The organism is Streptomyces laurentii (assembly GCF_040635425.1).
GTDB lineage: Bacteria > Actinomycetota > Actinomycetes > Streptomycetales > Streptomycetaceae > Streptomyces > Streptomyces laurentii.
The window spans coordinates 1-56,723 of record NZ_JBEYHT010000021.1 but is presented as its reverse complement, the minus strand read 5'-3'; the positions used below and the strand labels follow the sequence as shown (position 1 = coordinate 56,723).

The window sequence follows — 56,723 nt, the reverse complement described above, 5'->3', positions numbered from 1 at the left end:
CGGATCACCACTTACCGGGCGCGTAGTCCTTCAGGAAGACCCCGTACACGTCCTCGCCGTGCTCGCCGAGCACGATCGGGTCGTAGACCCGGGCCGCGCCGTCGACCAGGTCGAGGGGAGCGTGGAAGCCCTCCTCGGCGAGCCGCAGCTTGTCGAAGTGGGGGCGCTCGTCGGTGATCCAGCCGGTGTCGACCGAGGTCATGAGGATGCCGTCGGTGTCGAACATCTCCTGGGCGCTGGTGCGGGTCACCATGTTCATGGCGGCCTTGGCGGCGTTGGTGTTCGGGTGCCCGGCGCCCTTGTAGCCGCGGCCGAAGACGCCCTCCATGGCGGAGACGTTGACGACGTACGCGCGCTTGCTCGCGGCCTGGGCGGCGGCCCGGGCCATCGCCGGGCGCAGCATGCTGATCAGGATGAACGGCGAGGTGTAGTTGCAGAGCTGGGTCTCCAGCAGCTCCACCGGGGAGATCTGCTCGATGGTCTGCACCCAGGTGTTGGAGTCGACGACGTCCGGGACCAGACCGCCCGCGTCGATGGCGGTGCCGGCCTGGTGCCGGGCGATGCTGGCGTTGCCCGCGACCAGCGCGAGGTCGGCGACCTTCTGGGCGTCGAGACCGCTCACGCCGACGGGCAGCGCGGCGAGACCGTCGACCGCGCCGGAGTTGAAGGCGCCGATGACGTGGTGGGCGGGCAGCTCGCCGGCGGGCAGCGGGGCACGCTCGCCCTCGACGAGCGCGGCGTACGCGGAGGGCAGCCGGCGTACGGTCTGCGTCGCGTTGTTGACCAGGATGTCCAGCGGACCGGCCTCGGTGACCTGCTCGGCGAGGGCGACGGCCTGGGCCGGGTCGCGCAGGTCGATGCCGACGACCTCCAGGCGGTGCATCCAGTCCGCGGAGTCGTCCATCGCCTTGAAGCGGCGGATGGCGTCCTTGGGGAAGCGGGTGGTGACGGTGGTGTGGGCGCCGTCGCGCAGCAGCCGCAGCGCGATGTACATGCCGATCTTGGCCCGGCCGCCGGTGAGCAGCGCGCGCTTGCCGGTGAGGTCGGCGCGGGCGTCGCGCTTGTTCCGGTTCAGGGCGGCGCAGTCGGGACAGAGCTGGTGGTAGAAGTAGTCGACCTCGACGTACCGCGTCTTGCAGGTGTAGCAGGAGCGGGGGCGCTGGAGTATGCCCGCGATCCGGCCGGCCTCGGTGACCGAGGAGGGCAGGATGCCCTCGGTCTCGTCGTCGATGCGCTGCGCGGAGCCGGTGGCGGTGGACTCGGTGACGGCCTTGTCGTGGGCGGTCTTGGCGGCCCGGCGCTCCTGGCGGCGGCGCTGCTTCACGGTCCGGTAGATGCCGGCGGTCGCCCGGCGGACGAGGATGGCGTCGGGGTGGTCGACGTCCAGCTCGTCCAGCTCGTCGAGCACGCCCAGGCAGACGGCCAGGCGCTTGGGGTCGATGCCCGGCCCGTACTCCTGGGTCTCTTCAGTCACCGTCATGGCCTTGGTCGTCCTCGATCGCTCGTGCCGTCGTCACTCGTCGCCGCGGGCCGCCGGCCACCGCGGCGGGTGGGCCCGGATGACCGGCGGATGCGCCGATCACCCGCGCGTCGGCGTGTCGTGGGCTTCGAATAAGCAACTTTACGGAGCGGGGGGCCGCCGCTCCAAACCCGTACGGGGGGCGTGGTCGAACACACAGTCGCCGCACAGGCCTCCGGCCGCGCCGCGGTAGTAGAGACAGCAGCTGGTACGGCGCAGGGCCGGGCCGCGGACGGTGCCGGCCAGGTCGGGGTGGTCGAGCAGGCCCGAGACCAGCGCGACGGCGCGGGCGGCGGCGTCGGGGCGGCCGTGGGCGCGGGCCCAGCGCAGCAGTTCGCGCAGCGCTCCGGCGAGCGCGGAGCCGGAGTTGCCCCAGAGCAGCCGCGGGGAGATCCGGCCGTCCCGGGCGAAGGCGGCGTGCAGCGGGACGAGGTGGGCCTCCAGGACGGCGGCCCGCAGCCCGGCGACGGTGGCGGGGCGGGTGGCGGAGCCGGACCACCACAGGTCGTCGGGGGCGCCGAGCGCGCCGTCCCAGTGGAGGGTGCCGGGCGCGAGGTCGGGGAAACGGCCGTGCAGGGCGGCGGGGCCGAGGGTGGTGGACCAGAGGCGGGCGGCGAGGCCGAGCTGGGCGGCCGAGGCGGCGACCCGGCGCTCCCGCCCGGATACGCCGAGTCCGGCGGCGACCCGGTCGACGCGGGCGGTGAGCGGGGTGTCGTCACGGCCCGCGTACAGCTCCGCGAGCGGGCGGTGGTCGGGCCGGGCGCCGGTGGCCGGCCCGGGCGGCGGGGCCGTACGCAGCACGAAGAAGCCGCCCACCTGTGCGCTGTCGAGCGCGCGGACGTCCGCGCCGTCGTCGGCGCGGGCATCGGCGCGGGCATCGAGTTCCGGGTCCGGTTCCACCGGGGCATCCTGCCATCGGCGGCGCCCGCGCCGCCCCGGCGCGGGGCCAATTTCGGCGGCTCGACCGGGGGTGGCCGATTCGGAGGGGTCGCGGGCCCGGTCCGGTGCCGGTCGAGGTGAGCTGCGCGGACTACGCCGCGAGGTGTACGAGGCCGCTTCGTACTCCGTTCGCGGTACGACGGATCAGGTTCCCTGGTACGACGACGTGAACGCCCGGAAGCGGGATCGTGGAGGTATGAGTTCCCTCGCGCTGTCCGTGCTCCTGTCGCTGGTCTCCGCGGTCGCCTACGCGTCCGCGGCGATCGTGCAGGAGCGGGTGGCGGCCTCGGCCGCCGTCCCCCGGTACGCGCCGCTGCGCCGGCCGGCGTGGTGGGGCGCCATCGCGCTCAACGGCCTGGGCGCGGCCCTGCACGTGGCCGCCCTCGCGTACGGACCGCTGAGCCTGGTGCAGCCGCTGGGCGCGCTGACGATCGTGTGCGCGCTGCCGCTGGCGGCGCTGTTCGTGGGCCGCCGGGCGGGCCGGACGGCCTGGCGCGGCGCGCTCATGACGACGGTGGGTCTGGCCGGCCTGCTGAGCCTCACCTCGGGCACGGCCGAGCAGTCCCTGGCGACCGACGAGCGGCGGCTCCTCGCGCTCGTCACGTTCGGCGCGGTGGCGCTGCTGTTCACCGCCGCGCATCTGGTGCGGCGCCCGGCGCTGCGCAGCATGGTCCTGGCCGCGGGCGCGGGGGTCGCCTTCGGCATCGCCTCGGTCTTCACGAAGACGGTGGCGGTGGACTTCCGCCTGGACGCGCCGCTCGCCCAGTGGGCGAGCCTGCTGGTTCTCTCGGCGCTGGCGGTGACGGGGCTGCTGCTGTCCCAGGCCGCGTACCGGGGCGCCGGGCTCGCCGCGCCGCTGGCCATGGTGACGGTGGTGAACCCGGTGATAGCGGCGACCGTCGGCCTGACCCTGTTCGGCGAGTCGTTCCGGTACGGGGCGGCCGGCGGGGTCGCCGCCCTGATCTGCGGTGTGGTGACGGCGGGCGGGCTCGTCCAGCTCACCCTGGACCGGCTGGGCACCGGGACGGCGGCCCCGGAGGCGGCCGAGAACCCGGGCGGGCGGGAGACCGCGACAACCGGGCCGGAGGCTCCGGGCGCGCCGGAATCCCCCGCCCTGGCGGGGACCTCCACGCCGCCGAGGTCCTCGGCCCGGCCGGAATCCTCGGCCCGGCCGGGGTCCTCCGCCGGATCAGATCGAGACGCCGCGGGCGCGGAGGTACGCGAGCGGGTCGATGTCGGACCCGTACCCGGGACCCGTACGCATCTCGAAGTGCAGGTGCGGTCCCGACACGTTGCCGGTCGATCCTGAGCGACCGATCCGCTGGCCGGTGTTGACCTGCTGGCCCGCGCGGACGGTGAGCGCGGACAGGTGCGCGTACTGGCTGTAGCGGCCGTCTCCGTGGCGGATGACGACCTGGTAGCCGTAGGCGCCGCCCCAGCCCGCCGAGACGACCCGGCCGGTGGCCACGGCCTGTACGGACGTGCCGGTGGGGACGGGGAAGTCGATGCCGGTGTGGTAGCCGCTGGACCAGGACGAGCCCTGGGTGCGGTAGCGGGTGCCGATGTCCGTGTCGGCGACCGGCGAGGTGAAGTGCCGGACCGGCGCCGGCTTGTGCGCGGGTGCGGGAGCGGGCTTGTGGGCGGGCTTCGGGGCCGGCTTCTGGGCGGCGGGCTTCTGGGCCGCCGGCTTGCGGGAGGGCTTGGCGGCCGGGGCCTTCGTCGGCGGCTTCGCCTCGGGCTTGGCCTCGGTCTTGGCGGCCGGCTTCACGGCGGGCTTCGGCTTCTCGGGCGCGGGCCGCGAGACCGGACGGGTCGCCTCTGCGGGCGGCTGGGTCCGCGGCTTGGCCGTCGGGGGCTTCGGCGCGGGCGTGGCGGGGGCCGGGGCGGGCGTGGGCTTCGCCTCGGGCTTCGTCTCCGGCCTGGGCTTCGGCTTCGTCTCGGGCCGCGGCGTGACGGCCGGGGGCTTGGCCGGTGCCGCGGGCGCGGCCATCCGCAGGGTGAGCCGCTGGCCGGGGAGGATCAGGTCGGGGTCGTCGCCGACGACGCGGCGGTTGGCCTCGTACAGCCGCGGCCAGCCGCCCCGTACGTCCTTGTCGCGGGCGATCTCGGAGAGCGAGTCGCCGGACTCGACGGTGTACATCTCGCGCACGGTCGGCACGGTGGTGGGACTCGCGGGCGCGGCGGCGGCCGCCTGGGTGCGCTGCGCGGGCAGCGAGGCCTTCGCCGCCAGCGGCCGCACGCCCGCGGTCTGCGCGGTGGCGCCGCCCGCCGGTCGGGGTGCCGCGTCGCCCCGTTCGAGGCCCGCGCGCGGCCCGCAGGCGGGCCAGGCGCCGGGGCCCTGGCTCTCCAGCGCCCGCTCGGCGACGGCGATCTGCTGGTCCTTGGAGGCGAGGTCGGCGCGCGGCGCGAAGTGCGTCCCGCCGTACCGCTCCCAGGTGGACTGGCTGAACTGGAGTCCGCCGAAGTAGCCGTTGCCGGTGTTGATCTGCCATTGGGAGGTGGACTCGCAGGCGGCGAGCTTCTCCCAGACGTCCAGTGAGGCGGCCTGCGCCGTGCCCGCCCCGATCAGTGGCAGGGCCATGCCCGCGCCGCCGGCGGTGACGAGCGAGGCACGGTTGATCCGGCTCGGCTGCTGACGGCGGTGCTTCCCGCGTGCGGCCATGGGCCCCCCTTGTACGCGTCGACAGTCGCCCAAGGTAGGGGCAGGCAACCGTGCGTGACAAGGGGTTCCGGCCGGTTCCCCCGCCTCACGCGTCGCACTTCGCGCCATGTGGCGCGCGGTCACCGCCCGGCGGGTCCCGGCTGCGGCTGCGGTTCGGGCTCCGGTACGGGATAGGGGCTCGGCGGCACGGGGTTGGGCGGCGGCATGGGAGGGGGTCCCGGGGTCGGCACGGGCGAGGGCATCGGGTCGGGGATCGGGGGCTGGGTCATGACGTCCTCCGAGAGGTACGAGGGGAGGGAGCGGCGATCAGGGAATCGAGGGCCGGGACGGGCTCCAGCCTCCCCCGTTCCGACTGCCCGCGCGCGCGGAGGCCATGCCTTCGGGCGAGCGTCCGGGGCCTTCGGACAGAGCGGGGCACCCGGCCGCCGTCACCAGAGGTCCGTCCGCTCCCTCGGCTGCCGCTCGGTCACCTGGACCGCCTCGGCGGGCGGCGGGGGCCTCGTCGGGGTGCCGCTCGGCCCGGCGCGCGACGTACGGACAGAGGGGGACGACGGGCACCCCCTCGGCGGCGGCCGGTTCCACTATGCCGTCGCGGTCACGGGCGCGCACGGCGGCGGCCGGACGGCCCTCGGGAGCGAGGAGGAGCAGGCCGGACGCCGGACCGCACCGGTGCTACGTTCTACGTGACTGTAGAAACAAGGGAAGGGGCGGGGATGGAGATCTCCGGAATCATCAGCGCGATCGTGATCGGCATCGTCATCGGAACGCTCGGGCGGCTGGTCCTGCCCGGCCGGCAGCGGATCGGCGTGCTGTGGACGATCGCCGTCGGCATCGTGGCCGCGTTCGTCGGGACCGCGATCGCCGCGTTTCTCGGCGTCGCCGACACCAAGGGCATCGACTGGATCGAGTGGATCATCCAGATCGCCCTCGCCGCGGTGGGTGTGACCGCGCTGGAACGCGCCAAGAGCCGCGGCTGACACGCCGGGACGTCCACGTACGCGCACGCGGATGGGTGCGCGCCGCGCAAGGGGATCCCCCATGCCGAAGCCGCGTCCTGGCACCTGCCGGGGCGCGGCTTCGTCGTGCCCGGTGGAGGCGCGGGGGCCGCGAACGGGGTGATCTTCCGGCCATGCGGGAGCTCGTGAGGCGACACGGGCGACGCCGGCGGCGGACAGACGCGCGCGCGGCACAGGGGCGACACGACGCGCCCGGAATCACCCGATGGATCAGGAGAGTCGGCGCGGGGCGCCGCGACGCGCCTATGCCTCCCGTGGCACCCGTCCGGCTGCGGCGCGTGGTCGTGCGCCGGTCGACAGGGCACGGTGGTGCCGGAGTTGTCCCTGGTGACGAGACCGGACCTGCCGTGTCACACTCCGTCGCGCTCCTCCCGTAGTCGCCCATACGCTCGACCGAAGAGAGAAGTACGTTGCCCCACACAGGAATCCGCTCCCGGCGGACCCGCGGCCCCGTGACCGCCGGCATCGTTCTGGCGGTCGCCGCCGGTCTGCTCACCGCGGCCCCGGCCGCGCAGGCGGTCTCCGGCACGCCCGCCGCCGCGGGTGACCACGCCTTCACCGCCCGCCTGAACATCGGCGAGGGCGACACCACGCGCGGCTGCTCCGCCGCGCTGGTGCACCAGCAGTGGTTGCTGACCGCCACCAGCTGTTTCGCCTCCACCCCGGGAGGCCAGGTCACGGCGGGCAAGCCCGCGCTGAAGTCCCAGGCGACCCTGGGCGACCGGACGATCGACATCGTCGAAGTGGTCCCGCGCGACGACCGGGACGTGGCCATGGTCCGGCTCGCCGAGCCCGTCACCACGGTCACGCCGGTGGGCCTGGCCGCCGGCGCTCCCTCGGCGGGCGAGAGCCTGCTCGGGGCCGGGTTCGGGCGGACGAAGACCGAGTGGGTCCCGGACCGGATGCACACCGGCGAGTTCCAGGTGGACTCCTCGACCGGCACCACGGTGGCACTGACCGGCCGGGACGGGGTCTCCGTCTGCAAGGGCGACACCGGCGGCCCGGCCCTGCGCCGCACGGCCGGCGGGGTCGAGCTGGCCGCCGTCCACAGCCGTTCCTGGCAGGGCGGGTGCTTCGGCGAGACGGAGACCCGGAACGGCGCCGTGGACGCCCGGGTCGACGGCCTGGCGGACTGGGTGAAGGACGTCCGCAACCGCGACCGGACGTACTTTGCCGACGTCGACGGCGACGGCAAGGCCGACCTGGTCATGCTCCGTACGAACGGCGACATCGCGGTCTACCACAACCAGGGCGACACCTTCGCGCCGGGCCGGGTCGTGTCCGGAGGCTGGGGTCTCTTCCTGACCTGGAAGGACCTGGGCCGGCTGTACTTCGCCGACGTCAACGGCGACCGCAAGGCCGACATGCTCGTCCACACCAAGGACGGCAACATCGCCGTCCGCGTCAACCGCGGCACCTACTGGGACCAGGGCACCCACTGGTCCGGCGGCTGGGGCCGGTTCATCGACGGAAGCGACCTGGGGCGGCTGTACTTCGCCGACGTCAACGGCGACGGCAAGGCCGACATGCTCGTCCACACCAAGGACGGCAACATCGAGGTCCGCACCAACCAGGGCACGTACTGGGACCAGGGCACCCACTGGTCCGGCGGCTGGGGCCTCTTCCTGACCTGGAAGGACCTGGGCCGGCTGTACTTCGCCGACGTCAACGGCGACCGCAAGGCCGACATGCTCGTCCACACGAACGACGGCAACATCGCCGTCCGCACCAACCAGGGCACGTACTGGGACCAGGGCACCCACTGGTCCGGCGGCTGGGGCCGGTTCCTCGACGGAAGCGACCTGGGTGTCCTCGACTTCGACGATGGCAGCGGGGACGGCAAGGCCGACATGCTCGTCCACACCAAGGACGGCAAGATCGAGGTCCGCACCAACCAGGGCACGTACTGGGATCAGGGCAAGTTCATGATCACTCTCTGACGCCCCGGCCGTCGCCGACACCGTCGGCTCGATCAGGCCGCGAGCGGCGAGCACAGGCGCTCGGCCGGGGATGCCCCGGCCGGGCGCTTTCGCGTGGGGGGGGCCGCCGGGTTCTCAGGGCTGACCGCTCCGATTCCTTGGGCCCGCGCCGCACCGGACCGCTCCTTTCGAGGCGCCACCGCTCCACCAGACCGCTTCCACCACCTCGCCTCAATCGCCGCCGTTTCGGGGGGATTCGCCCACCACATGCGAGCAATCGCCGTGATCAGGACCCTGGTTCACTGGCGAGCACTCCTGTGCGAAATGAAAGAATGATCACCACATCGGGGCCGGGTGACGAGGACGGCCCCCGTCGCGCGGGGCGCGGCAACCGACAGGCACGGGGAGGCATCGGTGGCACGCGGAAAACTGCGGACCCGGTTCCGGTACTGGTTCGACGGCACCATGGACCGTGGCACACCCGCCCTGATCAGCTGGCTGGCGCTGGCCTCGCTCGTGCTCATCACGCTCGCCTCCACCCTGGTGGTCCTGTTCACGGACACCGACGCCGAGGACAACGGCGGCTGGTACGGCGTCGCGTGGATGAGCCTGCTGCGCACGCTCGACCCCGGCACCATGGGAGGGGACACCGGCGGACCGCTGTTCCTCGGCCTCATGCTGGCCGTGACCATCGGCGGCATCTTCATCGTCAGCGCGCTCATCGGTGTCCTGACGACCGGGCTCAACGAGCGGCTGCAGGAACTCCGCAAGGGACGCTCGCGGTTGATCGAGGCCGGGCACACGGTCGTCCTCGGCTGGTCGGACCAGGTCTTCACGGTGATCGCCGAACTCGTCGAGGCCAACCAGAGCGAACGGCGCTCGTGCGTGGTGATCCTCGCGGACCGCGACAAGGTCTCGATGGAGGACGCGATCCGGGCGCGGATACCCGACACGGGCAAGACCCGGGTGATCTGCCGGTCCGGCAACCCGCTGATACGCCACGACCTGGAGCTGGTCAGCCCGGACACCGCGAAGTCCGTCATGGTGCTGCCCTCCGTGGGCAGCGACCGCGACGTCGAGGTCATCAAGGTGCTCCTGCTCCTGAACAGCCGCGCCTGGCAGGGGACTCGGCCGCACATCGTGGCCGCCGTGCACGACTCGGAGAACCTCGCGGCGGCCCGGCTCGCCGCGGGCGACGGCGCGCTGGTCATCGACGCCGAGGACATCGCCGTACGCCTCATCGCGCAGGCGCACCGGCAGACCGGTCTCTCCGGGGTCTTCAACGAACTCCTCAGCTTCATCGGCAACGAGTTCTACCTCCGCGAGGAGCCGCGCCTGATGGGCACGACGTACGGGGAGGCGCTGCACGCCTACGAGGTCGGGATGGCGGCCGGGCTGCGGCGCGGCGACGGCGAGGTCCTGCTCAACCCGGCCATGGACACCGAGATACGCTCCGGCGACCAGCTGCTCGTCCTCGCGGAGGACGACCTGCTGATCCGCCCGGCCACCCGGCGCCCCACGATCGTCGAGGAGGCGATCACCTCGGCGCCCGCGCAGCCGCCTTCCCTCGACCACACGCTGCTCATCGGGGAGAACTCCCGGACGACGAAGCTCGTGACGCTGCTCGACAGCTTCGTCCAGCCCGGTTCCACCCTCGACATCGCGGCCCCGAACCGGCCGGAGGCCGCCCTCCGACGGCCGGTGCGGAACCTGACGGTGGGCTACAAGTCCTGTGTGCCGACCCGGCGTTCGTCGCTGGAGTCCCTGGACCTGAACGACTACCGGCACATCGTGGTCCTGTCGGACGACTCCGTCGCGCCCGGCTCGGCCGACGACCGGACCCTCGTGACCCTGCTCCACCTGCGCGACATCGAGGACGGCCTGGGCGACCCGTACTCGATCGTCACCGAGATGAACGACGACGCCAACCGCGAGGTCGCCCAGGTCACCAAGGCCGACGACTTCATCGTCAGCACCAAGGTGATCAGCCTGATGCTCACCCAACTGACCGAGAACCACGCCCTGTACGACGTGTTCGCCGATCTCTTCGACCCCGAGGGGTCCGAGATCTACCTCAAGCCGGCATGCAACTACGTGGTCCTCGGCACGGAGGCCAACTTCTCCACGGTCGCCGAGGCGGCCCGGCGGACCGGCGAGACCGCCCTCGGCTACCGCCTGGCCCGCCACAGCGAGGACCCGCCGCGCTACGGCGTCTACCTCAACCCGCCGAAGAACGCCCCGCTCGTCCTCGGCCCGGAGGACGCCGTGATCGTCCTCGCCGAGCAGTAGGAGCGGAGAGGCCCCGCGTGCTCCGGCGCCCTCGCGGGGCGTCCCCCGCGAGGGCGCCGGAGCCGCCGCTCAGCTCAGCCGGGCGGTGACGTACGCGTCGATCGCGTCGCGCTGGTACGCGGCCAGGCCCGGGGCGATCGCCTCGTAGGCGGCCCGCCACGTGCCGTTGTCCACGCAGGCGCGACCGATGGCGCGGTACTCCTCGGCGGAGACGGCCCGCATCCCGGTCAGCGCCCGGTACTGGGCGTCGATCTCGGCCAGGACCGGCTCGGCGCCGGCCGGGTGGCCCGCGGCCATGAGTTCGGCCAGCCGGATCATCTGCGCGGTGCGCGCCCGGTGCGCGGCGTCGGCGTCCGCCTGGCTCATCCCGGCGGCGCGGCGCCCGAGTTCCTCGGCGAGGCCGGGGAACTCACGCATGTTCTCCTCGTACTGGGCGGGCTGGACTCCCTCGAAGAGGTTCTCCGGTCGGTTGATGGTCATGGGTCGTCCTTCCTTTCTTGACTGCTCCAGGGTGGCGATCGTGCGGGAGACGGTGCCGACGAGCACGTCGAGCCGGTCCCGCTCCGCGAGCAGCCGCTCGTGGTGGCGGCGCAGCGCCTCCACCTCGTCGACCCGCTCGGACAGGATCCGGTCGATCTCCGGCAGCCCGACGCCCAGCGACCGCAGTACGAGGATCTGCTGCAACCGCAGGATCTGCGGCTCCTCGTAGTAGCGGAGACCGCCGGCGCCGATACGGGACGGCGTCATCAGTCCGATCTCGTCGTAGTGACGCAGGGTCCGGGCGGTGACACCCGACATCCGGGCCACCTCCGAGATGGGCCATTCCATCGCCGCTCCTCTCCCCCACCGTGTCGCCCGGCCGGTCTTTCCGGCCCTGGTCATGACGCTAAAAGCTGCCGCAGCGGCAGCTGCAACCCCCCACGCGGCGGAGGGCACCTCCCCGTGGTGCCTGACCGCCGGCCGACCACCGCCTGGCCACCGGCCCGCGCCGACAGCCGGGGCGCCCCGGCGCGCGATGGCCGACGAACGACTGGAGCGCCCGCGCGCGTCACGGGACCCTGGAACGCTCGACCGTCGGCGCGTGTCGCGCCCGTGACACCCGCCGGCCGACCACCTCTGCAAAGGAGTCTCATGGCGGACGTATCCCTTCGCCCCGCAGGCCCGGCCGACCGTCCCGTCGTGGAACGGCTGTGGCTGATGTTCCGCCACGACATGTCGGAGTTCGACGGCCGGTTACCCCGCGCCGACGGAACCTTCCGCGACGACCGGCTCCCCATGGCCTTCTCGGACCCCGACTGGGCGCCGTACCTCTTGACGGACGGCACCGGCAGCCCCACCGGATTCGCGTTCGTCCGCGGTCTGGCCGCTCCGACGCGCGTGCTGAACAGCTTCTTCGTGGTGCGCGGGGCGCGGCGGACCGGGGTCGGGCTGCGCGCCGTCCAGGAGATCGTGGCCAGGCACCCGGGCGCGTGGGAGATCGCGTTCCAGGACGCCAACGCGGCCGCGGTGCGTTTCTGGCGGCGCGCCGCCACGCGGATCGCCGGTGGCGCGTGGACGGAGGAACGCCGGCCCGTGCCGGGCCGGCCGGACGTGGCCCCCGACGTCTGGATCTCGTTCCGCACCCCCGCGGAGGTCCACGGCTGACGAGCGGGACCGGGACGCCGCCGGATCCACGCGGCGGCACCGTCCTCGCGTAGGGGACCCATCGGGATCAGGCACCGAATCCAGCGTGGCATGATCCTCTCCAGCCGGTCGCAGGGCGCGCCGGCGCAAGGACACAGGGAAGGGGCGGAGCCCGTGGACGAGGACGCGTGGCTGGACCTCCATGGCCTGCACCCGGCCGGCGCGGACCTCGACGAGGTCCGCCGGCTGCTCCGGGAGCACATCCGGCGGGAGCGGCGGTCCCAAGGGGACGGCGACACCGCGCTGATGAAGCTGTGCTGCGTCCAGCTGTTCCACGCCGGCGCGCTCGACGACGTCCCGCTCGTCTGGGACGCCAAGACCGCGAGCTTCGACGCCGACTGCTCGATCGACGTCCAGTTGCTCTGCGGAGGCGGGCTCGACCGCACCAAGCGGTACTTGCTGTCCCGGCGTACGACGGACGGCGCGGCCGACGCCGCGCTGCGCCGCCTCCTCGCCTGCGAACAAGCGGCGGACTTCGAGGACTTCACCGTCGAGCGACGGTCCGCCTGGTACACGGCCTACTACGGCTCGTGACGCCCGCGCATGCCCCCGGCGGCACCGACCGGGCGGCGCTTGACCCTCACGTGGCGTCAGGCGCCAAGGTCGGGGACGTGGCAGAGCACCTGACCGTGGGGCGCGTGGCCGGGCTGGCCGGCGTCAGCGTCCGCACGCTGCATCACTACGACGAGATCGGCCTCGTCCAGCCGTCCGCGCGGACCGCGGCCGGCTACCGGGCCTACGCGGCGGGCGACGTGGAGCGCCTGCGAGAGGTGCTCGCCTACCGGCGGCTGGGCTTCGGACTGCGCGAGATCGCGGATCTGGTCGACGACCCGGCCACCGACGCGGTCGCGCACCTGCACCGGCTGCGCGGTCTGCTGCTGGAGCAGCGCGACCGCGCGACCGCCATGGTGGCGGCCATCGACACCGAACTGGAGGCACGGGCCATGGGCATCAGAACGACGTCGGAGGATCAACTGAAGGTGTTCGGCGCGCGGTTGTACGAGTCCATCGGGTCCGCGTATCCGGCGACACGGCGCACCGAGCCGCGCATCGCCGCGCGGGTATGGGAGGCGCTCGGGGACGCGCGGACGGTCCTCAACGTCGGGGCCGGCACCGGCTCGTACGAGCCCCCGGACCGCGACGTGACCGCCGTCGAACCGTCGGCCGTCATGCGGGCGCAGCGTCCCGCGGACGCGGCGCCGTGCGTGGCCGCCGGTGCGGAGAGCCTGCCGTTCGAAGACGGGTCCTTCGACGCCGCGATGGCCTTCAGCACCGTCCACCACTGGCACGACCCGATCGCCGGGCTGCGCGAGATGCGGCGCGTGGCCCGCCGTGTGGTGGTGTTCACGCACGACTCCAGCGACGTCGGCTGGCGGAACCGCTTCTGGCTGAGCCGCGACTACCTGCCCGAGGTCTCGGGCCTCGTCGCGGGCCGTCCCTCGATCGACCAGCTGGCCCGCGCGATCGGGGCCCGCATCGAGCCGGTGCTCATCCCCTGGGACTGCGCCGACGGCTTCTTCGAGGCCTACTGGCGGCGGCCCGAGGCGTATCTGGAGGAGCACGTCCGGCGCGCGGTGTCGGTGTGGACCAGGGTCGGGCCGGAGGCCGAGCGGCGGGCGGTGGACCGGCTGCGCGAGGACCTCGACTCCGGCCGGTGGGCCGAGCGCAACCGCGACCTCGTCGATCTCGGCGCGGCCGAACTCGGCCTGCGGCTGCTCGTGGCCTGACGCGTCGTGGGCTGAAGCCTCGTGGGCTGACGCGCCGTATGCCGACGGGGTGGTACGGGCGCGGGCGGCAGCCCGTACCGCCCGCGCGCGCCCTACCCGGCCGGAGCAAACGGGAAGTCCGCCGACGCGCGCGCCTCGCCGTCCGCCGTGACGGTCAGCAGCGCGTACCCCGGCTGGGCGCCGATCCACTGGTGGGCCTCCCGGGCCCCCAGCACCAGGGCCGCCGTCGCGAACACGTCGGCCCACAGCAGTTCCGGCCCGGTCACGGTCGCCGCGAGGAGGCCGGTGGCCGGGGCCCCGGTGCGCGGGTCGACGACATGCGCGCCGCGTTCCGCCGTCCCCGAGGTGGCGACCGCGTGGTCCCGCCCCGCCACCACCGCGAGCAGCCGGCCCGGCCTGCGGGGGTCGGCGATCCCGGTGCGCCAGTCGCCCTCGGGGCCGGGCGCGCCACCGACCCGTACGTCCCCGCCGGCGTTGACGCACGCGTCGGTGGCGCCGGCCTCGCGCAGCACCCGCCAGGCCCGTTCGGCGGCCCAGCCCTTCACCAGGCCGCAGGGATCGACGGCGCCGCCCGCCCAGGCGTCGAAGGCGCCCCGGGTACGGCTGTGCGCGTGCTCGCACAGCTCCAGGACCCGCCGCACCTCGGGCGGGGCGTCCGCCCGGCCCCGTTCGCCGCGCCGCATCCGGCTGATCTCGCTGTCCGGCAGGAACGGGGAGAACACCCGGTCGGCCTCGTGCAGCAGCGCCACGGCACGGTCCAGGGCGGCCCGCAGCGCGGGCGTCGGCCGGTGGCGCAGCGTGAACGACACCATGGTGCCCATCACCGGTTCGGCGTGCCGCCACGGCACCGGGCCGCCGGTCGCGGGGTCGTCAGCCATGGGCCTGGTCCAGCGCGCTCTGCAGGGACCGTATGTAGCCCTCGCTGGTGTACGTGGCTCCCGACACCGTGTCGATCCGCGCGCTCTGCGCGGCCAGCGCCTCGCTGGTGAGCACCGGCACCGCGTACCCGGCGGTCTCCCGGTCGCGCGCGTTCTCCGAGGGGGTCCGGACCGCCGTGGCCCGGGTGAGCCGCCCGCCCTCGATCGTGATCCGGACCTGGACCGGCCCGTAGCGGGTGTCCACGGTGTCCCCGGTGTACGTGCCGGAGGCCGGGGCGCCGGCTCCGGCCCCACCCGCCCCGGACCCGAGGGCGGGTGGCACGGCCTGCTGGTGCGGCTTCAGGGCGAGCAGCGTGCACACTCCGGCCGCGGTCACGGCGACGGAGAGCAGCGTACGGCGCATCGGGGGCCTCCTCGGGGGGCGGTCGGCGGGAACGGCGCGGGGCACGGACGGCGGCAGGGGACGCGGCCAGACAGGGTCAGAAGGCGAAGGACTCGTGGTGGATCCGGCGCGCGGGCACTCCCGCCGCGCGCAGCGCCGCCTCGGCCGCCGCCGTCCAGCCCGGCGGGCCGCACAGGTAGCAGGCCCGCCGCGCGAGGTCCGGCACCAGGTCGTGCAGGGTGCGGGCGTCCAGCGGCAGCCGGTAGCCGTCGGGCCGGCTCACCGAGTAGTACGCGCGGGCGCCGCGCCGCGCCGCGACGGCGTCGATCTCGTACCGCAGCACCAGTTCCTCCGGCCGCCGGGCCCAGTGGATCAGCACCGGATCGCCCGGGAGCGTCTCGAACAGCACCCGCAGCGGCGTGATGCCCACCCCGGCCGCCAGCAGCAGCGCGGGCCGGCCCGCCGCGCGGTCGGCGGTGAGGGCACCGTACGGCCCCTCGGCCCACACCCGGGTGCCGAGGCGCAGCGCGGCGACCGCGGCGCTGTGGCCGCCCACCGCCTTGACGGTGATCCGCAGGCTCCGCCCGTCGGGGACGGCGGACACCGAGTACGGCGACGCGGTCCACCACAGCCCCGGGGCCAGGAACCGCCAGCGGAGGAACTGCCCGGGGCGGACGGCGAGTTCGGCCAGCCGCTCGCCGGTGACCAGCACGGACACCACGCCCGGGGCCTCCGTCCGGACCTCCGCGACCCGCAGCCGGTGCCGCCGGTACAGGCGCAGCGGGGCGAGGAGCCGGAACCACACGATCAGCGCGGCGGCCCCCAGGTACAGCGCGTACCACGCGGCCTGCACCCCCGGCCGGTCGAGATCCGCGCCGTTCGCGATCTGGTGCAGGAAGGCGAGGAAGACCGCGGCATACGTGAGCAGGTGCAGGTGGTACCACGTCTCGTGGCTCAGCCGGCGCCGCGCCGCGCGCGCCGAGACCACCGCCGTGAGGAGCAGGAGCAGCAGCCCGGCGGTCGCCGCGAGCATGTCCGGGTAGTGCAGCACCACCCGGGTGGTCTCGGTGAACGGATCCGTGCGGACGGTCAGCGCGTAGCCCTCGATGATCAACACCACATGGGCGAGCGTCAGCACGATCGTCGTGCGGCCCGCGGCGGCGTGCCAGCGGGCCAGCCGGTCGCTGCCCACCGTGCGGTCGAGCAGCGGCACCCGTGCCATGAGGATCACCAGGACCGCGCAGGCGTACCCCGCGAGCAGTCCGGTGATCCGGCCCGCTCCGGTGAACCAGCCGACCGGTCCCACGACGGAGGGGGTGTCCGCCCACCACAGCACGAGCACCGCCGCCACCCCGGCCCAGATCAGCGTCTGGAACGCGACCGTGACGGCGGGCGCCGGGTCGCTTCGGCGGCCGGTGCGATGCCGGCCGGGCGCGTGCCCGGTCCAGGCGGCTTCGGTACGCACGTCCATTCCCTCGCGGTCCCTCCGGTACGGCCCCGGCGGGCGCCGGGAACTCCCCCACTGTCGGACGCGGACCTCTGAGGATCTTCTGAAGCGGCCCCGGCGCCGAGGTGCGGACAGGCGGGACAGGCAGCAGGACAGGCAGGACACACGGGGCGCGCGGAAACACCGCGCGCGTCGATTCAGAGGAAACTCAGAGGCATCGTGCGACTCACCCGCCCCACGCCGTCCGGCATGCTGGAAGGACCATGAACCCGTCGATACACACCGAGGTCCCGCTCCGCCCCGACGGCGCCCGGCCCCGTGCGCTGGTCGTCGACGACGAACCGGACCTCGCCGAAGTCCTGGCCGCCGCCCTGCGGGCCGAGGGCTGGGACGTACGCACCGCCGGGACGGCCGCCGACGCCGTCGCGGCGGCCGAGGGCTTCGGGCCCGACGCGGTGGTCCTCGACTGGATGCTGCCCGACCACGACGGCCCGTACGTGCTGACCCGGCTGCGGGCGGCCCGGCCGGGGGTGTGCGTGCTCTTCCTGACCGCGCGGGACGCCGTCGAGGACCGGATCGCCGGGATCACCGCGGGCGCCGACGACTACGTCACCAAGCCGTTCAGCCTCGAAGAGGTGCTGGCCCGGCTGCGGGGGCTGCTGCGCCGTGCCGGGATCGCGGCGGGCGCCGACGCCGGCGCGGTCCCGAGCGGCAGGCCGCTGCTGACCGCCGGCGACCTCGTGATGGACGAGGAGGGCCACGAGGTCACCCGGGGCGGCGTGCCCGTCGAGCTGACCCGCACCGAGTTCGAGCTGCTCCGCTACCTCCTGCGCAACCAGCGCCGTGTGCTGTCCAGGCGGCAGATCCTCGAACACGTCTGGCGGTACGACTTCGGGGGCCGCGCCCATGTCGTCGAGCTGTACGTCAGCTATCTCCGCAAGAAGATCGACGCGGGCCGCTCGCCGCTGATCCACACCGTGCGCGGGGTCGGCTACGTGCTGCGGCCCGAACGGCGATGACCCCCCGCGACGGGCGTACCCGGCTCCGCCCCCGGCTGTGGCGCTCACCGCGTACCCGGCTCCGTCCCCGGCTGCCGCGCTCGCTCCGCGCCCGGCTCACCGCGGGCCTCGTCGTCCTGCTCGCGCTGGCCTGCGGCGTGGTCGGCCTGGTCACCGTGATCGCGCTGCGCAGCTTCCTGGTCGGCCGGCTCGACCAGCAGATCGCGGCGGGCGGCGGCCGCTTCGCGGTCAGCCTCGAACACGAGCGCCGGCCCGACGCCGACAACCTCGGCGACACCCGGGGCCAGGCCGACGGGACCTTCGGCGCCCGGGTTCTGGGCGACCGGGTCGAACGCGCCGCCGTCGTCCGGGGGGCCGGCTACGTCACGGTGCCGCTGACCGCCGCCGAAGCGCGGGCGCTCACCGCCCAGCCTCCGGACGCCAAGCCCCGGACCCTGCACCTCGACCGTCTCGGCGCGTACCGGGTGGCCGCCTGGAACGGCGACGACGGCGACGTGCTGCTGTCGGGACTGCCGCTGCGGCCCGTCGAGGAGACGGTGGACCGGCTCGTGGCCGTGGAGACCGTCGTGTTCGGGCTCGTCCTCACGGCGGCCGGGGTGACGGCCGCCGCGTGGACCCGTCTCTCGCTGCGCCCCCTGGAACGCCTCGCGGCGACCGCCGACGAGGTGACCCGGCTGCCGCTCGCCACCGGGCAGGTCGCCATGCCGCCGCCGCTGCCCGGCACCCGGCCGGAGACCGAGGCGGGCCGGCTGACCGGCGCGTTCAACCGGATGCTCGGCCATGTCGGCGACGCCCTGGACAGCCGCCACGTGGTCGAGGAACGGCTGCGGACCTTCGCCGCCGACGCCGGACACGAACTGCGTACCCCCGTGGCCACCGTGCGGGCGCGCGCCGAACTCGTCCTGCGCGCCCACGGCGACACCCTGCCCGACGACGTCCGGCACGCGCTGGAACGCATCGACGCCGAGTCGCGCCGGATGAGCCTGCTGGTGGACGAATTGCTGCTGCTCGCCCGGCTGGACGCGGGCCGCGGGCTGCGCCGGGACGAAGTGGACCTGACCCGGGTGGTCCTCGACACCGTGGCGGACGCGACGGCCCGGCACCCCGGACACCGCTGGGAACTGGAACTCCCCGAGGAACCTGTACAGGTCACCGGCGACGAGGACCGCCTCCACCAGGTGCTCGCCAACCTCCTCGCGAACGCCGGGCGGCACACCCCGGACGGCACCCGGGTCACCGTCGCCCTCTCCACCGGCGCGGCGCTGTCCGAGGACGCCAAGGACACCGACGCCGACACCGGCACCGGGGGCGGCACCGAGGCCGGGGGTGTCACCCTCACCGTCACCGACGACGGCCCGGGCATCCCGGCCGAGCTGCTGCCCGGCGTCTTCCGCCGGTTCACCCGCGGCGACTCCGCGCGCTCGCGTGCCGGTGGCTCGACCGGACTCGGCCTCGCCATCGTGGACGCCGTCACCCGCGCCCACGGCGGCCGGGCCACGGTCACCAGCCGCCCCGGCCGCACCCGCTTCACCCTCTGGCTGCCCCCGCCCGGCGCCGCCGCCCCCATCCCCCCACGGGGTACCCCCTAGACTGAGGGCTTTCGGTCAGGGCATGGGAGGGGTGAGCTGTGGTGGCGGCAGACGCGGGCGGCTTCGCTGATCCTCCCGCCGAGGTACTGATGGAGGCCGCCGCCGCGTTCGGACTCCTCTCGTCGCCCGCGCGGCTGCACATCGTGTGGGCGCTGGCGCAGGGCGAGAGCGATGTGACCGGGCTCGCGGAGCGGGTCGGCGGCGCGCTGCCCGCGGTCAGCCAGCACCTCACCAAGCTGAAACTGGCGGGGCTGGTGCGCTCCCGGCGCGAGGGCCGGCGGCAGGTCTATTACGTGGACGATCCCGATGTGGTGACGGTGGTCCGGGTGATGGTGGGCCAGCTCAGTGCCCGCACGCTCGTGCGGCATCGTGGCACCGGTGCCTGAGGCAACCGCTCCCGACCCCCCGGTCCCCGGCTCCGGCAGCCGCCCCGCCCCGGACCACCCGGACACACCGGACTGCCGTGTGGCGACGACCGCGACCGTACCGCGCCGTCCCGCGCCGGACGGACCGGCGACGCGCGGAGCGGCGCGGCCGAGTCAGCCGTACGAGAGGTCGGCGCAGGGGTCGTCGGCGGCGGAGCGGGTGTCCTCGGGCGGCACCGTCGCGGTCGGCGCGCCCGTGGGGCTCACGGGGGCGTCGGGGTCGTCCGCGTAGGACCGGCCGAGGGTGATGGTGATGCCGGCGGTCTCGGCGGGGCGCAGTTCGGCGCTCGCGAAGCGCCGGGCGACCGCCTTGGCCTCGGCCTCGCGGCCGGGACCGTACTCGATGACCGTAAGGGGGTGGTCCTGGTCCACGGCGGTGGCCGTCCGGGTGACGGTGTAGCCGGCGGACCGGAGCATCTCGGAGGCGTGGGCGGCGAGTCCGGTGGTCCGGGTGCCGTTGAGGACGGCGACGGCGATGCCGCGGCCGGACGGCAACTCGGGGGCGCCGGAGGAGGGCGCCGACGGACGGCCGTCGTCGCCGCCGGGGTGCTTGCTTCCGGTGGTGCCGGCGAGGGGACGGTCGGACCTGAGCGCGGCCCAGAGCGCGTCGGCCTCGGGCCGGACGATCGCGACGCGCGCGCCTTGGTAGCGCCACGGCAGCGTGACGAACGTGGTGTCGCGCAGGTCGATGTCCTTCATCGACATCGCGAAGTCGATGAGCTTGTCCGCCGAGCCGAGTCCGGGGTCGACGGTGAGCGAGGCGGTCGCCGCGTTCGCGAGCGGCAGCAGCCTGGCCGGGGTCAGGCCCTCGCTTCTGACCTTCTTCAACAGGCTGGCGACGAAGGCCTGTTGGCGCTTGATGCGGCCGATGTCGGAGCCGTCGCCGACGCCGTGCCGCAGCCGGACGTAGTCCAGGGCCTGCTTGCCGGAAACGGTCTGCTCCCCCTTGGGGAACACCAGCTCGCCGGGTGTCGTGCGGTGGGGGTCGAGGTCCTTCTGGTACACGTCGGTGGGCAGGCACACCCGCACGCCGCCGACGACCTCGGTCAGGGCGGCGAAGCCCTTGAAGTCGACGACGACGGTGTGGTCGACCCGCAGGCCGGTGAGCTTCTCGACGGTGTTCTGCGTACAGGCGGGGTTGCCGGTGGCGGTCTGCCCCACGGTGAACGCCGAGTTGAACATGACGTCGGTCTGCGGCGGCGTCCACGTGCCGTCGGGAAGCCGGCACGACGGGATGCCCACGAGGGTGTCGCGGGGGAAGGACACGGCCACGGCGTGCCGTTGGTCCGCGTACACGTGCAGCAGGAACGTGGTGTCGGAGCGGCCGATGTCGCCCTTCTTGCCGCCGCCCAGTTCGTCGTTCCCGTCGGTCCGCGCGTCCGAGCCGATGACCAGGACGTTCTGCCCCTGAGAGGTGGCGGCGGGCCGGTTGCCGGAAAGCCCGTCGGCGCCGAACGTGGCGATGTCGCCGCTGACTTCGAGATAGATCCAGCCCATGCCCGACACGGCGAGCACCAGCAGGGCCGTGGCCGTCGCGAGCAGTCGGCCGCCGCGGCGCCGGCCGGGCCCGTGCGACCGGACCCCGGCGGCGCCCCGGCGCCCCTGCGGTGGGTGATGCTTGCCAGTCATCGGTACGCCTTCACTCGTCCGGCCGATACAGAAGGGGACGAGCGGTTCGTCCGTGCGGTTTCCCCATGGCGGGTGTTGGCAAGGTTAGGCCACATGGGGGTGCATGCGTCCGGGTCACGGACTCGCCGGGTCGTATCCGTAGCGCGGCGGGCCGTCCGGCGCGCCCTGGTCCAACCGGTAGACGTGCAGGGCCTCGACGCGTACCCCGGCGGCTTCCGGACCCGCCCCCTCGACCGCGCACGGATACGTCACCTGCAGGACCCGCGGCCGGCCGGTCACCGTCACGCGCAGACCGTCCGCGGGACCGCCGACGAGCAGCGCGCTCTCCCGTACCGTCATGTGTTCCCCCTCCAAGGCTACTTCACGGTTTGCGCAACCATTGAACTAAGGAACGGGCCGGTCGCGCCAGCCCCCGTGACCTCGACGGACGCTCGTCGAGGCCGCGCGGGGCGCCTCGTGAACCGATGCGGCAGGCCGCCGATGCGCGGTCGGCGAAGCTCACACTTCAGGGGTTGCGCAAACCGGGGAACCGTGACGGTAACCTCTGCGTTGCACCAGGTGACAGGCCGAATGCGGCGCGACGCGACAACGGAGGAAGAACAGTGGGCGTAACCCTGGCCAAGGGCGGCAACGTATCCCTCAGCAAGGAGGCCCCCGGCCTGACCGCCGTCCTGGTGGGTCTGGGCTGGGACGTGCGGACGACGACCGGAGCGGACTACGACCTGGACGCGTCGGCCCTGCTGTGCGACGCCTCCGGCAAGGTCCTGTCGGACGGTCACTTCGTCTTCTACAACAACCTGACCAGCCCGGACGGCTCCGTCGAGCACACCGGCGACAACCTCACGGGCGAGGGCGACGGCGACGACGAGTCGGTCAAGGTGAATCTCGCCGCCGTCTCCCCCGACATCGCCAAGATCGTCTTCCCGGTGTCGATCCACGACGCCGAGAACCGGGGCCAGAGCTTCGGTCAGGTCCGCAACGCGTACATCCGCGTCGTGAACCAGACGGACGGCCGCGAGATAGCCCGTTACGACCTGTCGGAGGACGCCTCGACCGAGACGGCGATGGTCTTCGGCGAGCTCTACCGGCACGGCACGGAGTGGAAGTTCCGTGCCGTCGGCCAGGGTTACGCCTCCGGACTGCGCGGCATCGCCCTCGACTTCGGCGTCAACGTCTGACGTCCGGCACCCCTGACGCCGCACGTCGGAGGTCCGGCGTGCGGCGTCCTCTCCATGTCGGCCACCCGGCCGGCGTCCTGCGCACCATCCGCCCGGCCGACCCCGGGCATCGCACCACCGGAAGGAACGTGTCCCCGTGTTCGACAACCTGAAGGGCCTGAAGGACAAGGCACTCGAGTTCGCCGCCGACCACGGGGAGCTCGTGGCGCAAGGGCTGGAGAAGGCCGCCGACGTCGTCGACAGCAAGACGGACGGCAAGTACAGCGACCGCATCGACACCGGCGTGGAGAAGGCGAAGGGGTTCCTCGACGGCCTCGGCGACCAGCGCTCCTCGCACTGATTTCCGGTCGGTGACAGCCGGATGATCACCACACGCTAGGCTGCCTCCGCAACACGACGCGAGAGGGAGCTCATGGCGCGAGTTGCGGTGATCGGCGGGGGAATCAGCGGCCTTGGAACAGCCCTGCTGCTCGGACGGCGGGGCCACACGGTCACCTTGTTCGAGCAGGACACGCGGCAGGCCGCGGAGGATCCGGACCGCGACTTCTTCGACTGGAAGCGGCCCCGGGTCCCGCAGGCCGTCCAGCCCCACTCGCTCCTCGCCCCGGTGCGCACCGTGCTGCTCGCCGAGGCCCCCGACGTGTACGCCGACCTGCTGGCACGCGGAGCCCGCGAGTACCACGACTTCGACTGGTTCGACGCGCACCCGCCGCATCGTGCTGGAGGCCGCGCTGACCGCGGCCGTACGGCGCGAGCCGGGCGTCGAGGTGCGGCGGGGCCGCCGGGCGGACGCCCTCGACGTCGCCCCCGCTTCCGGCGAGGGCCGCGTGCCCCGGGTCACCGGCGTACGCCTGGGCGCGGAGACCCACGCGGCGGACCTGGTCGTCGACGCCTCCGGGCGCCGCTCCCCCGTTCCCGGCTGGCTGGTCGCGGCCGGCTGCCGCCCGCCCGTCGTCGAGAGCCACCGCACCGGGATCGCGTATCTGTGCCGCTGGTACCGGCTGCGCGGCGACGGCCCGCGCGAGCCGGAACGGGTCAAGACCGGCTCGTCCGCGGCGTTCGCGCTCGCCGGCGTCTTCCCGTCCGACAACGGCGTCTTCGCGGTGAACGTGGTGCTCGCCACGGGCGATCCGTCCCGCGGCGCGCTCACCGACCCCGCCGTCTTCGAAGCCGCCGCCCGCCGCTTCCCGGCCTCCGCCGCCTGGCTCGACCTGGACCCCGAGCCCTGCTCGGACGTCCTCGCGATGGCCGGTCTGGACAACCGCTGGACCGCTCTCGCCGACGACGCCGGCCCGATCGTCACCGGCCTGGTCAACGCCGGGGACAGCCTCATCCACACCAACCCGACCTTCGGCCACGGTGTGGCGCTCGGCCTGATCGCCGCCCAGCGGCTGGCCGCCCACGCCGACGGGATCGCCGCGGACCCCGCCGGGTACCACGCCTGGACGGCCGAGGCCCTCCGCCCGTGGTTCGACGCGCAGGTGACGTCCGACAGGAACAACGGCCGGCGTCTCGCCGACAGCGCGCCACTCTCCGACCGGCGGGCCGCCGCCCTGGCCTCGTGCGCGTTCGACGATCCGGTCGTCATGCGGGCCCGTGCCCAGGCCCGCCACCTCGTGCTCCCGGCCGAGGACGCCTACGGCACCGACGAGGTGGAGCGTCACCTCACCGCCTGGCTGGCCGCCCGCCCGGACTTCGAGCCCCGCTACGACGGCCCGACCCGGGATCAGTGGGACGCGCTGCTGCCCGCCTGAGCGACGGCCCGACGTCTCTCCCCGTCCGGCCGCTAAGGTCTCGCTCATGACGCGTCTGAAGATCGAGATATCCGTCCCCGAAAGCCATGTGGAGGCCGTGGTCGACGCCCTGCACACGGCCGGCGCGGGGCGGGTCGGCACCTACGCGCGGTGTTCCAGCGGGTGGCGGGTGACCGGCAGTTGGCAGCCGCTGCCCGGCGCGCGGCCGTACGACGGGAAGGTGGGCGTCGTCCAGTACGGCGAGGAGCGCCGCGTCGAGTCGTTCTGCGACACGGAACAGGCGCGCGCCGTCCTGGAGGCCGTCCGCGCGGCCCATCCGTACGAGGAGCCGGTGATCCACTTCCTGCCGCTGTACGAGCCGTAGGGCCTCCTCCGTCCGCTCCGTACGCTCCGGTCGCGCGGGTGGCGCTCGTGGCGCTCGTGCGGGTTTTTCCCTCGCGCGGCCCAATGCCCGGCGCGTCCGGTCCGCTGGAGGAGGCCCGGACGGCAGGGTCGGCAGGGTGGCCGCCGCGGGGCGGCGCGGCAGGCGGAGGACGCCTGGAGCGGCGGATCGTCAGGAGGCGGCATGTCCCTTCGCAGGCACCGGACCCGCGGGAACGACCGTGCCAAGGAGGCCGCCGTCCGCGCGTACGCCGCCGCCGACGGCCGGCTGCCGCTCAGCGAGATCGCCCGCGTCGCGCTGCGCAAGGCGTTCCCCGACCACTGGTCGTTCCTGCTCGGCGAACTCGCCCTGTACGCGTTCCTCGTGCTGCTGCTGACCGGCGTGTACCTCACGCTGTTCTTCGACCCGAGCATGGTGGAGACCGTCTACGCCGGCCCGTACCGGCCCCTCCAGGGGCAGCCGATGACCCAGGCGTACACGACGACCCTGCGGCTGAGCTTCGAGGTGCGCGGCGGGCTGCTGATCCGTCAGGTGCACCACTGGGCGGCGCTGGTGTTCGTCGCCGCGATCGCCGTGCACATGCTGCGGGTCTTCTTCACCGGCGCGTTCCGCAAGCCGCGGGAGGCGAACTGGGTACTGGGCGTGACGCTGTTCATCCTCGCGATGCTGGAGGGGTTCGCGGGCTACTCGCTGCCGGACGACCTGCTCTCGGGGACGGGTCTGCGCACCGCCGCCACCATCGTCGGGTCGATCCCGGTGGTCGGCACGTATCTGGAGATGCTGCTGTTCGGCGGCCAGTTCCCGGGGCAGGTCGTCATCCCGCGCCTGTACGTGCTGCACGTGCTGCTCGCCCCGGCGCTGCTCGTCGCCGTCGTCACCGCGCACGTCCTGCTGGTCTTCTACCTCAAGCACACCCACTGGGCGCTGCCCGGCCGCACCAACCGCAACGCGGTCGGGCACCCGATGGTCCCGCACTTCGCGGTGAAGTCCACGGGCCTGTTCCTGCTGGTGTTCGCGGTGTTCACGGGCATGGCGGCGGTGGCCCAGATCAACCCGGTCTGGCGCTACGGGCCGTTCCGGCCGGACCAGGTGTCGGCCGGTTCGCAGCCCGACTGGTACGTGGGGTTCCTGGAGGGCGCGCTGCGGCTGATGCCGCCGTGGACCACCGTGGTCGCGGGGCACACGATCATGTGGAACGTGTTCGTGCCCGCGCTGCTGCTGCCGGGGCTGCTGTTCACGGGGCTGCTCTTCTATCCGTTCATCGAGAAGTGGGCGACCGGCGACCGCGCCGAGCACCATCTGTGCGACCGGCCGCGCAACCGCCCGGTGCGCACCGGGCTCGGGGTGGCGGGCATCGTCTTCTACGCGGTGCTGCTGCTGGCCGGCGGCAACGACCTGCTCGCCCTCGTCTTCGACGCCTCGATCCAGGCGGTGACGTGGGTGCTCCGGGTGTCCCTGGTGCTCGCGCCGCTGCTGGCCTTCGCCGTGACCCGACGGCTGTGTCTCGCCCTGCAGGCGGCGGACCGCCGGCGGCTGGCCGAGGGCGAGGAGACGCGGGAGGTGCGGCAGGCGGTGCACGGCGAGTTGTCCGGGCGGCACCGCGCCGTGCCGCCGGACGTCCGCTACCGGCTGCTGATGCGGGAGACGCAGAAGCCGGTGACGCTGCCCGAGGAGGGTCCGGCGGACCGCCGGCTGCGGGTGCGGGCCGCGCTGAGCCGGTTCCTGCTCACCGACCGGGTCGAGCTGCCGGCCCGGGCGTCGGAGCGGGCCGCGGTGGCGGAGCGGACGGCGCCGCCGCGCTGGGACGAGGACGGGGACCCGGGTACGGGTTCCGGTGCGGGCCCGGGGCAGGGCGGGGGCGACCGCGGCTCCGTACGCACCGACTGAGCGGCCGCGCCGGGCCGGTCACGCCTCGTCGTCGGTGGCGTACTGGAAGACGAGACCGCCGACGCCCGCCGCGAACAGGCCGAGGCCGATCAGGGCCAGCCACAGGCCGAAGACCAGGCCCAGGGCGAGAACGGCCCCGCCCAGGGCGATGAGCACCGGCCAGCCGCTGCCGGGCGAGAAGAGGGCCAGCGGGCCGGAGCGTTCCTTGACCTCGCCGTCGGGGCGGTCCTCGGGGCGCAGGCCGATCGCGCGGTGGGTGCGGGCGGAGAAGAAGCTGACGAGGGACGCCATGAGGAAGGCGACGGTCAGGGCGGCGGTGCCGGCGGGCTCGCGGGACCACACCGCGTACAGCACGTCCACGACCAGGAAGAAACCGGCCGTGCCGGCGAACACCAGCGCCTCGGTCCTCATGACGTCTCCTCTCGCACCGCGGGGGCGCCGGGGGGCGGGCCTGGCGGATGGCGCAGGTCGTAGGCGGGCGAGTCGGACCGTACGCGGGGCAGGGCGAGGAAGTTGTGCCGGGGCGGCGGGCAGGAGGTGGCCCATTCCAGCGACCGGCCGTAGCCCCAGGGGTCGTCGCCGGCCGCCTCGGCGCCGTGGGTCCGGGTGCGCCAGACGTTGTAGAGGAACGGCAGGGTCGACAGGCCGAGCAGGAAGGCGCCGGCGGAGGAGACGGTGTTGAGCGTGGTGAAGCCGTCGGTCGGCAGGTAGTCGGCGTAGCGGCGGGGCATGCCCTTCTCGCCGAGCCAGTGCTGGACCAGGAACGTCGCCTGGAATCCGGCGAAGAGCGTCCAGAAGTGGACGCGGCCCAGGCGTTCGTCGAGCAGGCGGCCCGTCCACTTGGGCCACCAGAAGTAGAAGCCCGCGAACATGGCGAAGACGACGGTGCCGAAGAGGACGTAGTGCAGGTGCGCCACGATGAACGCGGAGTCGGTGAGCTGGAAGTCGAGCGGGGGCGAGGCGATGAGCACGCCGCTGAGGCCGCCGAGCAGGAAGGTGACGAGGAAGCCGATCGAGAACAGCATCGGCGTCTCGAAGGAGAGGCTGCCGTTCCACATGGTGCCGATCCAGTTGAAGAACTTCACTCCGGTCGGTACGGCGATCAGGAACGACATGATCGAGAAGAACGGCAGCAGGACGGCACCGGTCACGAACATGTGGTGGGCCCACACGACGGCGGACAGCATGGTGATGCCGATGGTGGCCCCCACCATGCCGAGATAGCCGAACAGGGGCTTGCGGCTGAAGACCGGGATGATCTCCGAGATGATCCCGAAGAACGGCAGCGCGACGATGTAGACCTCGGGATGACCGAAGAACCAGAAGAGGTGCTGCCACAGCAGCGCGCCGCCGACGGCCGAGTCGTAGACGTGGGCGCCGAGTCTGCGTTCGGCCACGAGGGCGAGCAGGGCCGCGGTGAAGACGGGGAAGGCGAGCAGGGCGAGGACCGAGGTCAGGAGCACGTTCCAGGTGAAGATCGGCATCCGGAACATGGTCATTCCGGGGGCGCGCAGGCACATGACCGTGGTGATGAAGTTGACGGCGGTCAGGGTGGTGCCGACGCCGGCCAGGACCAGGCCCAGGGCCCACAGGTCGCCGCCCGCGCCCGGCGAGAAGACGGCGTTGTTGAGCGGCGCGTAGGCGAACCAGCCGAAGGAGGCGGCGCCGCCGGGCAGCAGGAAGCCGGAGACCACCAGCAGCCCGCCGAACAGGAAGAGCCAGTAGCTGAGGGCGTTGAGACGCGGGAAGGCGACGTCCGGGGCGCCGATCTGGAGCGGCATGACGGCGTTGGCGAAGCCCGCGAACATGGGGGTGGCGAAGAGCAGCATCATCACCGTGCCGTGGACGGTGAAGAGCTGGTTGTACTGCTCGGCGCTGACCAGCTGGAGTCCGGGGCGGGCGAGTTCGCCGCGCATCACCATCGCCAGCAGGCCGGCGAAGAGGAAGAACGCGAACGCGGTGACCATGTAGAGGTAGCCCACCACTTTGTGGTCGGTGGTGGTGAGGATCCGCAGGAGCCGGCCCCCCGAGCGCGTCCGCCGCTCGGTGGCCGTCCCGGGCCGGGCCGCCGCCTCCGGGTCCGTGTCGGCTTCGGGGGGCCCTGTCGTCGCTGGGGCTTGCGCAGCCGTGTTGTCCCGCCACATGTCGTCGTGCACCCCGGTGTGTGTCGCTGTGAAGGCCGTACGGCGATCCTTCCGCCGTGGCCGTCGGCAGCTCCGGCACCGGGCGGCGACGCGCCCGTTAATTCACCGGTTCACCGTCTTGGCCCTGTCGTGGGGGAACGCGGGCGGGAATCGGAGCGTATGAATCGGGCCGGGTGGGGCACGCGCTCCGTTGGGTGTGCGCACCCCACAAGCCGCCGTCCGGTATCCCCCCCTCCGGGCGGCGGCGCGACAGCCCGGAGGCATCCGGGACGGGGCTCGGTCCGCGGGTCAGAGGATCGGCGGGCGACCCAGCCGGGTCATCCGCCACACCGTGCGCCAGCGCATGGCCCGGCGGGGGCCACAGGGCTTCCGCACGCCTTCGGCGAATCCGCCCCACCACGCCGTGAGGCCGCCCAGCGACCGCATGCGCGCCATGGCGAGCAGGATCCACACGCCCAGGTAGACGGGGACCAGCGGGACGGGAAGACGGCGCCGGGCCAGCCAGACACGGTTGCGGGCCGTGTTGCGGTAGTAGACCGCGTGCCGGGCCGGGGACGTCCGCGGGTGCTGGAGGACGAGCCCGGGCTCGTACAGGATCGTCCAGCCCGCGTCGAGCGCGCGCCAGGCCAGGTCGGACTCCTCGTGGGTGAAGAAGAACTCCGCGGGCCACAGTCCGGTCTCCCGGAGCATCGGCAGGGAGAAGGCGTGTCCGCCGCCGAGGAACGCGGTCACCGGGCCGCCGCGCATCGGGTCGTCGGCGCGCAGCCGGGGCACCCAGCGCCGCTCGGTGTGCCCGTGCTCGTCGGCGACCCGGAAGCCGACGATGCCGAGCCGCGGGTCGGCCGCGAACAGCTTCCGGACCGTGCGGAAGACGTCCGTGTGGATGAGCAGACCGTCGTCGTCGAGTTCCACGACGACGTCGACGTCCCCGGAGTCGCGCAGCATCGCGAGACCGACGTTGCGCCCGCCCGGGCAGCCCAGGTTCTCGGGCAGCGGCACCTTGGTCACGCCGGGTGCCACGTCCACGTCGGTGAGCGGGGTCGCGTTGCCGACCAGCACCACCCGGGCCGCCGGCACGTCCTGCCGCTCCACCGAGGCGAGCAGCGCCGCCAGCTCCTTCGGGCGGTTTCCCATCGTCACGATGACGACTCCGATACGCGGGGATGACATGGCGCGGAACTCCAGGGGTCGGCGGCGAGGACGCCGATGCTAACCGGAGCCGCGCCGCCCTTTTTCCCCGCGCCCCGGCCCGGGGCTCAGCGGGTGCGCAGGCTGGGGAACCCCGTGGGCAGCGGCGCGAGTTCGTCGCCGCCGTCCGCGACGACCCAGGTGAGGTCGTCGACGGTGACGGCGGGCCGGGCGGCGTGCGCGTCGGTCCGCCGCACGAGCGGTACGCAGAGATACGCGTCGCCGGCCGGAACGGGCACCCGCAGCGCCTCGGCCATCGCCCGGCCCCGCGCGTTGCCGGCCAGCAGCAGCAGACCCTCCGCACGCAGCACGCCGCCCGCGAGCCGCACGATCCGCTCGCGGGACCGCTCCCAGTCGCGCTCGCCGATCAGCGGGCGCAGCGCGGCGCTCTGCACGACGCTCCCGCGTACCAGGCGGAAGAACTCCGCGACGCGGGCGACGGCGTCCGCCGGGGCGAGGACGGCCTCGCGTTCCCCGGCGGGCAGGCCGAGGAGGACGTTCTCGGGGAGCGGCAGGTCGCGGTGCAGCCACAGCACGCTGCCGAACCAGGGCCGGGACCCGCCGCCCCGGATGAGCCCCGCCGACCAGCGGGACCGCGCGTCGTCGGCGTACACGAGCAGGCGGAGCCGGCCGCTCTCGTACCCGTCGGGGATCATGCGCGGGCCGTGCGGGCTCACGTCGACGTCCAGGGGTACGGCGCGGCCGGGGCGTTCCCAGGCCAGGGCGGCGGCCTGGCCGAGGCGGAAGGGGAAGGTCTGCTGGCTCAGCCGTTTCGCCAGCTCTCCGCTCACCCCTCCACGTCCGGCGGGTTCGGTCTCCGCGACGCTCGCGTGGGCGAATCCGGCGCGTCCCAGCTCGGCGTCCAGGGCCGCGCGCAGCGTCCCGGCCAGGCGCGACCCGTCGGGGTCCAGCTCGGTGAACACGCGGGCGAGAGCCAGGAGTTCGGGGTCCCAGGCGGCCAGATCGACCCGCGGGGTGAGGATCACGCACACCGTCGCGCCGTCCTCGGTGCGGACCTCGCGCGGGGCGAAGCGCAGGGCCAGTTCGGAGTCGGCCGTGTCGTGCGTCAGCGTCTCGTGGACCTCCGGGGAGACGCACAGGGTCGTGTCGTCGGGGTAGTTCTCCGAGGTCCGGACGAATTCGGCGGACCGCAGCATCGTCCGTGTGTACGTGACGGCGTCGTCGGCGACGGGCACCGCGCGCACCGGCCCCCGGTGCACCGCGATGCGGGTCGCGGGCAGCCACTCGACGAGTTCCTGGAGCAGCGGGGCGACGGGCACGGTGCCGTCGACGAGCAGCAGCACGCAGTCGTCGAAGACATGGCTGGCGAAGCGGCCATGCCCGACGGCAGGCAGGTTGGCGAGGACGCGCGCCGCGCGGGGGGCGTCCGACCGGTCCTGGAGCGCGACGAGGATACGGGCGGGGGCGGCGGCGGCTCGGATCAGCCGGTCGGCTTCGGCGCGGTCGGCCGGGGAGAGCGTGCCCAGGACCGGGCTCAGCAGGTTCTCGACCTCCCGGGCGCGGCCGTTGCGGAGCAGCGTCGCGGCGAGACGGAGCCGCGCCGTCCCTCCCGACGGGAGCGCCGGATCCTCGGCGTATCCGACCAACCGCTCCTGGATCCAGATGAGTTCCTGGTGCTCGTCGCTCGCGGTCAACGCCTTTTCGAGGCGCTCCAGGACCTCGCCCATCTCCGGGGATCGCACCTCGCCGACGTCCCAGGCGGTCACGGCCCAGGAGACGGCGGCGCGTATCCCGTCCACGGACCGGCGGTCGAGCGCGATCCGGGCGAGGAGCAGGGCGGCGTCGGGGAAGGTCGCGTCGTCCTCCCGCAACCGGTCCGGACCGACCTCGTGCAGGGTCGCCCAGGCTTCCTCGTGCTGTCCGAGGGCGTGCTGGGCGTGGGCGAGAGCGAGGGCGGCGCGGCCGAGCACGGGGCCTTCGAACTTCAGGCCGCGTCTCATCCACCGACGGGCGGCCGCGGCGAACGCCGCCCGGTACGCCGGCGTCGCGCCCGCGTCCTGGAGCAGGAGCAGCATCTCCGCGCCCCCGTGCGAATGGTTCAGCGCGTTGCGCACCCACACCTCGGGGTGGGGCGCGGCCCCGGGGACGACACCCAGGCGTTCGGCCAGCCGGCTGCCGGGATGACGGACCTGGTGGAAGGCGGCGGCGGCACCTCGGTGGAAGGTGTCGATCCGGTCCAGGGCGAAGACGTTCGGCGTCTCGTACGCGGGGGTTCGCACCACCTCGCTCCTGACCGCGTTCGGGAGCACGTACCGTCCGGGGCCGTGCCGTCGCAGGAGTCCGTCGCGGACGAGAGTCTCGAGCTGTCCGACGGCGGCACTCGGCGCGCAGTCGAGGGCCGCCTCGGCCTCCTCCGCCGTGAACTCGGCCGTCGTCACCATCGCCAGCCGGACGAGGGTGGCGCCGCGGCCCTCGTCGAGGCCGTCGAGCCAGTGGCGCACCGCCTCACGTGGAGACAGGGGCATGTCCTCTTCGGCCACCTCGGCGACGATCCGGACGACCTTCGCGGCGGTCACCGGGCCGGCCGAGGCGGCCGCCGCGCCGAGGACGCGCAGGGTGGCCGGCCACCACGGGCCGTGTGCGAGGGTCTCGGGGTGGGGCGCCCCGGCCGCGGCGAACAGGCGGACCGCGTCGTCGCCGGAGACCACGTCCGGGAGGAACCCCGGCACATCCGGCGGGCCGTCTCCGGGGTGCGGGTGGGTGATCAGCACGGCACACCCCTGGGGGGGTACACGCGTGAAGGCGTGGGCGAGGGCGTCCGACGGCAGGTCGTCCAGGACCAGCAGGACCCGACGCCCGCGCAGGGCCGCTCGCAATGCCTCGGCCAGGACGCCGGGTTCGGTGTAGTGCCGGGGGAAGTCCTCGTCGGACAGGCCGAGTCGGCGCAGCAGCCGGTCCATCACGGCGTCCACCGGGAGCGGGGAGGACGTCGAGCCGTGGAAGGGAAGGAAGACCACCCCGTCGGGGAAGCGGTCGCGCACGGAGCGGGCCACCTTCAGAGCCAGCGTGGTCCGGCCGATGCCGGCGGTCCCGTCGGCGGAGGTGACGCCCACGACGTGACGGCCCCCGGTCAGCCGGTCGGCGACGGCTTCTTCCAACTCCCTTTGACCGACGTAGTGTTCCGGCAGCGGCGGCAGGTCCGGATCGTCCTCGGGCTCCCCCGGTTCCGAGGTCACCCCCTCCTCGTCCTCCGGCTCCGCCAGACCCAGCAGTTCCAGCGTCCGGCGCGAGGCACGCGCGAACGCCTCGCGTTCCGCCGCGAGTTCGAGCGGGCCGGCGTCGTCACGGGCGACCGAGGGCAGTCCGGCGCGGCCGGTGCCGCGGTGGGCGAGGTGCTGGTCGAGGGCCTGGTGGAGCGCCCAGACCCGGTCGGCGGGCAGGTGGGCGCGCAGCGCCTCCTGGATGTCGGGCGGCAGTACCAGTTCGACGGTCGTGCCGTCCTGCACGACCTGGAAGACGCCGCTGGTGACGACTTCGGCGATGTCCGCGATTCCGGCCTCCGGCACCAGTTTCTCGCGCACGAGGTGGAGCAGCCGCAGGCTGATCCGGTCGAAGGGCGCGCAGAGCACGGCGAGGCGGGCAGCGCGCGGCGACGCCGTGCGCAGGAAGCGGCGGACGCGTTCGGCCGGGGGCAGCGGCCGGGCGCGCTGCCGGACGGCTCCGGTGGGGGCGCGGTCGGTGACGGTGCGGCCGGTGGGCGGGACGAGGACGGCGGTGCAGCCGTCCGGGTCGCCGCGCATCAGGGAGCGCGACCAGCGGCCCAGCGAGTGCGGGGTGAGGGACAGGACGGGGACGGGCAGCCACGCGCCCTCCCCGTCTGCCGCTCCCGTCCCGGCCCCGACCCCGGCCAGCGCCGGCGGGGTCACGGGTACGCGGTTGCGCGGGCTGCCGGGCGCGGCTGGGGTGAAGCGGGTGGTGGGCAGGTCGAGGCCGCCGCGCCGCCACAGTTTGGTGGGCAGCGGGTTGAGGACGGCGGTGGGGTGGGTCCCGGCCCAGTCGCGCAACAGGTGCCAGACGTCGGGCCGGCGCCAGGCGTCGGCCATGCAGTCGGAGACCACGACGACCAGTCGGCGGCCGTCGGCGGAGCGCAGCGCGCCCGGGGCGCGGGGGGCGCCGGCCGCGTCGAAGGTGAGGTCGGCGGTCTGGAGCGTACGGAAGGCGCCGAGCCGGTCGAGGACGGCGGCGAACTCGGTGACGGTCTCGTTCCACACCCGCATGCCGGGGGAACGGTCGACGACCAGGACGAGGTCGAACCAGCGTTCGGGCGCGGGCTTGAACACCGGGATGAGTTCGCCGCTGCGGGCGTAGCCCTCGACGGTGGCGTCGGTGTCGAGTTCGTGCCGGTGCCCCTGGGGCCAGCGGCGTTTCCAGGGGCGCAGGGCGCGGGTGAGTTCCAGGGCGCGGGGCAGTCCGGTGCCCTGGGGTGCGGCGACGGCGTGGCCGCGCAGGGCGGCGGCGCTGCCGGGGAGCCGTTCGTGCAGCGGCCGGGTGGAGGAGCCGTCCCCGCTCGGGGCGCCGTCGGGGCGCGACGGCCGGTTCCGGTCCGGGCGGTCGACGGGGGCGGTCTCGGGCGCGGGGCCGTCGGGGTGTTCGGGCTCGGCGCCCGGGACCCGCTCCTCCGCGCCGGGCCGGGCTCCGTCCCGTACACCGTCCTCCGTATCGCTGTCACCGCCCATGTGGGCGGCGAGCCACAGCGCCTCCGCCAGCGCGGTGCCGTCCAGTTCGGGGACGGCGGCGCGCAGGGCGGAGAGCAGCCGCGGCAGCGGTTCAGGCATGGGACAGCTCGCGCAGGATCAGGTCCTCGACGGCCTGGCGGCGGGCCTCGTCGGGGACGTCGGTCCCGGCGAGGAGGTGGACGGCGTTGAGGAGCTGGTCGACGGCGAGGCTCTCGCCCGCGCTCAGTCGCTCCAGGAAGGTGGTGACGAGCCGGCCGACGGTGTCGGTGCCGGCGGCACCGGCCCCCATGTGGGCCTCGACGACCCGCAGCAGGGTCTCGGGGGTGGGCAGGGGCATGGTGAAGCGGACGCAGCGGCGCAGGAAGGCGGCGGGGAAGTCGCGTTCGCCGTTGCTGGTCATGACGATGAACGGGAACTCGGTGCACTGCACCCGGCCGCGCCGGATCTCGTGGTGCTCGTCGCCCTGCCATTCCCGTACCGCCACGGAGTCCGTTCCGTAGCGGGCGAGTTCGGGGATCTCGAACTCGCCGCGTTCGAGGACGTCGAGGAGGTCGCTGGGCAGGTCGAGGTCGCTCTTGTCGATCTCGTCGATGAGCAGGGCGCGGGGCCGATCGGTGGGCAGGAGGGCGGTGCCGAGCGGGCCCATGCGGAGGAAGGGCGCGATGTCGTCGCCGCCCGCGGGGGCGCCGGAGGGAGTCTGGAGGCGCTGGGCGTGGATGCGGCCGAGGGCGTCGTAGCGGTAGAGGGCGTCGGCGAGGCTGCTGCGGGAGGTGATGTGCCAGCGCAGCACGGTGCCGAGGGCGAGTTCGGCGGCGACCTGTTCGATCACGGTGGACTTGCCGGAGCCGGCCGGTCCGGTGACGAGCAGCGGACGGCGCAGGGCGAGCGCGGCGTTGACGGCCTCGACCAGGCCCTGCGGGGGCACGAACTGCCGGTGCAGGGAGCGCCGCGGGAACTCGCGCCACGGCGGGGCGGGCGGAAGGACGACGCGGTCCTCGGGTCGGTCGGGCGGGGTGCCGTGGCCGGCGTAGTAGGGCTGCCAGGTCATGCGGGTTGTTCCCCCTCCGTCGGGCACCCTTCGCTGGCGAAGGGGTCCCTTCCGATGTGCTCGCTGTCGAACCAGGTGCAGAAGTCCAGCCATTCGGGGCCGTCCCAGACGGTCCGCAGCCGGGCGAGATGGTGCGAGCCGTTCGTGCCGGCCGCCGCCGGGTCGGCGGCCTGGCTCCATCGGCTGCGGTAGGCGTGGATGAACGCGCCCGGCAGTTGGTGCCAGTGGGTGTCGACGCAGCGTCGCACGTGATCGGGTACGGACCCGGACCCGGCCCCGTTCACAGGCCCTGCGGCCGGATCCGTGGCCGGGTCCGCCGGGGAGTCGGGCCGGTCGTCGGGCCACAGCACGATCGGCGAGGAGGAGAGCAGCGTCGCCACGAATTCCGCGAGCTGGGCGGGCCGGTGGGCGAGGGCCGCGGCGCGGGTACGGGGAGCGTTCTCGAGCCGCTCGCGCAGTTCGGACACCCGGCGGGTGTCGGCCTCCCCGAACCAGTCGACGCGGTCGCCGTCGGCGCTCTCCTCGATGGCCTTGAGGGTGTCGCGGGCCTGGTCGTTGATCCACCACAGATGATCCGGCGGATGGATCCGGTCGCTCCAGCGCAGCACGACGTCGTAGCGGGCGCCGAGGCGCATGCCGACGTGGGTCTCCTCGGGGCGCCAGGTGGCGAGCAGCGGGGCGGGAGCGGCGATCTCCACCCGTCGCAGGGGGGTGCCGAGGGCACGGGCGTGGGTCGCCGCCCAGCGCAGGACGGTGCCGAGGGCGCGTTCGGTGCCGGCCCGGTCCTGGGCGGGGCACGCGAACTCCTCGTGCCGGCGCACCTCGCCGCCGTCGAGCAGCCAGGCGGCGAGCGATTCGGGCCATTCGTCGCCGACGGCGGCGTGCAGGCTGACGACGAGCCGCAGTCGCATCTCCTCGGTGCGCGCGGTGAGGGTGGCGAAGGCGTCGTTGAGGTCGATGACGGCGCCGGTCTCCTTGGCCCAGGCCCGCAGGTCGGTGTGGTGCGGGTCGACGCCGGTGCAGCGGGCGAGGTGGGCGAGGAAGGCGGCGAGCGGCGCGGTGCGGCCGCCGCGGGCGCGCGGGGCGCGCAGCAGCAGGTGTTCGACGATGTCGCGGAGCAGTTCGGCGCCGGTGGTCTCGGGCAGGTCGACGGGCGCGGCGCCCTCGACGGTGGTCACGGAGGCGACGAGGGTGCGGCGCAGCAGCGGGCTGGTGAGTGCCTGGCCGGGCCAGGCGGTGAGCAGGTGCACGGTGCGGGCCGCGTCGCGCAGGTTGTCGAGTACGCCGTACGCCCAGTCGCGTTCGGCGGCGGGCAGCCGGCCGGCGCGCTCGCGCAGGGCGGTGAAGTCCTCGGGGCGGGTGGGGCCTTCGGGGTCCGGGGCGCCGCCGAGCGGGGCGAGGGCCTGGTCGAGGGCGGCGCGCCCGACGGGTCCGAGCGGGGCACCGGGGCGGGCGGCGGTGTGCCGGGCGTTGCGGGCGAGCCACAGCGGGCCGGGGGCGAACTGGGCTCCGTCGTACGCGGCGTGCTGGACGGCCTGCCCGGCGGCGCCGCCGTCGGCGCGTACGGCGTGGACGACGGTCTCGCCGGTCAGGGCCTCGCCCGCGTCGGCGACCCCGTCCCGCAGCACCTTGGCGACGGTGGTGCTGAAGCGGAGCGCGTACGCCTCCTCGTCGGCGGCGGCGCCCATGAGGAGGCTGAGCCGGGTCTCGCCGCGCCGGATGCCGGCGGCGAGCGAGGACAGGTCGGGCACCGCGTGGCCGGCGTGGCAGGTGTCGACGAGGGCGACGAGGCCGTCGAGTCCCGGGGTGTCGGCGAGGTCGCCGAGCAGGGCGCTGAGGTTGACGGCGGTGAGGGGCTGTTCGGCCTGGGAGTCGCCGGCCATGAAGTACAGCTCGGTGCCGGCGGCCATGCCGTGGCCGAGGAAGGCGAGGACGAGGACCGCGCCCGCCTCGGCGGCTGCCCGGCCGGCGGCGCGGACGGCCGACTCGACGTCCTGGCGGGTGAGTTCACGGCCGTACAGGAGGGTGGGGCCGGGAGCCGGGCCCGGTGCGCAGGCACCGGCCCAGGGAGTGGTGAGGGTGTCGTGGAGGGCGTGGGTGGCCTCTTCGAGGGCGTCGAGCAGGCCGAGGCCCGGGCACTGGGCCCCGATCACGAGCAGATGGCGTGGTCCGGTCATCGCCCCGCGTGGGTGGTGAGCGCTTCGACGAGCGGACCGGCGACGGCGGGCTGGGCCAGGTACTTGGCGGCCGGGTGCACCCAGGCGCCGTCGGAGTCGACGCGGCGGCTGCACGGGACGACGGAGCCGGCGTTCGGGCGGACGAAGTCCTCCAGGAGAGGGCGGGCGGCGACGATGTCGTCCCGGTCCCAGAAGTTGAGCCAGCGGCCGACGGACGCCGGGGTGCCGACGGGGTGCGGACGGACCCGGGGGTGGACGGCGGTGCGGATGCCGAGGGGGGAGCCGAGGGTGACGAACAGCGGCACGTCGGCGGGGTGTTCGTGCAGGGTCTCCAGGGCGACGACGGTGCCGAGGGAGTGGGCGACGACGATGTTGGGGCCGTCGGGATCGAGGCTCTCGGCGACGCGGGCCCGGATGCGCTGGTCGAGGGTGCCGGTGCCGTCGGACTCGGCGCGGTTGAGGTAGCGGGCGACCTGGCCGAGCATGCCGGCGGTGGCGCGGGCGCTGAGCCAGCCGCCGGCGGTACGCAGTCCGGGGACGGCGAGCAGGCTGGTGACGGCGCCGACGACGCGCCGGGCGGGCGCGCCCGCGCCCTGGGCGCCGGCGGGCGGTTCGAGGCGGGTGCGGGCGTGGCGCAGGGCGGGGGCCTCGGCGGCGGACACCTCCGGGTCGGCGAGGCGGGCGTCGACGGCCTCCAGGAGGAGTGCGGCAAGGAGTTCGTCGTCCTGGTCCCCGGCGGTGGCCGGTCCGCCCGCCGGTCCGCCTTGCGCTCCGGCGGTACGGAACAGGTCGCCGTAGTAGGCGAAGCGGGCGTCGGCCGCCCGGCCGCCGGTGAGCGCGGAGACGTGGGCGCCGTGGCCGGAGTCGCGGGCGCCCGCGGCGACCGCTCGCAGCCATTCGTCCAGGTCGGCGGCGGCGTCCCGGGGGCCGCCGATGCCGTGGACGAAGACCAGGCGAGGCTTCATGTTCCCCCGTTTCGGCAGGTGCGGCGCGTGCGTCGGTGTCACGCGGCGTCAGGTGGTGGTCCGCCGATCCTCGCCGGTGCGGCGGGTGGGATCAAGCCGCAGGGAGAGGAGCGTCGATTCTCGGCCATGCGGTAGGGCGGCTTGGCCGGATATACGGGGCCGCGAGCCCGAGCGCCGCCACGCCTCCGGACGCCGGGGCCCGCGGTGTTCCGATCAGCGGGCGCCGGCGGCGGCCGTGGCCTCGCGGGCCAGCCGGTCGATGGCGGCGAGCGCGTCGTGGGCCGCGTACTGACGGGCGAGCCGGGCGGCGCGCTCGCGGTGGGCGGGGGCGCCGAGGACGGCGTCCACGGCCGCGCGGAGTTCCTCGTCGGTCGGGGTGGCGGTACGGAGGTTGACGCCGGTGCCGGTCCACTCGACGCGGGCGGCGACCTCCGGTTTGTCCTCGGTGTCACCGCCGACGACGAGCGGGACCCCGTGCGCCAGCGCCGCCTGGGTGCCGCCGTAGCCGCCATTGGTGACCAACAGGTCGGCGTACGGGAGGAGTTCGGCGAACGGGACGAAGCCCGCGACGACGGCGTTGCCGGGGAGGTCGGGCAGTGCGGCGGCGACCCGGCCGGCCGCGTCCGGGCGGCCGGTGGCGGCGACGACGAAGACGTCGTCGCGGTCGGCGAGGGCCCGGAGGGTGGGGACGACCAGGGTGGTCAGGTCGTGATTGACGAGCGTGCCCTGGGTGGCGACGACGATCCGCCGGCCCTCCTCGCGGGCGCGCACCAGCTCGGGCCACCAGTCCGGCAGCGCCCGGCCGTCGCCCGCCGGGATCGGGATGGCGCCGACGAAGCGGATGTTGGCCGGCTGGTCGCTGTGCGGGTACTCGAAGCCGGGCACGGTCAGCTGCACGAACACGTCGGCGGCCTCGGTGAACACCCGGCCGAGCGGCCCGTCGGGCAGGACGGCCCCGGCGGCGGCGAAGCAGTCGCGCAGATGGTCGACGAGGGGCTTGCGCTGCTCGTCCCGGCGGGCGGCCATGGCCGCGTACCGCTCGCGCTCGGCGTCGTCGACGGGCGGCAGCAGGCCGGACCCGCGGGGCGCGGTGTCCCGGCTCTCCGAGACGAGCGGGGTGATCCCGACGCTGAACACGGCGGGCCGCCGGTCCGCTTCCTCGCCGAGGGCGAGCGCGAGACCGCCGAGGAAGAGGTTGTCGTGGATCAGGACCGTAGCCGGGAAGCCGGCGAGCGCGTCCTTGAGGGCCCGGCACTGGGCGGCGAGGGGATCACCGAAGACGTGCATGACGTCCCACATGAGCCGCGCCGGACCGGCCGGGATCCGCTCGCGCTCGGGGAAGTGCGCCCCGAAGTCGCGGTCGTCGTAGTCCGCTTCGGCGGGCAGCGGCAGGAACTCCGGCCCGGCCGCGCGGACTTCGTCGGCGAAGCGCGCCCCGCCGACGTACAGCACCTCGTGTCCGGCCCCGGACAGATGGCTCGCGATACGCAGCAGCGGGGCGTGGTGGCCGGACACGGGTGTCGCGGCGACGAGGATCCTGGACATGGTGGACTTCCCCCCGGTGAACGGTCGTTGCACGCGGCGCGACGCCGCGCGCGACCACCGTACGGCCGGCCGGGAGGGAACCCCGCGCCTTCGGCCGCTTCGGCGTGCCGGACGAAGCGGGAGCTTCCGTGCGGGCGGCGAGCCCCTAGGGCCTTTCTTTGGCTCAGGCTGGAGCAGGGAGCGGGGTCCGGTGCGTGTGATCGCAAGGCGGAGGAGGGAGACAACGCGGTGGGGGTACCTCCCGTGCCCGAAGGGCTACGGGGGAGTTGGCGACCGACGACAACGCGGCGAGCGCGCGTGCCGGGGCACGCGAGCCCAGCAAGATCCAAAAGAAAGGCCCTAACCCTCGTACCGCAGCGCCGACTCGTACGCCTCGTCCGGGTCGAGCCGGCGCAGTTCCTCGGCGATGAGTTCGGCGGTGGTGCGGACCTTGAGGGCCATGACGCGGTGGGGCTGGCCGGGGATGGAGAGATGGGCGACCGGGCCCTCGGGGCGGTCGATGACGATCTCGCCGTCGGGGGTGCCCATGCGGACGGCGGTGACGACGGGGCCGTCCGTGACGACCCGCTCCACCGGCACGTTCAGCCGCCGGCCGAACCAGCGGGCGAGCAGTTCGGCACTGGGGTTGTCCGCTTCGCTCTCGACGGCGGCCGAGGTCACCGTCGCCCGGGCCTGGTCGAGGGCGGCGGCGAGCAGCGACCGCCAGGGGGTGAGCCGGGTCCAGGCGAGGTCGGTGTCGCCGGGCGCGTACGAGGCGGCGCGGGCGTCGAGCGCCGCGATCGGGTTCTCCACGGCGTACGAGTCGGTGATACGGCGCTGGGCGAGCGCGCCGAGCGGATCGCGGGACGGCACCTCGGGGGCGTCGACCGGCCACCACACGACGACGGGCGCGTCCGGCAGGAGCAGCGGCAGGACGACGGAGTCGGCGCGGCGGGTGATGTCGCCGCGCATCCGGAGCAGCACGGTCTCGCCCGAGCCCGCGTCCGTGCCGATCCGGACCTCGGCGTCGAGGCGGGCCGAGTGGCGCTCGCGCGGGAAACGGGCGTGCCGCTTGACGACGACGAGGGTGCGGGACGGATGCTCGCGGGAGGCCTCGTTGGCGGCGCGCACGGAGTCGTAGGCGTTCTCCTCGTCGGTCACGATCACGAGGGTGAGGACCATGCCGACGGCGGGCGTGCCGACCGCCCGCCTGGCCTCCAGGATCGCCTTGTTGATCTTGCTGGAGCTGGTGTCCGTGAGATCGATCTTCATGACCGGCAGCGGTCCCTTCCCTCGTGGCGTGCCCGCAAAAGTGTCCGCACCAGTGCCAGCACCGGATCGGCTCCGGATCTTCCCGGTCCAGTATTCAGGATGCGGACACCGGACCGGGCACGCACGCGCGTACGACGACCGGCGCGACCGGGGCCGCCGGGGCCGCCGGGGCCGCCGGCCGGAGCGGTCACGGCGTCTCCGCCGCGCGCGCCGCGTCGCCGACGGCCAGGACCAGCTTGCCCCGGGTGTGCCCCCGCGCGTTCAGCCGCCAGGCCTCCGGGGCGTCGGCGAGCGGCAGGACCCGGTCGACGACGACGGTGAGCCGGCCCGCGTCGGCGAGTTCGGCCAGGGCCGACAGGCCGGCGCCGTCGGGCCGTACCCACACATAGTGGCCGCCCACGTCGGCGGCCCGCGGGTCGGCGACGGAGGCGAGCCGTTCCGGGGAGCGCAGCACCTCCACGGAGACGTCGACGGATTCACCGCCGACGTAGTCGAGCGCGGCGTCCACCCCGTCGGGGGCGAGGGCCCGGACCCGGTCGGCGAGCCCCGGCCCGTACGCGACGGGTTCGGCGCCGAGGCCCCGCAGGAAGTCGTGGTTGGCGGGGCTCGCGGTACCGAGGACGCGGGCGCCGCGGGCGACCAGGATCTGGGTGGCGAGGGAGCCCACTCCCCCGGCCGCGGCGTGCACGAGCACGGTGTCGCCGGCGGTGGCCCGGACCCGGTCGGCGGACTGGAGCGCGGTGAGTCCGGCGAGCGGCAGGCCCGCGGTCTGCGCCCAGTCCAGCGTGCGCGGCTTGCGGGCGAGCATCCTGATCGGGACGGCGACGTGCTCCGCGTACCCGCCGCACTCGGCGCTGTCCTTGCGGATGTAGGCGAACACCTCGTCGCCGGGGGCGAACTCGGGCGAGTCGAGGCCGTTGCGCTCGACGACCCCGGCGACGTCCCAGCCGGGGATCAGCGGGAAGTGGGTCACCATCAGGGGGTCGAGTCCGCCGCCGGCCAACTTCCAGTCGACGGGGTTCACCCCGGCGGCCTCCACCCGCACCAGGACCTCGCCGGGGGCGACCTTCGGCTCGGCCAGTTCCATGGGGACGAGGGTGTCGGGGCCGCCGTACTCGGGCAGGGCCATCGCCTTCACGGCGTCACTCCCCCGGCTCGCCGGACCGCGCCGCGGAATCGGCGCCCGAAGCCCCGGACGCGTCCCCGCCCTCGGACCCGGCCCCCGCCAGGGCGTCGGCGCGGCGGCCGACGACGGCCGCGGCGGCGAGCGCGGCGCCGACGAAGGCGGTGACGACCACCCAGGGCCGGTCGAGGACGTGTCCGGTGGCGTGGTCCAGGGAGTACCGGCCGGCCCCGGCGAGACCGATGGCCGCTGAGGTGAACCCGAGGAACGCGGGGTACTCGTAGCCGCCCTGCATGGCGAAGAAGCCCGCCGGGTAGTGCACCGCGACCGCCCCGGCCATGGCGCCCGCCGCGGCGGCGCCGGCCGCCGGCGTGGCGAGCCCCAGGGCGAGCAGGGCGCCGCCTCCGGCCTCGCCGAGCCCGGCGGCGATGGCGCTCTCCCGGGCGGGTGAGAAGCCCATGGCCTCCATGGCCTGCGTCGTCCCCTCGACGCCGCCGCCCCCGAAACAGCCGAAGAGCTTCTGGGCGCCGTGCGCGACGAGGACGGCGCCGGTGCCGACGCGGAGCGCGAGCAGTCCGAGGTCTCGGCGGCTGAGCGTGGTCATGGGGACTCCCGGTGGGGTGGAGGGCGGGTGCCATGGGGGCGAGTGCCCCGCAGGTGCGGTACGGGGTGGGGTGAGGGGCCGCGGGGGTGCGGGGCCGCGGAGGTGCGGGGCCGCAGGGCGCGGCCGTTCTCCACTCTGCGCGCCCCGGCGACCGATCCCCTCGCGGTACTCGTCCGAATAGGTCATCTTTTGCGGTGTTCGTCAGGTATTGCTTTAGTAAGAACGCGGCTGACGGCCCGCCGGGCCGGGTCGGCCGCCAGCGGGACAACAGCAGATGAGAAGCGGAGCGACCGCCATGACAGACACGTATGCACACGCGCCGTACGAGCGTCCGGGGGACGGCGGAGGGAACGGTCTGCCGCCGGGGCCGCTCGGCAGGCTGGCCCACTGGGCCTGGCAGGCCATGCTGTTCGCCGGTCTGGCCGCGCTGGTCCTGGGCATTCTCGTCCTGGTGTGGCCGGGGCACTCGCTGGTCGTGGCCGGCGTCCTGTTCGGCCTGTACCTGCTGGTGAGCGGTGTCCTGCATCTGATCGCCGCGTTCGGCACCCACGGCAGGACCTCCCTGCGGGTGATGGCCTTCATCAGCGGCGCCCTGTCGATCCTGCTCGGCCTGTTCTGCTTCAAGGGCGCGATGCAGTCGATCCTGCTGCTCGCCTTGTGGATCGGGATCGGCTGGCTGTTCCACGGCATCACACAGATGGTGGCGGCGATCTCCGACCCGGGGATGCCGGCCCGCGGCTGGCAGATCTTCCTGGGTGTGATCAGCACGTTCGCCGGCGTCGTCCTCATCGTCTCGCCGCTGGAGTCGGCGGCGGTCCTGGCCGTGCTGGCGGGCGCCTGGCTGATCGCGGTCGGTCTGATCGAGATCGTGACGGCGTTCCAGGTGCGTTCCCGCGCCAAGCACATCCCGCGGGGCGCCTGACGCCGCCCGTCGCGGACCCGCGTACGCGAGGCGCCGCACCCCTGCGCCGTGCCACCACCGCACACGGACACACGGACACACGAACGCCCCGGAGAGGAAGCGCGCCTCACCGCCGCTTCCCTTCCGGGGCGTCCGGCTGTCCGCCGGGGCAGCCGATGTACCCGGAACATCCGGGTTCCACGGGCCTCCTGCCGGGGCCTCCTGGTACTGCGTTACATTCTGCCGGTCCCTGACCACGATCCTTCGCGATCTCTCCCCTCCGGAGCCGGCATCCCATGAACGACATCGTCAACGGCCTTGGCCGGACCGCGGCCTACGGCGCCCTCGGCGTCGTCCTGCTCATCCTCGGCATCGTCCTGATCGACCTCCTCACGCCCGGCAAGCTCGGCCGCCAGATCTGGGAGGACCGCAACCGCAACGCCGCGATCCTGCTCAGCTCCGCGCTGCTCGGCATAGGCGGCATCGTCTTCACCGCGATCTGGACGACCTATGACGACTTCGCCAAGGGCCTCGTCTCCACGGCCGCGTTCGGCCTGCTCGGCCTGGTCATGATGGCCGTCGCCTTCTTCGTGGTCGACCTGGTCACCCCGGGCAAGCTCGGCGCGACGCTGGTCGACCCCGAGCCGCACCCGGCGGTGTGGGTGACGGCCTCCGTCAACCTCGCCGTCTCGGCGGTCGTCTCCGCCTCGATCGCCTGACCGCCACCGCGCTCACGGCGCCGCGGCCGTCACACACCGCGCCGCGCGGGCCCGGGTCCCAGGTCGCCGGTGACGACCGTCCTCGGTATCCCGGGCCGGCCGAACAGTGCGAGCAGTTCGTCGGCGAGATCCAGCATCGGGCGCGGGTCCCGGCCGGCCCGGGAATCGACGGACGCGGCGGACAGGGTGCGCGGGACGGCGCCCGCGTCCAGCAGGACGCGCCAGTCGTCCGGCCCGAGCCGCAGATACTCCAGGTGCGTCAGCCGCGTGATCTCCAACGGGTCGGCGAGTGTGCCGGGTCGCGCCTCAAGGGTGCGCAGGCGCGGCAGCCCTATGAGTGGGGCGAGGCCGACCGCCACGCCGTGCCCCACACCGATCGACAGCACTTCGAGCGCGGGGTGGGCCACGGCCTCGACGCCGCGGGGGCCGCCGGTGTAAAGGTCCGCGACGGCGGGTTCCCCGCCTCCGGGCCGCTGTCGCCCGTCCTCCTTGCGCCGGCCGCGCACCACGAAGTCGGTGAGGCTGTCGGCGAGCAGCCTGGCCCCGATCACCTGTTCGTGGTCGAGCAGGACGATCTGCCCGAGGTGACCGCGCGGTCCCGGGGTGAGGTCGACGGCGATGCCGTCGCCGCCGCCCGTGCCGGCGAAGACGAGCCAGCCGGGCGAGCCGATCAGCCCCTGTACGGCCGCGTCGGGCGGGGTGCGGACCGCCTCCGCCGCCCCTTGCTCCCACGAGACCTTCCGGGTCGACGGCTCGGCGACGAAGAGACGGTCGAGGTCGAGGAGTTCACCGTCCACTGCGTCGGCATGGCGCGCCCGCGCCGCGTCGTCACCCGCGTGGTCCGCCGAGCGCGCCCGGGTGACCCGGTAGAGCGTCTTGAGCTCCTCGGGCAGGGCGAGCCCGAGGCGCTCCTCCGTCCGGACGAGGTCCTCCTCGGTGGCTCCGGTCGCGTCGGGCAGTCGTTCCCGCAGGGTGCGGGCGAGCAGCTCCGGGTCGGCGGTCGGCGCGGGCCGGACGTCCGGGTACGTCTCGGGCCGTCGGCGGACGGGTTCGGGCAGCGCGCCCTCGACGAGGACGAGGGTGCCGGGGTGGGCCGAGTAGCCGGACTCGACGGCGGGACTGGAGCCGTACAGCCGGAGTTCGGCCCGCCCGTCCGCGTCGACCGTCAGGACGAAGGACACCTGCTCGCCGGGTCCGAGCGCGTGCCGCACCCGGTCCACCGCCGCGGCCTCCTCCCGCGGGTCCACGCCCCCTTCCCGCCGCCCCCACGCGGTCCGGGCGCGGCGCAAGGGGACGCTCCACGCGCCGAGACGGACGAAGCCGGAGACGTATCCCCCGGGGGCCGCCAGACGCTCCGCGTGCTGGCCGCGCAGCAGCCTCAGCAGCGGTTCCCACGTGGCGAAGTCGTACAGGGCGTTCATGGGTTCGCTTTCGGTCGGTGGTGTGAGCGGGGGTACGGGTCAGCGCGCGGGAGCGGCCGGCGCCTCGACCTCCAGGTAGCGGTGGCGGCGCGGGCCGCGGTAGAGGAGGGCGTCCCAGCCGAGGCGTTCGAGGGCGGCGGCGCAGGCGGCGAGGGCGGCCTCGGCGTCGTGGGCGGCGCCCGTCGCGGGCGGGCCGAGCCACTCGACGACGGCGGTGCCGGGGCGATCGCCCGCCGTGACCCGGTAGCCGGTGGCCACCCGGGTGCCGTCGGGGGCGACCGCGGACGGCGGCTGTCTCGCGGCCTCCAGGGCGAGGGCCACCGCCCGGACCGGCTGCCGCAGCTCCCAGTCGGCGGGCCGGGCGGCCGGGTCGCCGCCCTGGGCGTGGGTCAGCCGGCGGATCTGGAGCAGCCCTTCGAGAGCGGTCCGCACCTCGCGGGAGCGCTGCTCCGCGTCGGCCTCGGGCAGCGGGGGGCCGTCGCCGGTGGCGGCGTCGAAGGCGCCGCTCACAGCAGCCGCCGGATGTCGCCGCGGACCCGGTAGAAGCCGCCGGAGGCCGGGTGGAGCGCCTCGACGACGTACCGGGCGCCGGGCTCGCGGATGGCGCGCGGGAACTGCACGTTCCAGCCCTCCTCGTAACCGTCGGTCAGGACGCGGACGCGGGTGCGGCCGGACTCCTGGACGCACTCGACGACGACCGAGCCGACAGGCGCCGCGTGCACCACGTCGACGGCGGCGACGGTGGTGGCGGGGGCGTAGGTGGGCAGGGCGGCGGCGAGCTTGATGTCCTGGGCGACCGGCACGGTGCCCTGCTGGGCGGCGGCGATGGCCGCCTCACTCGCGTCGACGCACACCAGGGTGCCGTCGGTGGTGACCAGGTAGAGCCGCTCGTCGTGGTACTGCATCGACAGCGCCGAACCGCCGCCGGTGCCCAGCTTCCACAGCCGGGTGCCGTCCTCGGCGAAGCAGTACACGGACGAGGCGTTGTCCCCGGCGAAGACGAACCGGCCGCCGGGCGAGGTGGCGCACGAGTAGACGGGGCTGTCGCAGCCGTACACCGCCTCGGTGCGGCCGGTCCGCTTGGCGAGCCGGTGCACCTGGCGGCGGGCGGTGCCCGCGTACACGGCGGTGTGCTCCTGCCAGCCGAACAGCACGGCGCCCTGGGTGGGGGTGTGCCAGAGTTCGCCCGTACCGTCGGGGGCGTAGGCCGTGACGCCGCCGCTGTCGCCGTAGTAGACGGCGTCCTCGTCCGCGCGGACCATCCAGGCGTGCTCGCCGCGGCCGGACCGGGACCACTGGTGCTCGTCCTCGTGGTCGATGACGGTGAGCCGGCCGGAGCGGTCGGCGACGTCGAGCACGCCCTCGTGGATGTCGAGCCAGAAGATGTCGACGTCGGTGGAGATCTCGTACGCGGCGAACGGCAGCTTGGACGACAGGTCGTAGACGCGGCCGTCGTCGCAGCCCGCGTAGATCCAGAAGTCGTCGGCGACCAGGCACTTCACGCCGTCGGGGAGGCTGAACCGGGCGTGGACCTGCCCGTCGTGGCCGAGGGTGAAGACCTCGCCCGCCTGGTTGCCGACCCAGCAGCGCTCGTCGTCGACGTGGATGCCGAAGGCGGCGGAGCCGGTGCGGAAGCGCCACAGGACAGGGGCGACCGCGCGGGCCGTGGAGGGCGCGGAGGTGACGGTGCGCCGGGTGACCGGGCGGGCGGCGCGGCCGCCCTGGACGGCCGGCGCGTATCCCTTGCGGACCTTCTCGCTTATCTTCTTGGCCGCCGCGGCCCGGGCCTTCTCGACCGTCGGGAACGTCGAGGTCTGGGTCTGTCCGGCCGCGCCGATGCGTCCGTAACGGACCGACACCACCGTGCCGGAGATCGTCACTTCGTAGAACTTGTGCGCGCCGCCGCCGTCCTGCGACAGCTCCAGATAGGTCTTCGTCGTCATGATCCGAACGGTAGGGGCAGCCACTGACATCACCCTCGGCACGGACCCGGGCGCCGGCTCCCGGCCCAGGCTCCCGGCCGCTCCGGCGCGGGACCAAAGTCCGTCCGATTCAGGACTTTTGTCTCGGCATTCCGGGCATAACCCCTGTGACGATGGATAACGAAGATCATCCGACATGTCGTCATCTCGTCCCCCCGGTCGAGTGACGGCCGGAAGGGCCTCATGACCGAGCGACAGAAGCGGCCCCTGCCCGTACGCGTGCGGTGGCACGGCGACGGCATACCGATGGACGACCTGTTCCGGGCGGACCCCGCGGCACCCACCGCGACCCTACCGCCGGTGCCCGCACCGCCGGGGGCCGGGGAGGGGACCGAGGAGCGGCCCGAGCGGCCCGGCCTTCCCCAGCGTGCCAAGCGGCCCACGCCGGCGGACCCGGCCGCCACGTCCGGTTCCGCCGCGGACACCACGGCCGCCACGGCCACGGCGAAGAAGACGCCGAGGGCGGCGACCTCGACGGCCACGCAGTCCAGGATCGCGGGCGCGATGGCGCTGCTGGCCGAACAGAGCGGGCAGACCGAGCTGAGCGAGCGGCCCGCTCGGCGCCGCCCGCCGGACGAGCCCGATCTCGTGGAGCGTCCCGGCCCCGCCCTGCCCGGCTGGCTGGCCGTACTCGTCGGTCTGACCGCGCTCGGTGCCGCGACCGCGCTGCTCTGGCGGGCCGGTCCCCTGCGTTCCGTCCGGCTGCTGCCCTGGGAGTGGGGCGCGCTGGCCGGCTGCGCGGTCGTCGCCGTGGTCGCCTTCGGTGGGCTCACCCGGGGCCGGACCGGATCCGCCTGGGTGCTCACGCTGTTCGGCCGCTACCGGGGCAGCGTGCGGCGCACCGGCCTCGTCTGGATCAGCCCGTTCGTGCTGCGCCGCCGGATCGACGTACGGCTGCGGCACTGGCGCAGCGAGCCGATCGCCGCGGTCGACGCCGAGGGCGCGGCGCTGCGGGTGGTGGTGCTCGTCGTGTGGTCCGTACGGGACACCGCGCGGGCGCTGCTGGCCGTGGACGACCATCTGGACTATCTGCGCGAGCAGGTGGAGGCGGCGACCGCGCGGGTGCTGTCCCAGCTGCCCGCGGACGCGTTCCGCGGCGACGGTCCCTCGCTGCGCGACGCGGAGGCGGTCGGCGACCGGCTGACCCGGCTGCTCGCGGCGGAGTGCCGGCCGGTCGGCGTCTCCGTCTTCTCCGCGCAGCCGACGCGGATCGAGTACGCGCCCGAGGTGGCCGCGGCGATGCAGCGCCGGCAGATCGCGGCGCTCGACGCCAAGCACCGGGACACGGTCCTGACCAGCGTCATCGACGCCGTGGACGACACGGTGAACCGGCTCACCACCCGCGGGCTCGTGGAGCTCGACGACTTCGAACGCCAGGCCCTGGTCAAGGATCTGACCGTGGCCTTCTACACCCGACGTGGCGGACTGTCCGATCAGAGTAAGGAGTGAAAGCCCCGTGAACGACCGCTTCGAGAACACCACCGGCTCCCCCAAGCCCCCCACACCCCCCGCGAACGCGGGAGCGGCGGACAGCGGAGGAGGTGTCGTCGTACGGCTGCCGGTGCCCGCCTTCACCGAGGAGATAGCCGACGGCTGCGCCTGCCCGGGCTGCGCGGCCTCCCGGCGCGCCGCCCGCGCCGCGCGCGGCGGCGGACCCGGGTCGCTGCGCGGGGTGCGCTGCGCCGTCGTGGCGACGCTCGGCGCGGTGGCCCTGGCGGGCACCGGCGCGGGCACGGCGGCGGCCGAACCGGCCCCGGCGCACGCGGGCTGGGACGGCTCGCGCTACTGGTACAAGAACCCGGCCGGCGCGTGGCGCTGGACCCAGCACTACGACAAGTACCTGCGCAACAGCGGCGCCGCGGGGCACCCCGGCGGCTCCGCCGCGGCGCCCGCGCGGCCGGCCCGGAGCGGCGGCGAGCCGGTCTTCCGGGGCCGCCAGGGCTGGGACGCCCGGGACCGCGTCTACTGGTTCAAGAACGGCGGCCACTGGTACTGGACCAGCCACCAGTGGAAGTACCAGCAGCGCACGGGCCTGACGGGCGGCGGCTCGGGCTCCTCCGCCGGCTCCGGCCACGGGTCGGGCGGTGGCACCACCGCCACCCGCGGCTGGACCGCGCCGGTCTCCGGATACGTCGTCACCGGCTACTACCACGAGCCGGGCGCCTGGTCGCTGGGCTATCACACGGGCCAGGACTTCGCGGTGCCGTCGGGCACGACCGTCCGCGCGGCCGGCCCGGGCCGCGTCGTGCGCGCCGGCTACGACCGCAGCTACGGCTACGAGGTGGTGATCCGCCACGCCGACGGCCGCTACACCCAGTACGCCCATCTCTCGCGTATCGACGTGTCGGTGGGCCGGAGCGTGTCGGGCGGTCAGCGCATCGCCCGCTCCGGGGCCACGGGCCGGGTGACGGGTCCGCACCTGCACTTCGAGGTGCGGACCACACCCTATTTCGGCTCGCACGTCGACCCGCTGGCGTATCTGCGCGGGCACGGCGTACGCGCCTGAGCCATCAGGCCCGCGGGCGACCTACCACCTGACGCCGTGTCAGAGGGCCTCCGCCGCCTGCTGGTTCTCCTTGAGCGTGATCTGCCCCTTGCGGAGAATCGCCAGGCGCGGCGCGCGCCGGGCGATGGCGCTGTCGTGCGTGACCATCACGAAGGTCAGGCCGTGCTCCCTCCACAGCCCGTCGAGCAGTTCGACGATCTCGTCCCGCATGGACTCGTCGAGGTTGCCGGTGGGTTCGTCGGCCAGCAGCACCTTGGGCCGCTTGACGAGGGCGCGGGCGATGGCGACGCGCTGCTGCTGACCGCCGGAGAGCTCGGACGGCAGATGTCCGGCGCGCTCGCCCAGGCCGACCGACTCCAGCGCCTCGGCGGCGCGCCGGCGGCGTTCGGCGGCGCGGGTGCCGAGCGGGACGAGGGCGGTCTCCACGTTCTCCTGGGCGGTGAGCGTGGGGATGAGGTTGAAGCTCTGGAACACGAAGCCCATGGTGCGGGCCCGGACGGCGGTGAGGCGGCGTTCGGAGAGCGTGGCCAGGTCGGTGCCGTCGAACACGACGCTGCCCGAGGTGGGCCGGTCGAGTCCGCCGAGCATCTGCAGCAGGGTCGACTTGCCCCCGCCGGTGGGGCCCTGGATGACCAGACGGTCCCCCTCGCGGACGGTGAGGTCGACGCCGGCGAGGGCGTCCACCCTCCCCTGGCCGCGCCGGTACTGCTTGGTGACGCCGGTGAGTTCGTACATGGGATCCAACTCCTGCGATACGGCGGTATGTCGGTACGGGGCGAGGGCGGGGGTCCGGCTCCCGAGGAGCGTCCTCGAAGTCCGGTCCCCCGCCGCTGTGTTCGGGCGGCCCGCTACTCGACGCGGCGCAGCGCGTCGGCGGGGCGCAGCCGGGACGCGCGCCACGCGCCGAAGGCGCCCGCGACGAGTCCGCCGGCCAGCGCGAGGAGGACGGCGAGTCCGACGGTGGTCCGGCCGACCGGGGCGGTCAGCGCGATGTCGAGGGTGCGGCCGACCGCGCCGGCGCCGCCGCCCGCCCCGAACATCCGCCCGCCGCCCGGGCCGCTGCCGGGTCCGCCCTCGCCCGCCATCCCGCCCCCGCCGGTGCCGAGTTCGGCGGTGAGGGTGGGGCTGACGGCGGTGACGATCCAGGCGCCGGCGAGACCGAGGGCGATGCCGAGGACACCGCCGATCAGACCGTTGACCAGGGCCTCGCCGACGACCTGACGGGTGACCCGGCCGCTGCGCCAGCCGAGCGCCTTCAGCGTGCCGAACTCGCGGACGCGCCGGCTGACGGCGGACGAGGTGAGCAGGCCGGCGACGAGGACGGCGGCGAGCAGCACCGCGTACGACAGCCAGCGGCCGACCGTGGTGGCGAGCCCGGACGCGGTGTCGAGCGAGCCGGAGACCGTCTGGGCGAGGTCGGCGGAGGTGGTGACGGTGGTGCCGGTGACGTTCTTCTGGATGGCGCTCTTGACCGCGTCGATCCGCTGGGAGTCGGTGGCCCGCACATAGACCGTGGTGATCTTGCCCGCGTTGCCGGCGAGCGTCTGGGCCCGCTTCAGCGGCAGATAGACCTGGGCGGCGGACTGGCCGCTGTCGGCGGTGGCGATGCCGACGACGGTGAACTTCACGCCCTTGACCGTGAGGGTCTTGCCGACGGTCAGACCCTCCTGCTTGGCGTAGGCGCTGTCGAGGACGACGACGGCCGCGTCGGTTTCGGTGGTCTTGAAGCCGCGGCCCTGGCTGATCGTGGAGGTGGTCAGCGGGCCGAGGCCGGGGGCGGTGACGTCGGTGCCGTACAGCGTGAAGGAGTCGACGTCGAAGGCCGCGCCGCCGCCGGTGACGGACCCACCGGAGCCGCCGGCCCCGCCGAAGCCGCCGCCCGGGCCCCCGGCCCGGCCGTCCTGCCCCTGACCGCCCTGTCCCTGGCCGCCCTGGATCTCGCCGCGCTTGAAGTCTCCGTTGATCTTGAGGTTGACCAGACTCAGTCCGCCCACGGCCTCGGCGACGCCGTCCTGGCGGGCGACGGTCCCGACCGTGCTGTCGGGGAGCGTCTGGAAGCCCTGCACCATCAGCCGGTCGCTGCTCTGCTCCTTGCCGTCGCCGCGCCCCTCGAACTCGAACCGGGGCCGTTCGGGCCGCTCCCCCGTCTGCGGCTGCTCGCGCGCCTTGGTGACGGTGAGGTCCGTGCCGAGGCCGTACAGGGACTCCAGGACCTTGTTCTGGGCCTGCTTCATGCCGGACGACACGGAGGTGACGACGATGACCAGCGCGATGCCGAGCGCGAGCCCGGAGGCGACGACGAGCGCCGCCTTTCTGCGGCGGCGCAGTTCGCGCCGGAGGTAGGTGAGGAACATGCGGGCGACGCTAGGAGGCCGGGGTGATGAGGGGATAAGGCCCGCGTGAGAGCGCGATGAGAGTGCGCGACGGGCCCGGATCCGGGCCGTACGGAGGCCTCGCGGAGGTCGGACAGAGGACACACAGAGAACGGAAAGAGGCCGGACAGGAACCGGACCGAGGCCGGGCTGGGGCCGGGCGCGAATCGGGTACGCGGCCTCCGTGGACGCCCTCCCGTACAGGGGCCGCGCGGCCGGGCTCAGGTGTCGTACGCCAGGGGGTCGGCCAGGATGTCGCGCAGCACGAGGGCCGCCGCGCCCCGGGCGGCGTCGGCGGTGCTGGAGGCGGCCCGCAGCCGCCCCCGGGCCGGGGTCCACAGGCCCGAGACGACACGCAGGCCCAGCTCGGCCTCGGCGGCCGGGGCGAGCCAGGCCGTCAGGCGCGGGTAGATGCCGCCGAGGACCACCGCCTCGGGGTCGAGCAGGTTGACCGCGCCGGAGACGGCGACGCCGAGCATCCGGCCCGCCTGGTCGAGCGCGGCGAGGGCGCGCGCTTCGCCGTCCTCGGCCCGCCGTACGAGGGCGTCGATCCCGGGCGCCCGCGCGGCCCGCAGCAACGCCGCCTGGCCCGCGTACCGTTCGAGGCAGCCGCTCGATCCGCAGCGGCAGCGCGGGCCGTCGGGGACGACGGTGAGATGGCCGATCTCGCCCGCGAACCCGTGCGCGCCGCGCAGCAGTTCGCCGTCGAGGACGATCGCGCCGCCGACCCCGATCTCGCCGGTGACGTGCACGAAGGTGCGGATGCCGCCGAGGCCGCCGAACCACAGCTCGGCGAGGGCGGCGACGTTGGCCTCGTTGTCGGAGGCGACGGGCAGGGCTGGGGCGCCGGCGGGGCGGGCGGCGGCGAGGGCGCGGGTGAAGAGGGTGTCGGCGTCGACGCGGTTCCAGCCGAGGTTGGGGGCCTGCTGGACGGTGCCGCCGGCGACCAGGCCGGGCAGCGCGAGCCGTACGCCGGTGGGCCGCAGGTCGCGCGCGGCGGCCTCGTCGAGGACCTCGGCGGCGACGGTCGCGGCGCGGCGCAGCACCTCGACGGGGGCGAGGGCGCGGTTGTCCAGGCGGACCGTGCGGCGGACCCGGTCGGCGCCGGTGAGGTCGGCGACGCACACGCTCACGTAGTCGACGTTGAGCTCGACGCCGAGGCCGGCGGGGCCGGTCGAGGCCGGTTTGAGGACGGTGCCGGGCCGGCCGGCCTGGCCGCTGAAGGTCTTGCCCGACTCCACCAGGAGTCCGCGCTCCAGGAGCTGTTCGACCAGCGAGGAGACGGCCGGGCGAGTCAGCCCGACATGCGCGGCGACCGCCGCGCGGGTGGTCTCGCCCGCGTCGTGGACGGTGCGCAGCACCAGGCTCAGGTTGTGCCGGCGTACGCCCGCCTTGTCGGCTTTGGGCGGCTCGGCGGAGCGGCGGGGGCTGTTCATGGTGCGCACGAGCCTAGCCCCAGGGCGGCGGAACGGCCCATGCCGGATGCCCGCCTGTTCGCGGGCGCCTTTGGGGCTGCCTCCGGGGCCGCCGCCGGGCGCCCGCCTGACCGCCCCGGCGGCCTGGCGCGTCACTGCGCCGTGGCGACCTTGAGCCCGAAGCCGATCAGGACGACCCCGGTGATCCGCTCCATGCCGCGGCGCACGGCGGCGCGGGCGAAGAAGGCGCGGGCGCGGGACAGCAGCAGGACGTATCCGCCGAGCCAGACGACGGTGAGGACGGCGTGGACGAGGACGAGCAGGGCCATCCCGGTGTGCGGGGAGAGTCCGCGCGGGGCGAGGGTCGGCAGCAGGCCGGTGTAGAAGACGGCGATCTTCGGGTTGAGGACGTTGCTCACCAGGCCGGTGCGCCACGGATGCCCGGCCGGCGGCGGCACGGCGAGCGGCTCCGCCGTGCCTTCGGTCCGGCGGCCGCGCCGGGCGGCGAGCAGGGCCTGGACGCCGAGGACGACGAGGTAGGCGGCGCCGGCGAGCCGGACGACCGTGTACGCGGTGGCGGACGCGGCGAGGACGGCGGCGAGTCCCGCCACCGAGAGCACGCCCCAGACGAGCAGCCCGGTGGTGATGCCGGCGACGGTCCGCAGCCCGTCCCCGCGGCCCGCCGCGACAGCGCGCCGGGTCACGACCGCCATGTCCGGTCCGGGCACCATCGTGAGCAGGGCGAGCACGCCCGACGCGGCGAGAAATTCGTACAGCATGGCCAGATTCTGCCATCCGTTCGACCCGAACTCACGGGCCCACGGCGGCTCTTGCCGTGGCGAACACGCAATGGAAACAAAGGTTGTCGAGCGGCGATCCGTTAACTACTGTTGTCCACATGCCTCCTTCCGAGTCGCTCACCCCCGCCGAACGAGCCGCCCTCGACAAGGCCCTCCTCGACGCCCTCTCCCCCCTCGCCGCCACCCTGCGCTCCCGCGCGACAGGACTGCCCGAGCAGGACCTGTGGAAGGCGGACCCGGTCGACGTGGCCCTGTCCGTGCTGGGCGCCTGGAAGGTGCTCGACACCGAGGTCAGGCGGCTGACCGCGATCGCGGCGGGGACCGCGGGGTCCTACGGGGCGACCTACCAGCAGATCGGGGCCACCTGGGGGATCACCCGGCAAGGCGCCCGCAAGAAATGGCCGGACGCGGTGCGCCGCACGAACGGCGGCACCGGCACCTTCGAACTCTTCGGCGGTACGGCGGAGTTGACGCGGAACGCGGGCTCGGGCCGGTGGCGGTGGTCCGCCCGCGGCGCGGACGGGGCGACGGGCCCGGCGGACGGCCCCGAGCACCCCGACTCCCCCGCAGCTCCCGCCGACTGGGCCACGAAGGAGGAAGCCGCCGCGCACGCCGGGGTGTTCCTCAAGGAGCACGCCCTCGCCCGGTAGCGGAGCCCGTCCGGGCGGCCACCGTCCGCTCGGCACCGCCGCGCGGGCTCGCCCCCTGGTCGCGCACGCGGTCGCGGCCACCGTCCGCCGCGTGTCCCGCGTGATCGGCCCACACCGCCTCGCCGTCGCCGCCGGCTCGGCGGCGTTCCGCGAGCCGGTGCCGCGCCGTGCGCCCCTCACCCTGGCGTCCGGCTGTTCCGACGGCATGAGGAATGCGGAGGAATCGCCATTTATCGCCCCACATCGGGGTAGGCGTGAAGGTAAGGCCCGCGACCGACCGTGGACGTGGTCGCGCTGCGTCCCGCGCCGGGCCGGGCCGCGCCGGGCCGTACCCCCCGCCCCGGCCCCGTAGCGAAAGGCGATGACCCGCCGTGGAGGACTTCGAACTGCTGGACCTCTCGTTGTACGTCGAGGACGGGGGACGCCTCGCCGTACCGCTGGGCGATTCGAGGGCGGAGGCTCCGCTGGAGGTGCCGGAGGGCGCGGTGGTGAGCGTGGGCCTCACGTTCCGGCTCGGCAGGGACATCGACGCCGTGGTGTTCGAGGACACCCGGGACTGGGACGGCGCTCCGATCGGAACCTCACGGACCGTGCTCGGCGGATTCCGCTGCGGCGGCCCGTACGAGGTGCGGCTGCCCCCGGAGCGGCTGCCGGTGGGCCGGGCGCACTGCGGGGTGTACGGGGTGACGGGCCGCTTCACCGACGGCGAGGGCCGTCCGCTGACCGAGGAGCACCACCGGATCCGGGTCGCGCACCCGCCGCCGGCGCACTGATCCGTTCCGCCGGCCGGCCGGGAGGCGGAGCCCCGGGAGGTGATCCCGCGATGACCCCGCGGGAAGACACCGGAGGCCGGGGCGTGGGAGCCCGGGTAAACGCGTGGGGGGGTGGGGA

General features: G+C 74.4%; 47 protein-coding genes and 1 pseudogene. 21 read left to right on the top strand and 27 right to left on the bottom strand.

Annotated elements, in window-relative coordinates; translation table 11 throughout:
* Positions 1-4 precede the first annotated feature (4 nt).
* A complete protein-coding gene (locus tag ABZ693_RS15940; RefSeq protein ID WP_359876834.1) occupies positions 5-1,480 on the bottom strand; it encodes an SDR family NAD(P)-dependent oxidoreductase in 1,476 nt (491 codons plus the stop codon).
* Positions 1,481-1,621: 141 nt separating this feature from the next.
* Positions 1,622-2,335, bottom strand: a complete 714-nt coding sequence (locus tag ABZ693_RS15935; protein ID WP_359876961.1) for an IucA/IucC family C-terminal-domain containing protein — start codon at positions 2,333-2,335, stop codon at positions 1,622-1,624.
* Positions 2,336-2,654: 319 nt separating this feature from the next.
* Here ABZ693_RS15935 and ABZ693_RS15930 point away from each other — a divergent pair, with 319 nt between their 5' ends.
* On the top strand, positions 2,655-3,767 hold the full coding sequence (locus ABZ693_RS15930; RefSeq protein ID WP_359876832.1) for a DMT family transporter: 1,113 nt from the start codon (positions 2,655-2,657) through the stop codon (positions 3,765-3,767).
* Here the strand turns inward: ABZ693_RS15930 and ABZ693_RS15925 are convergent.
* On the bottom strand, positions 3,648-5,120 hold the full coding sequence (locus ABZ693_RS15925) for a peptidoglycan DD-metalloendopeptidase family protein (RefSeq protein ID WP_359876830.1): 1,473 nt from the start codon (positions 5,118-5,120) through the stop codon (positions 3,648-3,650). The genes ABZ693_RS15930 and ABZ693_RS15925 overlap by 120 nt on opposite strands.
* Positions 5,121-5,833: 713 nt before the next feature.
* Between ABZ693_RS15925 and ABZ693_RS15915 the strand changes: the two genes are divergently transcribed.
* The 3 genes from ABZ693_RS15915 to ABZ693_RS15905 all read left to right on the top strand — a co-directional run bounded on the left by ABZ693_RS15915 (position 5,834) and on the right by ABZ693_RS15905 (position 10,344).
* A complete protein-coding gene (locus ABZ693_RS15915) occupies positions 5,834-6,097 on the top strand; it encodes a GlsB/YeaQ/YmgE family stress response membrane protein (protein ID WP_359876827.1) in 264 nt (87 codons plus the stop codon).
* A gap of 491 nt (positions 6,098-6,588) precedes the next feature.
* Positions 6,589-8,076: an FG-GAP-like repeat-containing protein gene (locus ABZ693_RS15910; protein WP_359876824.1), complete on the top strand. Its 1,488-nt coding sequence runs from the start codon at positions 6,589-6,591 to the stop codon at positions 8,074-8,076.
* 393 nt (positions 8,077-8,469) lie between these two features.
* The gene (locus ABZ693_RS15905; RefSeq protein WP_359876822.1) at positions 8,470-10,344 is read left to right on the top strand and encodes a CASTOR/POLLUX-related putative ion channel; all 1,875 of its coding nucleotides are present in this window, start codon (positions 8,470-8,472) and stop codon (positions 10,342-10,344) included.
* A 69-nt stretch (positions 10,345-10,413) separates the two neighbouring features.
* Here ABZ693_RS15905 and ABZ693_RS15900 read toward each other — a convergent pair whose 3' ends face one another.
* Positions 10,414-11,172 carry a MerR family transcriptional regulator gene (locus ABZ693_RS15900; RefSeq protein WP_359876821.1) on the bottom strand — a complete coding sequence of 253 codons (759 nt, stop codon included), beginning with the start codon at positions 11,170-11,172 and terminating at the stop codon, positions 10,414-10,416.
* A gap of 303 nt (positions 11,173-11,475) precedes the next feature.
* Between ABZ693_RS15900 and ABZ693_RS15895 the strand changes: the two genes are divergently transcribed.
* The 3 genes from ABZ693_RS15895 to ABZ693_RS15885 all read left to right on the top strand — a co-directional run bounded on the left by ABZ693_RS15895 (position 11,476) and on the right by ABZ693_RS15885 (position 13,754).
* Positions 11,476-11,988, top strand: coding sequence for a GNAT family N-acetyltransferase (locus ABZ693_RS15895; RefSeq protein ID WP_359876818.1), 513 nt, complete (start codon positions 11,476-11,478; stop codon positions 11,986-11,988).
* Positions 11,989-12,141: 153 nt separating this feature from the next.
* Positions 12,142-12,561, top strand: coding sequence for a hypothetical protein (locus ABZ693_RS15890; protein ID WP_359876815.1), 420 nt, complete (start codon positions 12,142-12,144; stop codon positions 12,559-12,561).
* A gap of 104 nt (positions 12,562-12,665) precedes the next feature.
* Positions 12,666-13,754 (top strand): MerR family transcriptional regulator, encoded by a 1,089-nt coding sequence (locus ABZ693_RS15885; protein ID WP_435842434.1) that lies wholly within the window; start codon positions 12,666-12,668, stop codon positions 13,752-13,754.
* 92 nt (positions 13,755-13,846) lie between these two features.
* Here the strand turns inward: ABZ693_RS15885 and ABZ693_RS15880 are convergent, their stop codons facing one another.
* From ABZ693_RS15880 to ABZ693_RS15870, 3 genes are all read right to left on the bottom strand, one after another.
* Positions 13,847-14,632, bottom strand: coding sequence for an FAD:protein FMN transferase (locus ABZ693_RS15880; RefSeq protein WP_359876810.1), 786 nt, complete (start codon positions 14,630-14,632; stop codon positions 13,847-13,849).
* Positions 14,625-15,035, bottom strand: a complete 411-nt coding sequence (locus ABZ693_RS15875) for an FMN-binding protein (RefSeq protein WP_359876808.1) — start codon at positions 15,033-15,035, stop codon at positions 14,625-14,627. The genes ABZ693_RS15880 and ABZ693_RS15875 overlap by 8 nt, the downstream gene beginning before the upstream one ends.
* A 76-nt stretch (positions 15,036-15,111) precedes the next feature.
* The gene (locus tag ABZ693_RS15870) at positions 15,112-16,485 is read right to left on the bottom strand and encodes a ferredoxin reductase family protein (protein ID WP_435842431.1); all 1,374 of its coding nucleotides are present in this window, start codon (positions 16,483-16,485) and stop codon (positions 15,112-15,114) included.
* A gap of 239 nt (positions 16,486-16,724) precedes the next feature.
* On the opposite strand from ABZ693_RS15870, the gene ABZ693_RS15865 reads away from it, so the two are divergent.
* The 3 genes from ABZ693_RS15865 (at position 16,725) to ABZ693_RS15855 (ending at position 19,455) form a co-directional block, all read left to right on the top strand.
* The gene (locus tag ABZ693_RS15865; RefSeq protein WP_359876805.1) at positions 16,725-17,480 is read left to right on the top strand and encodes a response regulator transcription factor; all 756 of its coding nucleotides are present in this window, start codon (positions 16,725-16,727) and stop codon (positions 17,478-17,480) included.
* Positions 17,477-19,069, top strand: coding sequence for a sensor histidine kinase (locus ABZ693_RS15860; RefSeq protein ID WP_359876802.1), 1,593 nt, complete (start codon positions 17,477-17,479; stop codon positions 19,067-19,069). Before ABZ693_RS15865 ends, ABZ693_RS15860 begins: the two co-directional genes overlap by 4 nt.
* A gap of 89 nt (positions 19,070-19,158) precedes the next feature.
* Positions 19,159-19,455, top strand: coding sequence for an ArsR/SmtB family transcription factor (locus tag ABZ693_RS15855; RefSeq protein ID WP_359876958.1), 297 nt, complete (start codon positions 19,159-19,161; stop codon positions 19,453-19,455).
* A gap of 153 nt (positions 19,456-19,608) precedes the next feature.
* Here the strand turns inward: ABZ693_RS15855 and ABZ693_RS15850 are convergent, their stop codons facing one another.
* Together ABZ693_RS15850 and ABZ693_RS15845 are read right to left on the bottom strand one after the other, a co-directional pair.
* A complete protein-coding gene (locus ABZ693_RS15850; protein WP_435842430.1) occupies positions 19,609-21,123 on the bottom strand; it encodes an LCP family protein in 1,515 nt (504 codons plus the stop codon).
* Positions 21,124-21,237: 114 nt separating this feature from the next.
* On the bottom strand, positions 21,238-21,462 hold the full coding sequence (locus ABZ693_RS15845; protein ID WP_359876799.1) for a DUF8847 domain-containing protein: 225 nt from the start codon (positions 21,460-21,462) through the stop codon (positions 21,238-21,240).
* Between the two features lie 263 nt (positions 21,463-21,725).
* On the opposite strand from ABZ693_RS15845, the gene ABZ693_RS15840 reads away from it, so the two are divergent.
* From ABZ693_RS15840 to qcrB, 5 genes and pseudogenes are all read left to right on the top strand, one after another.
* Positions 21,726-22,301, top strand: coding sequence for a TerD family protein (locus ABZ693_RS15840; RefSeq protein ID WP_359876797.1), 576 nt, complete (start codon positions 21,726-21,728; stop codon positions 22,299-22,301).
* Between the two features lie 136 nt (positions 22,302-22,437).
* Positions 22,438-22,641 (top strand): antitoxin, encoded by a 204-nt coding sequence (locus ABZ693_RS15835; protein WP_359876796.1) that lies wholly within the window; start codon positions 22,438-22,440, stop codon positions 22,639-22,641.
* Between the two features lie 72 nt (positions 22,642-22,713).
* Positions 22,714-24,055 (top strand): annotated as a pseudogene (locus tag ABZ693_RS15830) (FAD-dependent oxidoreductase).
* Between the two features lie 46 nt (positions 24,056-24,101).
* On the top strand, positions 24,102-24,419 hold the full coding sequence (locus ABZ693_RS15825) for a YqfO family protein (RefSeq protein ID WP_359876794.1): 318 nt from the start codon (positions 24,102-24,104) through the stop codon (positions 24,417-24,419).
* 201 nt (positions 24,420-24,620) lie between these two features.
* Entirely contained in the window at positions 24,621-26,324 is a 1,704-nt protein-coding gene (gene qcrB, locus ABZ693_RS15820) for a cytochrome bc1 complex cytochrome b subunit (protein ID WP_359876792.1), read from the top strand.
* 18 nt (positions 26,325-26,342) lie between these two features.
* Here qcrB and ABZ693_RS15815 read toward each other — a convergent pair whose 3' ends face one another.
* The 11 genes from ABZ693_RS15815 to ABZ693_RS15765 form a co-directional block, all read right to left on the bottom strand.
* A complete protein-coding gene (locus ABZ693_RS15815) occupies positions 26,343-26,735 on the bottom strand; it encodes a cytochrome c oxidase subunit 4 (RefSeq protein WP_359876789.1) in 393 nt (130 codons plus the stop codon).
* The gene (gene ctaD / locus ABZ693_RS15810) at positions 26,732-28,468 is read right to left on the bottom strand and encodes an aa3-type cytochrome oxidase subunit I (RefSeq protein WP_435842433.1); all 1,737 of its coding nucleotides are present in this window, start codon (positions 28,466-28,468) and stop codon (positions 26,732-26,734) included. Before ctaD ends, ABZ693_RS15815 begins: the two co-directional genes overlap by 4 nt.
* Before the next feature lie 288 nt (positions 28,469-28,756).
* The gene (locus ABZ693_RS15805) at positions 28,757-29,638 is read right to left on the bottom strand and encodes a glycosyltransferase family 2 protein (RefSeq protein ID WP_359876784.1); all 882 of its coding nucleotides are present in this window, start codon (positions 29,636-29,638) and stop codon (positions 28,757-28,759) included.
* An 86-nt stretch (positions 29,639-29,724) separates the two neighbouring features.
* Positions 29,725-34,452, bottom strand: coding sequence for a NaeI family type II restriction endonuclease (locus ABZ693_RS15800; protein ID WP_359876781.1), 4,728 nt, complete (start codon positions 34,450-34,452; stop codon positions 29,725-29,727).
* On the bottom strand, positions 34,445-35,401 hold the full coding sequence (locus tag ABZ693_RS15795) for an AAA family ATPase (protein ID WP_359876778.1): 957 nt from the start codon (positions 35,399-35,401) through the stop codon (positions 34,445-34,447). Before ABZ693_RS15795 ends, ABZ693_RS15800 begins: the two co-directional genes overlap by 8 nt.
* Entirely contained in the window at positions 35,398-37,578 is a 2,181-nt protein-coding gene (locus tag ABZ693_RS15790; RefSeq protein WP_359876775.1) for a vWA-MoxR associated conflict system protein, read from the bottom strand. The genes ABZ693_RS15795 and ABZ693_RS15790 overlap by 4 nt, the downstream gene beginning before the upstream one ends.
* Positions 37,575-38,543 carry an alpha/beta hydrolase gene (locus tag ABZ693_RS15785; RefSeq protein ID WP_359876773.1) on the bottom strand — a complete coding sequence of 323 codons (969 nt, stop codon included), beginning with the start codon at positions 38,541-38,543 and terminating at the stop codon, positions 37,575-37,577. The genes ABZ693_RS15790 and ABZ693_RS15785 overlap by 4 nt, the downstream gene beginning before the upstream one ends.
* Positions 38,544-38,756: 213 nt before the next feature.
* On the bottom strand, positions 38,757-40,088 hold the full coding sequence (locus tag ABZ693_RS15780; RefSeq protein WP_359876770.1) for a glycosyltransferase: 1,332 nt from the start codon (positions 40,086-40,088) through the stop codon (positions 38,757-38,759).
* 339 nt (positions 40,089-40,427) lie between these two features.
* Positions 40,428-41,339, bottom strand: a complete 912-nt coding sequence (opcA, locus tag ABZ693_RS15775) for a glucose-6-phosphate dehydrogenase assembly protein OpcA (RefSeq protein WP_359876767.1) — start codon at positions 41,337-41,339, stop codon at positions 40,428-40,430.
* Between the two features lie 187 nt (positions 41,340-41,526).
* Positions 41,527-42,477, bottom strand: coding sequence for an NADP-dependent oxidoreductase (locus ABZ693_RS15770; protein ID WP_359876765.1), 951 nt, complete (start codon positions 42,475-42,477; stop codon positions 41,527-41,529).
* Positions 42,478-42,481: 4 nt separating this feature from the next.
* The gene (locus ABZ693_RS15765; protein WP_359876762.1) at positions 42,482-43,066 is read right to left on the bottom strand and encodes a DoxX family protein; all 585 of its coding nucleotides are present in this window, start codon (positions 43,064-43,066) and stop codon (positions 42,482-42,484) included.
* Between the two features lie 295 nt (positions 43,067-43,361).
* Between ABZ693_RS15765 and ABZ693_RS15760 the strand changes: the two genes are divergently transcribed.
* Both ABZ693_RS15760 and ABZ693_RS15755 read left to right on the top strand, forming a co-directional pair.
* Positions 43,362-43,988, top strand: coding sequence for an HdeD family acid-resistance protein (locus tag ABZ693_RS15760; RefSeq protein ID WP_359876759.1), 627 nt, complete (start codon positions 43,362-43,364; stop codon positions 43,986-43,988).
* 275 nt (positions 43,989-44,263) lie between these two features.
* Positions 44,264-44,686: a DUF350 domain-containing protein gene (locus ABZ693_RS15755; RefSeq protein ID WP_359876757.1), complete on the top strand. Its 423-nt coding sequence runs from the start codon at positions 44,264-44,266 to the stop codon at positions 44,684-44,686.
* A gap of 29 nt (positions 44,687-44,715) precedes the next feature.
* On the opposite strand, the gene ABZ693_RS15750 is transcribed toward ABZ693_RS15755, so the two are convergent.
* Genes ABZ693_RS15750 through ABZ693_RS15740 form a run of 3 tightly spaced genes read right to left on the bottom strand, consistent with a single transcriptional unit; the run spans position 44,716 to position 48,050 of the window.
* A complete protein-coding gene (locus tag ABZ693_RS15750) occupies positions 44,716-46,107 on the bottom strand; it encodes an SMI1/KNR4 family protein (RefSeq protein ID WP_359876755.1) in 1,392 nt (463 codons plus the stop codon).
* Positions 46,108-46,146: 39 nt separating this feature from the next.
* Positions 46,147-46,617: a hypothetical protein gene (locus ABZ693_RS15745; protein WP_359876753.1), complete on the bottom strand. Its 471-nt coding sequence runs from the start codon at positions 46,615-46,617 to the stop codon at positions 46,147-46,149.
* Positions 46,614-48,050, bottom strand: a complete 1,437-nt coding sequence (locus ABZ693_RS15740; protein ID WP_359876752.1) for a WGR domain-containing protein — start codon at positions 48,048-48,050, stop codon at positions 46,614-46,616. Before ABZ693_RS15740 ends, ABZ693_RS15745 begins: the two co-directional genes overlap by 4 nt.
* A gap of 222 nt (positions 48,051-48,272) precedes the next feature.
* On the opposite strand from ABZ693_RS15740, the gene ABZ693_RS15735 reads away from it, so the two are divergent.
* Together ABZ693_RS15735 and ABZ693_RS15730 are read left to right on the top strand one after the other, a co-directional pair.
* Positions 48,273-49,538: an SPFH domain-containing protein gene (locus ABZ693_RS15735; RefSeq protein ID WP_435842429.1), complete on the top strand. Its 1,266-nt coding sequence runs from the start codon at positions 48,273-48,275 to the stop codon at positions 49,536-49,538.
* A gap of 7 nt (positions 49,539-49,545) precedes the next feature.
* Complete coding sequence (locus ABZ693_RS15730) at positions 49,546-50,595, top strand: M23 family metallopeptidase (protein ID WP_359876750.1); 1,050 nt, start codon at positions 49,546-49,548, stop codon at positions 50,593-50,595.
* Between the two features lie 39 nt (positions 50,596-50,634).
* Here the strand turns inward: ABZ693_RS15730 and ABZ693_RS15725 are convergent, their stop codons facing one another.
* From ABZ693_RS15725 to ABZ693_RS15710, 4 genes are all read right to left on the bottom strand, one after another.
* Entirely contained in the window at positions 50,635-51,330 is a 696-nt protein-coding gene (locus tag ABZ693_RS15725; RefSeq protein WP_359876749.1) for an ABC transporter ATP-binding protein, read from the bottom strand.
* Between the two features lie 113 nt (positions 51,331-51,443).
* Positions 51,444-52,949, bottom strand: a complete 1,506-nt coding sequence (locus tag ABZ693_RS15720) for an ABC transporter permease (RefSeq protein ID WP_359876748.1) — start codon at positions 52,947-52,949, stop codon at positions 51,444-51,446.
* A gap of 239 nt (positions 52,950-53,188) precedes the next feature.
* Positions 53,189-54,403 carry an ROK family protein gene (locus ABZ693_RS15715; protein ID WP_359876747.1) on the bottom strand — a complete coding sequence of 405 codons (1,215 nt, stop codon included), beginning with the start codon at positions 54,401-54,403 and terminating at the stop codon, positions 53,189-53,191.
* Between the two features lie 131 nt (positions 54,404-54,534).
* Positions 54,535-55,161, bottom strand: coding sequence for a LysE family translocator (locus tag ABZ693_RS15710; protein ID WP_359876746.1), 627 nt, complete (start codon positions 55,159-55,161; stop codon positions 54,535-54,537).
* A gap of 119 nt (positions 55,162-55,280) precedes the next feature.
* Between ABZ693_RS15710 and ABZ693_RS15705 the strand changes: the two genes are divergently transcribed.
* Together ABZ693_RS15705 and ABZ693_RS15700 are read left to right on the top strand one after the other, a co-directional pair.
* Positions 55,281-55,832, top strand: coding sequence for a hypothetical protein (locus ABZ693_RS15705; protein ID WP_359876744.1), 552 nt, complete (start codon positions 55,281-55,283; stop codon positions 55,830-55,832).
* A 371-nt stretch (positions 55,833-56,203) separates the two neighbouring features.
* The gene (locus tag ABZ693_RS15700) at positions 56,204-56,605 is read left to right on the top strand and encodes a hypothetical protein (RefSeq protein WP_359876743.1); all 402 of its coding nucleotides are present in this window, start codon (positions 56,204-56,206) and stop codon (positions 56,603-56,605) included.
* Positions 56,606-56,723 lie beyond the last annotated feature (118 nt).

Excerpts from the sequence above, each read along its gene's own strand:
- ABZ693_RS15940 (WP_359876834.1), bottom strand. The coding sequence starts at position 1,480 with ATGACGGTGACTGAAGAGACCCAGGAGTACGGGCCGGGCATCGACCCC.
- ABZ693_RS15930 (WP_359876832.1), top strand. The coding sequence starts at position 2,655 with ATGAGTTCCCTCGCGCTGTCCGTGCTCCTGTCGCTGGTCTCCGCGGTC.
- ABZ693_RS15925 (WP_359876830.1), bottom strand. The coding sequence starts at position 5,120 with ATGGCCGCACGCGGGAAGCACCGCCGTCAGCAGCCGAGCCGGATCAAC.
- ABZ693_RS15915 (WP_359876827.1), top strand. The coding sequence starts at position 5,834 with ATGGAGATCTCCGGAATCATCAGCGCGATCGTGATCGGCATCGTCATC.
- ABZ693_RS15900 (WP_359876821.1), bottom strand. The coding sequence starts at position 11,172 with ATGGAATGGCCCATCTCGGAGGTGGCCCGGATGTCGGGTGTCACCGCC.
- ABZ693_RS15895 (WP_359876818.1), top strand. The coding sequence starts at position 11,476 with ATGGCGGACGTATCCCTTCGCCCCGCAGGCCCGGCCGACCGTCCCGTC.
- ABZ693_RS15880 (WP_359876810.1), bottom strand. The coding sequence starts at position 14,632 with ATGGCTGACGACCCCGCGACCGGCGGCCCGGTGCCGTGGCGGCACGCC.
- ABZ693_RS15875 (WP_359876808.1), bottom strand. The coding sequence starts at position 15,035 with ATGCGCCGTACGCTGCTCTCCGTCGCCGTGACCGCGGCCGGAGTGTGC.
- ABZ693_RS15870 (WP_435842431.1), bottom strand. The coding sequence starts at position 16,485 with ATGGACGTGCGTACCGAAGCCGCCTGGACCGGGCACGCGCCCGGCCGG.
- ABZ693_RS15865 (WP_359876805.1), top strand. The coding sequence starts at position 16,725 with ATGAACCCGTCGATACACACCGAGGTCCCGCTCCGCCCCGACGGCGCC.
- ABZ693_RS15860 (WP_359876802.1), top strand. The coding sequence starts at position 17,477 with ATGACCCCCCGCGACGGGCGTACCCGGCTCCGCCCCCGGCTGTGGCGC.
- ABZ693_RS15855 (WP_359876958.1), top strand. The coding sequence starts at position 19,159 with ATGGAGGCCGCCGCCGCGTTCGGACTCCTCTCGTCGCCCGCGCGGCTG.
- ABZ693_RS15850 (WP_435842430.1), bottom strand. The coding sequence starts at position 21,123 with ATGACTGGCAAGCATCACCCACCGCAGGGGCGCCGGGGCGCCGCCGGG.
- ABZ693_RS15845 (WP_359876799.1), bottom strand. The coding sequence starts at position 21,462 with ATGACGGTACGGGAGAGCGCGCTGCTCGTCGGCGGTCCCGCGGACGGT.
- ABZ693_RS15825 (WP_359876794.1), top strand. The coding sequence starts at position 24,102 with ATGACGCGTCTGAAGATCGAGATATCCGTCCCCGAAAGCCATGTGGAG.
- qcrB (WP_359876792.1), top strand. The coding sequence starts at position 24,621 with ATGTCCCTTCGCAGGCACCGGACCCGCGGGAACGACCGTGCCAAGGAG.
- ABZ693_RS15815 (WP_359876789.1), bottom strand. The coding sequence starts at position 26,735 with ATGAGGACCGAGGCGCTGGTGTTCGCCGGCACGGCCGGTTTCTTCCTG.
- ctaD (WP_435842433.1), bottom strand. The coding sequence starts at position 28,468 with ATGTGGCGGGACAACACGGCTGCGCAAGCCCCAGCGACGACAGGGCCC.
- ABZ693_RS15805 (WP_359876784.1), bottom strand. The coding sequence starts at position 29,638 with ATGTCATCCCCGCGTATCGGAGTCGTCATCGTGACGATGGGAAACCGC.
- ABZ693_RS15800 (WP_359876781.1), bottom strand. The coding sequence starts at position 34,452 with ATGCCTGAACCGCTGCCGCGGCTGCTCTCCGCCCTGCGCGCCGCCGTC.
- ABZ693_RS15795 (WP_359876778.1), bottom strand. The coding sequence starts at position 35,401 with ATGACCTGGCAGCCCTACTACGCCGGCCACGGCACCCCGCCCGACCGA.
- ABZ693_RS15790 (WP_359876775.1), bottom strand. The coding sequence starts at position 37,578 with ATGACCGGACCACGCCATCTGCTCGTGATCGGGGCCCAGTGCCCGGGC.
- ABZ693_RS15785 (WP_359876773.1), bottom strand. The coding sequence starts at position 38,543 with ATGAAGCCTCGCCTGGTCTTCGTCCACGGCATCGGCGGCCCCCGGGAC.
- ABZ693_RS15780 (WP_359876770.1), bottom strand. The coding sequence starts at position 40,088 with ATGTCCAGGATCCTCGTCGCCGCGACACCCGTGTCCGGCCACCACGCC.
- opcA (WP_359876767.1), bottom strand. The coding sequence starts at position 41,339 with ATGAAGATCGATCTCACGGACACCAGCTCCAGCAAGATCAACAAGGCG.
- ABZ693_RS15765 (WP_359876762.1), bottom strand. The coding sequence starts at position 43,066 with ATGACCACGCTCAGCCGCCGAGACCTCGGACTGCTCGCGCTCCGCGTC.
- ABZ693_RS15760 (WP_359876759.1), top strand. The coding sequence starts at position 43,362 with ATGACAGACACGTATGCACACGCGCCGTACGAGCGTCCGGGGGACGGC.
- ABZ693_RS15755 (WP_359876757.1), top strand. The coding sequence starts at position 44,264 with ATGAACGACATCGTCAACGGCCTTGGCCGGACCGCGGCCTACGGCGCC.
- ABZ693_RS15750 (WP_359876755.1), bottom strand. The coding sequence starts at position 46,107 with ATGAACGCCCTGTACGACTTCGCCACGTGGGAACCGCTGCTGAGGCTG.
- ABZ693_RS15740 (WP_359876752.1), bottom strand. The coding sequence starts at position 48,050 with ATGACGACGAAGACCTATCTGGAGCTGTCGCAGGACGGCGGCGGCGCG.
- ABZ693_RS15735 (WP_435842429.1), top strand. The coding sequence starts at position 48,273 with ATGACCGAGCGACAGAAGCGGCCCCTGCCCGTACGCGTGCGGTGGCAC.
- ABZ693_RS15725 (WP_359876749.1), bottom strand. The coding sequence starts at position 51,330 with ATGTACGAACTCACCGGCGTCACCAAGCAGTACCGGCGCGGCCAGGGG.
- ABZ693_RS15720 (WP_359876748.1), bottom strand. The coding sequence starts at position 52,949 with ATGTTCCTCACCTACCTCCGGCGCGAACTGCGCCGCCGCAGAAAGGCG.
- ABZ693_RS15715 (WP_359876747.1), bottom strand. The coding sequence starts at position 54,403 with ATGAACAGCCCCCGCCGCTCCGCCGAGCCGCCCAAAGCCGACAAGGCG.
- ABZ693_RS15710 (WP_359876746.1), bottom strand. The coding sequence starts at position 55,161 with ATGCTGTACGAATTTCTCGCCGCGTCGGGCGTGCTCGCCCTGCTCACG.
- ABZ693_RS15705 (WP_359876744.1), top strand. The coding sequence starts at position 55,281 with ATGCCTCCTTCCGAGTCGCTCACCCCCGCCGAACGAGCCGCCCTCGAC.